Source organism: Paenibacillus sp. P13VS (genome assembly GCF_015143645.1).
Classification (GTDB): Bacteria; Bacillota; Bacilli; order Paenibacillales; family Paenibacillaceae; genus Paenibacillus; species Paenibacillus xylanilyticus_A.
Genome location: NZ_WYEV01000002.1, coordinates 403,700 through 461,370 on the forward strand (window position 1 = coordinate 403,700; position 57,671 = coordinate 461,370).

The following is a 57,671-nucleotide window of genomic DNA, read 5'->3' on the forward strand; positions in this document are numbered from 1 at the left end:
CGGTATTGATGGGGGTACGTCAGATCAAGGGGTACTTGAAAAAGACATCAATTTGGCTATCAGCCAAAAGGTGTATCTCCTGCTTCGCAGCAAAGGATATGCTGTCATCATCAACCGGCTTGGGGACTATGCCCTTAGTGACGAAAACCGCTGGCTGAACAGCAGATCCCGTCATCGCAGGGATCTGGCACAGCGCAAGAGTCTCAGTGAAGAAGTAAGCACGGATATCGTGGTCAGCATCCATGGAAACTGGAGTCCCAAATCGTCTACAAGGGGACCGGTTGTCCTTTACCAGAATGAAGGCAGGAGCTACCTTCTGGCAGACTCCATCCAGACCGAGCTTAATCATCTGTTTGGCACTCGGCGCGGGGTTGTGTGGGGCAAGCCTTTCTACCTGCTGAATCAGATCAAACATCCAGCCGTTATCGTGGAAACCGGATTTCTGAGCAATGCAGAAGACAGGGCTATGATGAGTGATCCGGCAGAGCAGAAACGCATTGCCCAGTCTATTGCCGACGGCATTATTTATTATTTGTCGGTAGTGTAGGGGCAGCATGCCAGTGCCAAACTTCACGCACCAGATCACCGATGCCAACAAACTCTATCTCACCCTTCAGCCGGGTGACGGACTCGCGAACAACGCTGGATGTGTTTAGTCCTGTCTGACCCACATGCCCAATGACAACGCACATATTCTTTTCGACAGCTCGCTTGGCTGCCAATTCCATCTGATGGCGAATATGCGGCTTCGAGTTCTGGTCGTCCAGAAAAATATCGTTGCCAACCGGAGGCATGTTTTTGGATGCTGCGAGTTCACCCACAACCGAACGGAAATTGGTACGGCTGTCTACAAAAAACAGTCCTCGTTCCCGGCAAACATCAAGCACAATAGACATGATTCGTTTGTCTGAAGTAACTTTAGAGCCCATATGATTGTTCATGCCGATGGCGTACGGAACATCATCAATGGCTTTCTCCACTCGTTCGCGGACCTCATCGTCCGTTAGACTGGATGTGATCGCACCCGGACCGAGCCATTCAGGTCTTCCTGATTTGGGTTCCATGGGCATGTGTACGATGACATCCATCCCTTTTTCATGTGCAGCGATAGCGTCTTTTTTGGTGGTGGACAAAAACGGCATGACGGCAAGCGTCAGCTTGACTGGCATGTCCAATATTTCCGCCGTGCCTTTCATATCGTTGCCCGCATCATCAATGATGATCGCCATTCGTTTGGGCTGTGGTTGGGATGGAGTCGTTACTGCTGCCTGCACAGGTTCTGTGACCAGTGATTCTGCACTACAGGTTAACGAGTTCACTCCATTAATGATAAACAGCATACTCACCAGCAATAATGCAGTTCGAATCGTCCACGTATTGGACCATCCTGTTCGTTCGACCTTTTTCATCCATGGTTCCCTCCTTCGTTCTGTTCCCTCATTATTTGAACAATGAAGAAGGAATATGTTAGACAAAAAAAGCCTGTTCCATGCATAAGAAAAGGCCCTCCTTTAGGAGAGCCCATTTACTTAACTTGATATCAATCTGGCTTACTTGGTTCCCCATACTTCCATGCGCTGGGCGTATTTCTGGTTGATAATCTCCTCCACTTTCTCATCCCCTGCCTTTTTCATATCCTCTAGCATTTTGTCAAAAATGGCATTGGCCTCTGCTTCAGTCGGGGCAATAATGGCTCTGGTAATGCTTTGATCCATAATATCCTTGACCTTTTGTGCCGTCAGGGCTTCCGGTGTTCCCCCATCCGGATTGAGGTTATCATATTCAGCAGTATCCCATACCGAATCGCCCAGGCTCTTGATGGCCAGTTCATCCACTTCGCTGCGCTGATATTTGACAGCCATGTCATATGGCTGGCCATTTGGATCCAACCCATTTTTGATAAACCACAGCCATTTACGAACCCCGCTTGTTTTCACTGTTTCATCCCAGTTATCCTTGAAGCTCTGCAGGAATGCGGGATCAGGTTGACGTTTGCCATCGGCCATGGTGTATTGTTCGCCTTCCTTACCCCATAGGAGCAAGTGCTGACCTTCATCACTCGCCAAATAGTTGAACAGCTTCATCGTTTCTTCCGGGTGTTTATTATTTTTGGTTATGGCAATGGCATCCCAGCCGAGCGAGCTTCTCGGACCAAAGGTCGTTTGGGCCGGGTCCACACCAGGAGCTACGACTTTATATGCGAATAATTGATTTTTCTCTCCGCCATCCTTCTTCAACGCGGCATTTCCGTTGCCTGGATCCCAGTATGCGCCTGGTGTGGAGAATACCGCACCTGTTGTGAGCTTCTGAATCCATGTTTGTGTTTTGCTAATGGCGAATTCCTTCTCGATCAGTCCTTCTCGATATAGACGGTTCATATATAACAGCATTTCACGATACTTCGGATCTTTGACATCATATTGCAATCTGCCATTATTATCGTAATAGGTTTTTAACCCCCACATGCCCTTGAAGGTACCCAGATTCGCCCCCATATTCTCACCATTCATCGTCATGGGAACCGACTCTTTACCATCAATCGTGCTGTATTTCTGTTTAAACTGTTTAAGCAGTGCTTCAAACTCGTCTGTCGTGAGTGGCTCGGATCCATCCGCTTTCTCAGGAGCAAGCTCTTCCAGCAGGCTTTGCCTCATCAGCATACCGAAGACGGGATCACTGTCGAGTCCGTACCAGTTTGCCAGATAATAGTTTTTGCCGTCCGTATAACGTGTCTTGGTCAACGTGTCCCCGTACATTTGCTTTAAATCTGCTCCATATTTCTCGATTAACTCATCAAGCGGAATGAAGGCTCCGCTAGAAATATATTTGTCCAGTGAGGCATCTCCCCGGCTCATGACCACAACATCGGGGTAATCTCCACTCGCCAGCATCAAGCTCAGCTTCTCCGTGGGGTTTCCCGTCGGCTGCTGTATGGAGATCTCTATACCGGTTTTTTCGGTGATTTGCTGGGCAACCGCATCTGTGAATGGCTCACCTTTGGTATTGCCATCAAACCAGGTCAGCGTGATCGGGCCTTGTTCAGCTCCTTTTTCATCTGTACCTGCGCTACCTGTCCCCTTGCTCGAAGAACATCCCGCAAGCAAGCCCACGACTAATGCAGCAGTAATACCCATAACCATCCATTTTTTTGTCTTTTTCATTGACACCCTAATTCCTCCCAATGAATGAAGTGACTTGCGTGTATTATGGAGTAAACCGACGAATCTGTACCACCCCCTTTCAGGAGTGAAGGAGTGCCTGCCGAGAAGCCTTCCTCTGGCAGCCAGACCAGCAACAATTAACTAACTCTTTACTGCACCGAGCGTCATGCCTTTGACAAAATACTTCTGCAAAAACGGATAGACCAGAATGATCGGCAGCGTTGCAACCATGGTCGCAGCCATTCGTATGGTGTCACTCGAAACAGCATTCCGCTTGGCTGAATTGGCCAGCATCTGCGTTTGCGAGATCATTCCGCCGGTCTGAAACTGACTCAGGATTTTGACAAGTACGGCTTGCAAGGTCTTTAAGTCTGAGCTGTACGTGAATGCATAAGAGTCAAACCATGAGTTCCAGTGTCCAATAGCCTGAAATAATCCCACTGTCGCGAGTACAGGCGTGGTCAGCGGCATGACAATTCGGAAAAAAATCGTAAGATCATTAGCTCCGTCCACCTTGGCTGATTCCTCAATCTCATGAGGAAGCTGCTCCATGAACGTTCGAACAATAATCATGTAAAACACATTCATCAGACTGGGCAGAATGAAGACGGAGAACGTATCAATCATGTTCAGCGCTTTGAGAACCATGTAATAGGGAATCAATCCGCCGCTGAAATACATCGTGAAGATGAAGTACAAATTCCAGCCCTTACGCCCCACCAAATTCCGCCGACTCAGCGGATATGCCAGCATCGTGATGACCAGTACTGAGAGCGGCGCACCAATCAGCGTTCGTTTGACCGTGACCCACAGCCCATTCAAAATCTCACTGTCTTTCAAAATCTGGCTGTAGCTGTCCAAGGTTGGCACGCGTGGCCACAAGTAGACACCGCCCCGAACCGTATCTTCCGCGCTATTCAAGGAAAGGACAAGTATATTCCAGAAAGGCAGAAATGTAACCAGTAAAACCAGGACCAGAATGAGATATACAAAAAACTTAAATATTCGGTCACCGAATCGGTTTAATAACATCTTAAGGCACTCCTTTCCTTCTTGGTTAGAATAACGCCTGATCATTTACCTTTCTTGAGATCCGGTTCACAATAACAACGAGTATGAAAGCAACGACAGATTTGAACATTCCAACAGCAGCTCCGTATGAAAACATGCTGTTCTGCAAGCCGTATTTGTAGGCATAAATATCGATGACTTCCGAATACTCAAGTACCGTATTGTTTTGCAGGAGATACTGCTGTTCAAAGCCTGCATTCAGAATTCCGCCGACCGCAAGAATAGCCAGTATGACAATGGTTGGACGCAAAGCCGGCAGAGTAATATGCCACATTTGCTTAAATCTGCTCGCCCCATCTACCCTTGCAGCTTCATAAAGTTCAGGGTTAATGGAGGAAATGGCTGCAAGATACATAATGGCGCTGAACCCCATCTCTTTCCACATGTTGGACAAGGCGATAATCCACCAAAACAAGGGTCCATTTTGCAGGAACGCGATCGGATCATCCACAATACCCAGCAGCACCAGAATATTATTGAGCATCCCGTCTGAAGCCAGGAGCGTAATGACAATATTGGCCGCAATAACCCACGAGATGAAGTGGGGCAAATAGGATACCGTCTGTACAAAACGCTTGAAAAATCCCTGCCTGGCTTCATTCAGGACAAGCGCAAGGATGATTGGCGCAGGAAACCCAAACAACAGTGTGAGCAGGCTCGTTGCGAGTGTATTGCGCATAACCCGATAGAAATCACCTGTGGTGAAGAAATATTCAAACCACCGGAAGCCTACAAACTCCGCATGAAAAAACTGCCTAAAAAAAGACTCCCCTCCCGGCTGATAATTCGTAAATGCCATATACAGTCCGAACATGGGACCATAGGAAAACAGCAAGGTTGCAACGAAGGCAGGCAGCATAAGTACGAATAACCATTTTTGTTCTTTTAGTCTGCTGATCAGATTATTGCTCCTGACTGTTTTGATAGCGCTTACCTTATGCATCAGATGCCCTCCCCTTTCTTTATACCATCATGATTGGCCTGATTCAGATTCAGCTGATTACCTTTTTATCTTAATTTTGATAGCGCTTGCTTTCCATACTTCAATTCTCCGATAAATGCCGCTTTTTAAAGATGTTTTCGGTGAAAACCGTTATTGGAATTCGATATTTGGTCTGCTATGATGAACTCTATGTAAACACTTTCAATTGAGAGAGGGCTGCAGTATGCGTCCATTTTACAGAAAATACATTTACATGCCTTTTGTTGATTTAAGTTTCAGATCCAAACTCTTTCTTGTTTTTGTACTGGTCACCATTATCCCGATGATGCTGCTGGTTTATTTCTCGTTTGAACTTACCAAATCCAAGCTAACGGAACAGCTGTACATCAACATGATGAATTCAACCGCCCAGATTGCCAAAAACCTGGAAAATAAACTCGATAGCTATGAACATATTTCGGCCTCCATTTATCTCGATAATCGACTTGCCAATTACCTGACGACAGAGTATCAGGATGATCCTTCCTATCTGGATGTTTATAATTACATTGGCAATCGCATCCATACCATTATGGCTGCCTACCCTGATTTTGATAGCGCATTCATTTATTCGAACAATCCGTCTCTGCCCAAAGATAATTACTATATCAAGCCTATTACACCCGAGGTTCAGGAGACTGAGCTAGTCCAAAAGCTGCAGCAGTCGTATGGGAATATCATTCACCTCTCCTCCCCGCAAACGGCGGATGGACCTGCCATGTTTACTCTTGCGAGGCTGCTGAATAATAATAGCAATCAATATCCGTACGGGATGCTGGTATTCCAAATTTCCGAGTCGGTTATCTATTCGTTAATGGAGAAGGAAGCGGGAGGCAAAGATATTTTTATCATGAATGACCAAGGCGTAATTTTATCTTCCGCGGACAAAAAATTAATCAATACCCGGCTGCCGGAACTGCTTGATACACATTTTGATGACTCTCTTTCCGGCAGATTCGACACAACCTATCATGGCTTCAAGGCACTCGCCGTCTATAACACGCTCAAAAATGGCTGGAAGACCGTCTCCATTTTCCCATATGAAAGTATTATCAAAGATGCCAAATCACTGTCGCAGCTGATTATCAAAGTGTCCCTTGCCTTTATTGGTGTAGCCCTGCTGCTCATTTATATTACGGCCTCACTGTTCAGCAAACGAATCCGGACCTTAATCCGTATGATTCGCCGGATTGAGCGCGGAGACTTCACTCCAACACATGAGGAACAATTGGGCAGTGATGAGATTGGACAGCTTCACTTCGCATTCCAGCAGATGACCATCCGGTTGAGAAGTCTCATCACCGAGGTATATCAAAAAGAACTGCAGAGCAAGGAAGCAGAACTCGATCTTTTGCAGGCCCAGATTAATCCTCATTTTCTGTATAACACACTGGGCTCGATCTCTTCTCTCGCGATTAAACATCAGGATCCGCAAATTCAGGATATGGTATTACATCTCGCCAAGTTTTATCGGATCTCCTTGAACAAAGGAAAAAGTGTTCTGACCATTAACGAGGAGTTAAAATTAACGCAAAGCTATAATGCCATTCAGCTGATCCGATTCAAGGGGCAGTTAAACTTCATATATACCATTGATCAGGCGATTTTACCCTACTCCACGGTTAAGCTTGCTCTCCAGCCATTTGTTGAAAATGCGATTATTCATGCCGTTTGGAATCAGGAAAGGCCGCTCAACATTCATATCAAAGGGGCCTTCGAAAATGACTCGATCATCCTCTCCGTCATGGATGACGGGATGGGCATGTCGCGTGAAACCCTTCTATCTCTTCTTGAAGACAAACCAGGACGGGGATATGGTATTTCCAACGTGGACCGGCGGATTAAGCTGAAGTTCGGAGAGAATTACGGTGTCCATGTATACAGCAGATTAGGTGCGGGCACGACTGTTCAGATCACCCTTCCGCAAAATGCCCTTTTATAACAATCATGCAATCATGAATGACATCGTTTGATACAAAAATACAGAAGTAGGGCTGCGGATCGCTCCGCAGCCCTTGACGTTTTACTTCTGAATTAAATTGTAGATGACCTGTGCCGCTTCTGCCCGCGATGCAATCCCTTTGGGCTCAAACTTGGCATGTCTGTTTCCTTGAATCAGGCCCCGATTGGCTGCTTCAATTACTGAATCAGCTGCCCATCGTGAAACCAGATTCATATCTCCGAATATGATACCGTTGGTATCAACAGGCTCATTATCCTTCCCCAAGGAATAGCCCTTCATGACCATGACTGCCATTTCCTCGCGAGTAATCGGCAGATCTGGTTCGAAGGCATCCCGGCTTTTGCCGCTTACAATCCCGGCCTTGTACGCGATGGAAATCGGCGCAGCGTACCAGCGATCTGCCGCTACATCGCGAAACTCCATTTCCCCGGCTGTGGTTAGTCCCAGGGAATGTACAAGCATTGAAGCGAACTCGGCCCTTGTGACCTCACGGCCTGGTTCAAACAGGCTTCCATGTGTACCTTGGACAATCAGCTTGGCTGCCAACTCATGAATAACAGGGCTCGCCCAGTGGTAAGCAGGGACATCTGTGAAGGAGCGCTCCAGCTCCAATACAGCATATGTGCCGAATTCACTGATTTCCCCTGTCAGCACATTCGCTGCATATTCTCCTCGGACAAATTCAAGCTTACCTTGTTCTCCTATCGCATACATGCCACCCTTAGACGGTTCAAAACCTTCCACCGCATGCAGACTCAACACGACAGGCTTATCAAGCTTGGAGAGTGTTTCGTTGAACCCCGATTTGCTCTGAATGGATATACTGAATGCGTAAATTTCACTTTTCAATGAAACTCTCGCTTGTGTCATATCCTGTGCTGCGGCAATGCTCTTGTTACCTTCACTGCCAAGTGGAACCATCTTGAGCGTGACGATGCTGCCTTCCTGCTGCTGTTCTGGCAGCTTATTCATAAGCTGCTGAAGCACTTCTGCAGGAATGTGAAGGCTTAGCTTGCTCGATTTCAACACCAGTGCGTTGTTTCCAAGCTGCTTGACAACAGCTGAGGATAACTGCACTTCCTGCGTTTCAGCCTTGATTTCCACGACGGCTTGACCTGACTCTTTGTTCATTTTCAGCATATCTGCTGTGATGGACAGGGTTGTCGTCACACTTTCTTGACTCCCATTGTTCTCATTGATGCTGCTGCCTGGAGTATTGCCAGTGCTTCCTGAGTTTCCTGGATTCCCCGGGTTGCTCGGATTGCCCGGATTGCCCGGAGTATCCTTCATTTCCGTCAATTTCACCAGTCTGGATTCAGCTGCTTCCAGTGTAACCGACCATGAACCCGATACGGACGAAACTTCGCCTGTCCAGAGATCTTTTAGCGAATACGTTTGGGCAGCATTCAATCCGGCACGCTCCAAGTCGATCGTTCGCTCAGCGGAACTGGTCGCGCTGTAGTTAAATAAGGCAAGGTAATAATCATCTCCATCCTTCAACACAAACGTATCCGCAGCATTCGCATTGGTGTTGCCTTCAAGAGGCCTGAATACTTTCCCTTTCTTCGCAACATTTAAAACATCCGTATTGTTATACAGTGCAGACATGTACTCCTGAGCCTTGGGGTCATGCACATCATCGGAAGCCATCATGACCGTTCCCGCAATGACACCCGAGTTCACTCGGCTGCGGGCTTCGGTCAGACTTGATGCTTTGGCCAGTACCAGATGGTCAGGGTCGGTATAGGAATATATGGTTCCATTTTGCCAGAAGCCGTAGGTCAGCGAGTTCAACATGTATTCTGTCTCGTTAATGCTGCCGTACGAATCGCATGAGATGCGTCTGCTGTGCGCATATTGGCTTGGAAAGATCGGTGCAATGGATGCACTGATGAACATTTTTCCGTCCAATCGCCCTTCCACATAACGCATACCTTGATTGTAGGCCTGGATGCCGGTGGTTACTTCCTCGTCATAATGCACCCCTTCCAGCGAACCGTGAGTCAGAAAATCCAGTTTGATGTAGGTAAAACCGAGATTTTTGAACTTATCCAGAAAATAATCCATCCGCATCTTGGCTCCGGGATGTGTCACATCCAGGGGATACGCCCCGTCCAGGGTAGGCAGAGGTTTGCCAGTAGAGTCCTTAAGGACGATATCGCCATAGGTATATTGGTTGTTGGTGCCTTCCACCGTCTGACTCATATTGTTTCCCCAATACACGAATGGTGCCCAATAGATCCCCGCATGCTGACCGTTGCCCTTTATAACGGATACAGCCTGTGCAAGTTCTTCATCGCTCAGGTTATCCCAGTAGGAATCCATGTTGATAAATACATTTCCCTCGTTGTTAAATTTGTCTAAGTTGTTCTTAAAATAGGTGGAGACATCCACAACGTTCTGATAAGACAGTGTGCTGCCATACGCGCCCCAGCTATTCCAGCCAAAGGGAACGCCCTGCGGAAGTTCCGGGTTTAATTCCAGTGGTGGCGTGATGACTGCATTGGCCTTACCATATTCTTCAAGACCTATCCGGTAATCCCTGAACCCTCCCACCATAATCAACGGCGAGGACAGCTCGGTTCCCGTCAGACTGCCATGCGGCTGGGTGTCTCTTGTCACATCAGTGGCAGCTCCGCCATATACGGAAAGCTCATGAATTCGGTTGGCAGAGCCTTGCCAATCAATCCCTGTTTTCCAAGTATCATGGGTTACCGAACCAATCACCAATCCGTTACGTGTTGCGTTATTGAAGATGGCCGTCATTTCATAACTTGTATCTGTCCGGTTCATGGTTTGAGATTTATACCTGATCCATGCATCATTGTCAAAAGGCACGGTGAGTACACGATTGTCCGAGCTATCACCAATGTCCACCCCACCTGCACGGGTCACCGTAATCGGGGACATGTAATTCGTATGGATCTCCGTTTCCCCAATAGCATTCAAACCGGTCAGAAAATAAGCCTTATCTTCATAGAAACGATACACCTGCTTCAACGTCGGTTTGCCAGCAGATGTGTGGACAAATGAAAGCTCGATTCCTTTGCCGAATCCGTCTTCCAATTCCCGTGGTGCGCCAGCAGTGGTATGTTCTTCATAATCTTTGCTCTGCACGAAAGACTCTTCACCGAGTTTCATGCTGCTATATACGCCCCGCAGCTTCTGCCCGTCAGCCCAGCTGTAACCAACCAATCCTGACTGGGTATTATAAGTTACTTCATAATGATCGTTTGCCACGAGAAATCCGTACGTATAATCCGTCACTGAGATCGTTCCATATTGATGTGTATCCCCTGGTGTGCCCAGGTCTTCTTCTTCACCGGGAATCCCGGGCTCTGTCTCATTATCATCTAGTCCGGCAATGACAATTTTGTCGATATCAGGTGAATACCAATTGTTGTCATCGATCAGAATTGAGTTACTGCCTGCGTTCAAGGGCAGCGTTACATCATATGTGCCTACGGTATCCCAATCTGCTGTCTTCGGTGGTTCTTCAAATTGTTTTGCTCCGCCGTTGGCGCTTATGTTGAACGGCCGGGGATCACCTGAAATGTAATAAACGACAACTTTATAATTTCCCGACTCGTTTACGATCACGTTATTGAATAGCAGCGAACTGCCTTGGTACATACCTCCGACCTTCTTGCCCCCCGATGCAGATGGACTATCCGATACACTCGCATTTCCGCTCAGAGTATTTCCCTCCGCTTCGGCTTCATAGCTGTTAGGATCACTGGCACTTACCATGGCTGCCGTTGGACCGATACCTGTCACCAGACAGAAGATCAAAAGGAATATAAAGGATTTTTGCAATACTCGCACTAACATAACATCCCTCCAACTTCAATGATTAGGCTAACGTTAGATTTACATGGATGATGAAGCAGTGAATGACGCAGTGTAATCGCTTTCAATTTATAATTTAGTTTCTCCACCTCCTTTGTTCTTTCGGTGTAATAAGGGATAAGGGCTGCATATTGGTTACATGCCTAATTGTAAAAAGAGCGACAGGATTGATCCATATCGCAATGTTACGATTCATATTTGAATTTCTCTCTTTTACAAAACAATCGGGCGATTTATAAACGTTCAGATCGTTTTCCTGTACTCATTCGGTGTTACTCCTTCATTCTTAAGAAAAAGGGAAATGAAGTAGGACGTGCTCTCGTAGCCTACTCTCTGAGCAATATCATGAATCTTGAGCGAGCCATCCGCCAGCATTTCCCTTGCTTTGCCCAGCCGGATACGCGTCAAATAATCATGGATGGTCATTCCTGTCTTTTCCTTGAAAATGGACCGCAAATAGTTAGGTGACAGATAAACCTGTTCAGAGAGGCTGTTAATCGTAACCGGATGATTGTAATTTTGATCAATGAGGGTGCGTACCTTATGAATCAGCTTTTCATTTTTATCCATAAATCGCTCTCCCAGCAGATTCACGGCATGACCTGCTGCATCCAGAATCAGCCCCTCGATCTCATGCAATGTCGATGCATTATAAATGGAGTGATATAGCTCTGCTCGTTGAACCCCCTTCGAAAAGGGCTCCTGCACCTGCTCAAGCAGCTCATCGACGAGATCGATGGACCAGTCACATATCATCTTTTTCTTGATTCGCATAGCAGCCAGGGCTTCAATATATTGATGCAGCTTCTGTGCTGCCCACTCAAAATCCAGTTGATGTATCGCTTCAAACCATTCTTTCTTCTCAAAAGGCGGCATATGTTCGCTGTACAATTGATTCGATACAGCTTCTGCATGGATCATCGTTCCGGTTCCTTCGTAGAAACGCTCGTTCAGGATCACACGCATTTGCTCATATAAATAGTGGAGATTGGACAATTCGGCAGCTTCGGCTCCTACCGCTGCAGTCACCGTAAAATCGAGTGCACTTCGCATGGCCACAGCCAAGTCCTCCCAGGCGTAATACCCTGGCTGTTGGTCTGCTTCCATAAATATTCCTGTCTCGCCTTCCTTGTAATCAACAAAGGTAGCCTTCAGATTCTTCGCCTGGAAATAGTAATTCAGATAAGATACCAGCCGGGTGGTACATTCCTCCAGACTCTGCTGCTCTTCTTCCGCTTCGATGGGATCGATGCTGAACAAGGCCAAGGCATACCCTGATGTCACGGGCAGACGGGTCAATCTGTTATAGTCGGATGCCAGCTCCGCAGCACGAGTCATATCTTTTTCATAGGACAGCTCCTTTAGAATCGTGGCTTTAGCAGCCTCTGTGGAACGTTTCTTGATTGCAACTTCTTCACAGCGCTGTTTCACTTTCGAAATAACGCTTTCAATTTCATTCAAATCAAGTGGTTTAAGCAAATATCCGACAGCTCCGACATGAAGCGCCGATTTCACATAATGGAATTCATCATGTCCCGTCAGGAACATCACTTGAATGGAATCATACAACTCATTTATTTTTCGAGCCAGGTCAATCCCGTTCAAAATGGGCATCTGCACATCGGTAAGTACAATATCAGGCTGAATAACCTCGATCTTCTCCAAAGCCTCTCTGCCGTTGCTCGCTGTCCCAATAATGTAGATCCCCATCTCTTCCCAGCGAATATAATCTCTCATCATCCCAAGCCCGAGCTCTTCGTCGTCTACGAGAAAAATACTGTACATTGAAGTCCCCTCCATTTAAGCTGTCTCTGTCTCTATTATATGGCTTCTCTCCCATTCGACCAGATCGGTTATGATACAATTGCTTATTGGCATGATTCATTGATCAATCAAGTCCAGCTCACGATTAAATGTGTAACTTCCTCCCGCTTCGGCCTGAAAAGTCGTTCTCCGCTCTCCTCTGCATACGGTGTACGTTTCAGACGTAAACGTACGGATGGTGGCAGATGTCAGCTCCCCATCCTCCCAGACTGCATCTACTTCGGCATTGCCTTTGGCTCTTAACCCGGTTACCTTCCCTTTATTCCAAGCCTGCGGCAGTGCTGGCAAGAGATGAATTTCGCCTTCGTAACTTTGCAGCAGCATTTCCGCAATGACCGCTGTTCCTCCGAAATTTCCGTCAATAACGAAAATATTGGTTTCCGCACCGGCAATGCCTGACTTGGAATACGTAAACAGATTATCGAAGCACAGTCCACTAATCAGATGCGAGACATGTTTGTAGGCCATTTCTCCATCATGCAGCCTCGCAAAACCAAGTCCAAACAGGGCAGCCGTAAATTCCACATCCTCCAGTTCCTCTTGCAGCATCCGGTTTTGCATCGTCACTCTTGCTGCCGCACTAAGCTCAGGTGTCCGCTCAGGCGTGATCTGATGCCCTGGATACAGGGCGAATAGATGTGACAGATGCCGATGCTCCGGCTGTGCTTCCTCATAGTCCTCCAGCCATTCCTGGAGCTGTCCTTTCTTCCCAATCTGCAGCGGTGGCAGCATATCAACAGCTTCTCTCAGTTGTTCACCGAACTCCTGGTCCCGATCCAGTAGTTCAATCGACTTCAGGCAAAATTCGAACAGCTCAAGCACCAGAATCTGATCTAATGTCGTTCCCATCGAGAGCTGATGCACAGTACGGCCAGCTGTACCCGGATAGAAATGATTCTCTGGAGAATTGGATGGACCCGTCACCAGCCAACCATATGCGGGATGAATGTCCATATAGTCCAGATAGAATACTGCGGCCTCTTTGAGCACAGGATACGCTGTACTCTCCAGAAAAGCACGGTCCTGGCTATATTCATAATGCTCCATTAAGTGAGTGGCGAGCCACAGTCCTCCGGTAACATTCAGCCCCCACGATGTATCCCAGCCGGGAAGTGTGAATCCCCAGACGTTAGAGAAGACATGCGCAACCCAGCCTTCACTGCCATATAAGTTACGTGCCGTTGACTTGCCGGCTGCTGCCAGGTCTTCAACATACCTCATGAGCGGAAGATGGCTGTCTCCCAGGTTCGTAATCTCTGTCGGATAATAATTCATCTGGGTATTGATATCCAGGTGATAATCACAGCTCCAGCCCATACGGCATGCTTCTCCGTCATTCCATATTCCCTGAAGATGAAGTGGAAGCGGAGAATTGGCACGCGAACCGGCAATGGTCAGATACCGGCCATATTGCAGAAATAGCGCAAAAAGCTGGGGATCATCATCCCCACCTCCAGCCAGCAGCCGGATGCGCTGATCTGTCGTCAGATTACTTTTGCTTGCAGTCCCAAGCTGAATATCGAACTTGTTATACTGCTCTGCGTGATCCTCGATGTGATCCGTTCGCAGAAGGGAATATCCTTTGCCTAGTGCCTTATCGAGTGTTACGCTATTCTCCTGTTTCCACTCCGGTCCCGTTTTGCGATAATCGGTACTGACAGTAAAGTAAATGTAGGCCTCATCCGCTCCATGGACGGTCAATCTTCCGTCTCTCCCGGTAACCGCACCACCAGCGACAACGACCTTCACGTACCCTTCGGCCGATACACCACAGCTGCCGTTGCTGTGAACATTCTCGGTAGCCTGGCCCCCAAACTTCAATGTACAGTCATCCATTATTGTGGTGCGGAACGATCCCGTGTCTCCCTCCAGACGAAGCGAAAAGGATACGCCCCCAGAGCGATCACTCCATACCCTGGAAACAATCAGGTCGTCAGCATGCGATGCAAAAACCTCACGATACACAGTTGTATCCTTGTTCCTCCAGGCAGCTTTGGCCAGCGCAAGGTTTAAGTCCAGCTCACGCCGGAAGCTTTCCTCTAGCGTTCTGTCAGGGCCCTGCTCGGCAAACTGTATGACAACCTTGCACAACCCCAGATTGGTGCCAAAATTCTGCTTGTCGGGCTGCAAATATTGCTTTGCAAGACGATCACCCTCATCATAATTGCCGGAATAGAGCTGACGCCGCATCTCCTCCAGCGCCCTCTTCCCTCCTGCAAAAGCCGGTTCTGGATCTGCTTGACCGGACCAGTAGGTCACCTCAGTCATGCTCCACACTTCACGATGCGGTGCAGCCATGACCACAGCTCCCATTCTTCCGTTCCCGAGCGGCAATCCTTGATTCCAATTCACTGCTGGGGTGGAGTACCATAATGTAAAATCGTCCATTTCACGCCCTCCTGTTCAAATGGATAATCTAATCTATAATCGCCGAAAACAAAATAAAGCGCGCTGTCTGTGTCCAACATAAGCGCGCCTCTTATAGGTTGATGCAGATTGTCAGCTTCTTTTCACCGTTAATCTGAATATTTTGGACTCTGCTGGTTCCAGCGTTACGCTCATATGGCCAATGGCTTCCCCTTGTGCCCCTTCCCATAAATCCTGATAACCGTACACGGCACTTGCATCCAGTCCGGCTCTCTCCAGGGAAACCGTTCTATGTGCTTCATTCGCAGCATCAAAATTAAAAACGGCCAAATAAAAACTCTTTTCTTCAGGCGATTCCAGTACAAATACGTCTGATGCCTGCTTCCCGCAATCTCCTTCCAGCGGACGGAACGTTCGGCCGAGCCGGGCGATATTCATGATTTCCTTGTTTCCAAGCCAGTCTTTTGCCCGCTCCGCAGCCTCTGCCTGACGGAAATCATCTCCGAGCAGCAATACCGTACCTGCAATCACCGAGGCGGTAAGACGACTTCTTCCTTCCTGCCAGCCAGTTGCTTCCTGGTTGAAGCTCTTGTACAGCACCGAATGATCCGGATCATTGTAGCGGTACAGCGTATTGTTCATCCACCATCCATGGGTCAATGAGTTTAACAGGTATTCCGTATCCTGAAGCGTACCGAAGACATCGCAGGAGATGCGGCGACTGTGAGCGAAGGCGTACGGAAAGATCGGCGCAATGGACAGGTTCATGAAGAACGGGCGGCCAATGGCCACAGGTGAGAGCTTTTGCTGTAAATAAAACATGCCATGGCGATAAGCTGCAATCCCTGTTGTGATCTCTGGGTCGTAATGCTGCCCTTCGAGGGCACCATGTGCAAGGAAGTCCAGCTTAATATACTCGAATCCTTCCGAGATGAATTTGTTCGCAAACCAGTCCATTCTCAGCAGATTACCAGGATGCGTCGGGTCTATAGCCAAACCGCCATCTACATCGGGCAAAACCTCGCCTTCCATGTCTCTCAGCAGAATATCCCCGTAGGTATACTGACCATCCGTCCCTTCCACAACTTGGCTGAACTGTTCCGGGCTCCCCCAGAATGTAAATGGTGTCCAATAGGTTCCCGCCCTGTGTCCATTTTTCCGTACCCGGTCCAGCGCGTCTTTCATCTGTTCAGGTGTAAAGTTGTCCCAGAAGGCATCAAAGTTAACGTATAAGGTCTCTTCGTTCTGGAAACCCAGAGGCTGCACTTCCTTCTTCAAAAAATCACTAGTCGACGTATACAAGTCATAATCGAGTGTACTCATCGCTGCAGACCAGCTGTTCCAGCCGACCGGAACGCCGCCCTTCCATGGCAGTGGGGCCTCCACCCAAGTGTTGGCACGGCCGTAAGCTTCGAGTCCATCTCTATAATCTTCGTAAAATCCGATGAATGCGAGTGGTGATTCAATGATTTTTCCTGTCACATATCCATGCGGCTGGGAATCGCGGGTCAGCCCACTGACAGCTCCACCATAGAGATCCAGCTCTTCGATGCGGCCGCTCTTCTCGCTTTTAAATCGGATACCCGTTTTCCATACCTTATGCGTGAGTGAACCCAGAATCACTCCCCGGCGGCTATCCGGCTCGAACACGACTGCTGCTTCGTAGCTTTCGACATCCACTGGAGGTTTGACAACCGTGTATCGAACCCATTTGTCGTTATCATAAGGAATCCGCAGGATGCTGAGCTCTTCCTGTTGATTTCCTGCATTAAGCGATACCTGTTTGGATTGAACGACCGCGAAGCGATTGACCTTGATCTCTTTATCACTTTGAATTGTGCTCTGTACCAGCACAAATGGTACAGACTCGTATACATAGAAATGCTGTTCTAGTTGGGGAAGCTTGGACGACTGGTGCAGGATCACCAAATGCACTCCTTTGCCGAATCCTTCCCGGACAATGGCTTCCTTGCTTTTCAGCTCATGTCTCTCGTAGTGCTCCGTGCTGTATTCCCGACCTTGCCAGCGAAAAGAACTGCGGAAATCGTTAACAAGACAAGAGCGGTTATTATTGCAAGAAGCCTCACCATTTTCAAGATGAATCTCCAGATTCACATGTTCGTTACTCACTTGGATCCGCGTGTCATTCTGCTGCACTTCAACAGCTGTATCGTTCGTTAGCATCATATGCCTCCTCGACGTTGCATGGTTGGTTGGCGGGAGCGGTCATCCCCTCCCTCAAGTCTGCCCTCATTATAAAGACAGGACAGACCGTAATCCATGCACCGATCTTCCGATCCATATCGCGATTTAACACACTTTTCTTGGCAAAATGTTTACTGGTCACCCTCCACTGAAATACTGTACGTTTGTCCAGCTGATGTCGGAAATTTCAGTGTCGATGCCTTGATGCGGATGGCGTCGAGCCGAGTGCCATTCGAAGTTACGATGAGCGGGACATCACTACGGAGTACACAATCCGTACCCAGCATGGAGGTGATCTGCGCTTCGGCGAGCTGTCCCCTATCCCACCAGATGCTAACTTCAAAACCGCCTCGGGCACGCAGCCCGGATACGCAGCCCTTCTGCCACGAATCCGGCAGGGCCGGAAGCAATTCAAGATACGAAAGGTGAGACTGCACCAGCATCTCGGCAATGCCGGCGGATGCGGCGAAATTACCGTCTATCTGAAATGGCGGATGCGCGCCAAGCAGATTGGCGTACACTCCGCCATGGTTGTATTGCTCCGTGTCCCCGTCCTGAACCAGGCGGAGCATATTGGAGAGCAGTCGCAAGGAACGGTTACCATCCCGGAACCGACTCCAGAGAGCAACACGCCAGCCCAGGCTCCAGCCTGTACTTTCGTCTCCCCGACGCTCCAGTGAATTTCTTGCCGCGGCAAACCATTCCGGTGTTTCCTCCTCGGACAACTGCCGTCCAGGATATACGCCTACTAGGTGCGAAGTATGCCGGTGGTATGTATCCTCATCTTCGAAATCCTCCGACCATTCCTGAAGTTGACCATACTTACCGACTTGCAGCGGCTGCATGCGTTCTCGTGCACTCTTCAGCTCCTCCCTGAATTCCATGTCTGTTCCAAGTCGGTCCGCGGCTTCCATGCAATTCGTGAACAACTCCCAGATCAGGGAAATATCCATTGTTGAACCCGAGCTGACTGCTGCTACACCTTCTGCTGTACGAAATTTATGCTCTGGAGAAGTGGATGGGGCTGTAGTCCAATCTCCGCTTCCATCGTCAATAAGCCAATCAAGTGCAAAGAGTGCCGCCTGCTTCATGATCGGATAGGCAGTTGTTCTCAAATACGCTTCGTCTCTGTTAAAGGCGTAATGCTCCCATAAGTGCTGAGTCAGCCATACGCCACCCATTGGCCAATACGCCCAGCTTGGATCTCCATCTCCGTAATTTCCAACCGGGGCTGTATGCGCCCATAGATCCGAGTTATGATGAGCCGTCCAGCCACGGGTACCATAGTTAACCTTTGCAGTCTCAGCACCTTTCTCTGCCAGATTACTGATCAGATCCAGCAGAGGCATATGGCACTCCGCCAAATTACAGACCTCAGCCGGCCAATAGTTCATCTCCGTGTTAATATTCAAGGTATAATTGCTGCTCCATGGCGGACGGGTAAGTGCATTCCATATTCCCTGAAGATTGGCGGCCTGTGTACCAGGGCGAGAACTTGAGATCAGCAAGTAGCGTCCATAATGAAAGAGCAGCTCCACAAGTCCCGGATCTTCGGCAGCATAGGTCGTAATCCGCTGGCTTGTAGACATGCCTTCCGGGGCGAGCGGCGTACCGAGCTGCAGTTTCACTCTGTCAAACAGGGAGCGATAATCCGAGATATGGGCGTCCCGCAGACTTGTATATGGTTGGGCTGTAACCATGTTTAGTCGTGAATCATTCATCGCTGTGACACCTCTTCCCTCCCCTTCAGGCATGTTGGCATAGCCATTAAAACTTGTAGCTGCACTGAAATAGAAGGTGGCAGCCGTTGCCCCCAACAGATGTATTCCTTGACTATCCACAATCACCTGTCCATCCTCTGCTGTCACGGCCAGCTGTCCTTCGAAAACCATGCCCTTCCCGGCTCCCGGTTCACCGTATCTAATGGGTTCATCGCTTGTGACATAGCTGGGATCCACATGTTCCGGAGCGGTTCCTGATAATACGAAACGGTCTTCCTTTGCTTGAAGTGTATGCCGAAGCGGGCTGTCCAGGGCGGCATGCACATGGAGCTTCCCCTGTACACTTGCGGTCAGACGCAGCACCATCACCTGATGGGGATTCGAAGCAAACATCTCACGCTTATAGATAACGTTCCCAACCTGATATTCAACGCTGTGCAGTGCCTGTTCTATATCCAGCGTCCGTTTGTAGGAATGATGAATGCCCCCATGCTCAAAACGAAGAAGCAGATCTCCGAAGGGCAAGTAGGATTGCGTATAGGGTCCCTGCATCTCTCTCGTCAGCGTATCTGCCTCCTGGTAGCGTTTCTCCTGTATCAGCTTGCGAACCTTCGGCAAAACCTCCTTCGCGCCCGGATTATTACCGTCTGTAGGATAGCCCGACCATAAAGTGTCCTCGTTCAGACTGATTTTCTCCTGCTCTACTCCTCCAAAAATCATGCCACCGAGACGACCATTACCAATGGGAAGTCCCTCAGTCCATACACTGGCGGGTTTGTCATATTGAAGTTTCATGGGTTCTCTCCCTTATCATATTTTGGCATTGCTACTGACTGTATTGCCTTAAATATCAACTTATGTGCACAATTCTCATCATCCTTAGACTGTGGATACAGCAAACATCAGGTGCCTGGTCCAACTCAGGCACCTGATGTTTGAATTTTTATCTGCTATTTGGACGCCTCGTAGGCCTTTTGCAAAATTTCGAGATAACGGTCCAGCTTCAGGTTTTCCAGACCTTTAACATACGCATCCCAATCCTTGTTCAGATCCTTGTTGCCTGTAATGAATTGAAGCTGGTTCTGCTCAATGTAGTTCCGGATATTGGTTTGCAGCAAGCTTGCTTCATCAATTTCGGTAGGATCAATCCATACGGACCAGATCGGGAACAGCTCTTCTGGCTCATGTCCTTCGTACAGCAGCGTAGCATCATACAGTCTGCGCTCATAACCGTCGGAAGCATAGATATCCGTGCCTTGAACAAAGGTATCCCGATACTCCTTCGGCATATAGAAATGAGCCATTCCGCTCCAGCCCGCATTGCGCGGTGCTTCTCCCTCAGCCATCGGAATCTGTTTAACCATCGGCTTGGAATCCTTGCCGAGTGCCACATCGCCTTCTCCCGGGTCGGTCCAATCGATCCCTTTCAGACCACTCGCCCCGTTCGTTTGACCTTCGGCAGTAAACATATAGTCCACCATTTTAATTAGAGCGATCTGCGCTTCTTCACTTGCCTTGTTGGTGATGACGAATTTGGCTCCTGGAGAGACGCCTCCCCCATCATGCGTTGCGTACGATACGCCGCCCGGTCCGGTAATCGGAGGTACAGGATTATAATGTGCCGATCGTGTATTACCAGGATCAATGTTTACGAAGATTGCGGGATGCATTCCTGCCCCGACGCCGAGAATTTCCGCATCTGCATTTTCCCCAATTTTCTTAAAGGCTTCAGCGTTCTGTGTAAAAGCTCCTGGATCAATGAGACCTGCATCGTACAACGATTTGATATAGGTCAATCCTTCCTTCCACTCTGGGGTAATGGCTGCGGATTGAACCTTTCCTCCGTCCATTTGCAGATAGTTGCGGTCATCATCGTACACAAAGGCATTCATGAGGAATGGAATGATGCGCACACCAAATTCCTCGATGGAACCGCTAAGAGGTACTTCATCGGCTTTTCCATTTCCGTTCGGGTCCTGCGTTTTGAACGCCTGCAGCACATTTTTGAATTCCTCCGTCGTGGTGGGCATCTCCAGATTGAGTTTTTTGAGCCACTCCGTATTCATCCACATCTTGCTCGGATAGGAGCAGTGGAAACATTCCGTATAAGCAACAAGGCCATAAATATTGCCATCCGGTGCTGTGTTAAGCGTTTTCAAATTTGAGTTGCTTTCCATCGCTGCTTTAATGTTGGGAGCATATTGATCAATCAGATCGTTGAGCGGTATGAGGACGCCCTGTTTGCCATATTTCAAAAGATCCGCCTGTGAGAATTGGTCAATGTAATGAGTAAGCAGGTAGGCATCAGGATAGTCACCACTTGCCAGTGAGATCTGGCGCTTCTCCTTGGCTCCGTCCGACGGATTGATCTGCCAGTTGAATTTGATGTTGAACTTGTCTTCCACGAATTTGGTGAATTGGTTGGTCGGGATATCGATCCCCGATTCTTGTACGGAAAATACACTGATGTTCACCGGACCGTCTCCTGCAGCCGGCTCTCCTGATTCAGAGCTTGATGAGTTGTCACTTGAGCATCCGCTCATTACCATTGTGAACGCCATGAGCAGCATGAGTATGATTGTCAGACTTTTCTTCAAAATGGATCACTCCCTATAGTAATTTACCGGTGAAGAAAATGATTCCCTAACTCAAGCTGTGAATTAACCCTTAATGGAACCAACCAGCATTCCCTGTACAAAATGACGCTGTACAAACGGATAGATCACCAGCACAGGCAATGTAGCCACCACAATCAAGGAATATTTTAACAGCTCGGCAAGCTGCTGTCTCTCTACCATTTTCGCCGCATCCATTGCACCTGCACTGTTGTTCTGAATAATAATGCTGCGCAGAATGAGCTGTAACGGGAACAGATCAGCCGATTTAAGATAAATAAGAGCATCAAAATAAGCGTTCCACTGTCCAACCGCATACATGAGTACCAGCACGGCGATAATGGGCTTGGATAGAGGGAGAACGATACTCCAGATGAAGCGCATGTCACTGCAGCCGTCCATCTCGCTGGCTTCCAGCAATTCCTCGGGAATGGAGGATTTGAAGAAGGAACGGGCAATGATGACTTGCCATACCCAAATGGCATTAGGAATCAGCAGCGCCCAGCGTGTGTCGATCAGATGAAGCTGCTTCACAACCATATACGTCGGAATTAACCCGCCGCTGAAAATCATCGTAAAGGTGATGATCATCATTAAGGCATTTCGGCCAAAAAAGCTTCTGCGTGATAGCGGATAGGCAATCATGATGGTCAGGACCACACTAATAAAAGTACCTACTACCGTATAAAAGATGGAATTACCGTACCCTTTTAAGATTTCAGGTGTGTTGAATAGTGCCTTGTAACCACTGAATGAAATATCTACAGGCCAGAGCCATACACGGCCAGAAGTAACGGCTGCCGGGCTGCTTAACGAGCTGCTGATAATAAAAATCAGAGGATAGATCACCGCCAGTACAACGAGACTGAGCACGATATAGATCGTAATCAGAAACGCTCGATCGGCGGCAGATTCCCTAATCCTTTTTGGTACCGTTGCTGCCACTTGAGGACCCTCCTTTCCTACCAGATACTATTGTTGGTCACTCGTTTCGCCAAACCGTTCACGGTAACCAGCAAAACGAGGTTAATCACCGAGTTGAAAAGTCCGACCGCGGTCGCAAAACTATAGTTGGCATTCAACAAGCCGATGCTGTAAACATAGGTTGCAATGATTTCAGAGTTGGCTAGATTAAGCGGATTCTGCAGCAGGTAGACCTTTTCGAAGCCAATGGCCATGACATTTCCTACATTGAGAATCAAAATAATGACGATGGTTGGCACAAGGCCTGGGAGGTCGACGTGTCTGATCTTTTGAAAACGTGAAGCTCCATCGACTTTGGCCGCTTCATACAGTGTCGGATCAATTCCGGCGAGAGCTGCCAAATAGATTACTGCACTGTATCCTGCGGTTTGCCATATATCCGACCAGACATAGATCGAGCGAAACATTCCGGGTTCACCGAGGAAGTTGACCGATTCAAGCCCGAAAAAATTCAGGGCAATGTTGGCAAAGCCAAGCCGCGGTGCCAGAAACAGCATGATCATGGATACCATTACGACGGTTGAGATGAAATAGGGCGCAAACGATACGAGCTGTACGAACTTTTTAAACTTCGTGCTCCGCACCTCATTAATCATAAGAGCTAAGATGATTGGAATCGGGAATCCCGCCAGCAGCAAATATCCACTCAATAGGATCGTGTTCTTCACCAGTGTCCAAAATAACGGATTTTCGAAGAACAGACGGAAGTTTTGCAGCCCCACCCAGGGACTCCCCCATATACCTTTAATGACGTTATAGTCCTTAAAGGCAAGGACTGCATTAATCATTGGGTAATACTTGAAAATAAGAAAAAACAGCAAGGGTGGAATCACCAGCAGATGCAGCTGCCAGTGCTTCCTCATTTTCCTGCGGGCATTGCTCCATAAGCTCGTTTCTTTTCTCTGTGGCAATGACCTGTGATTCACAACGACTTCCTTTTCCAGAACAACCCCCCCTGACTATAGTCTGTGATGTTCAATGATGATAGCGCTTACTACACGTTGATCATAGTGGATGGGGATGTCTTCTTAACAGGTACAATTGAGCTGTAGAGCGTACAGTTATCCCTTTTTCGAGGGCACAAACCGGCAACAGACCGGCCATTTCTCCATATAAACCGCTAGATTGCAACAAAAAGACCGCATCGTCCTCTTGGGACAACACGGCCACGGCCATAAGACCTGAATGAATTCATTCGTAGGGAGTCTGTCTATACACACTTGGAGAGATACCATTCAATCGTTTAAAAGCACGCCGGAAGGAATGTGAACTGTTGTACCCCACTCTTGCTGCTATTTCGTCCACGGTATAATTACTGTCCCTTAACAGGATCATCGCCTGATCCATTCGCACTTTGATCAGATGATCGGAAAAATTAACCCCTGTATACTCCTTGAACAGTTGAGAAATGTATTTTTCAGGCCGCTCAACGTGCTCAGCAACGCGATATAGGGTTAGCTCGGCATCCGAATACATCTCTGCGGTATATGCTTTGATCTGTTTAACGATTTGACTATGGGTATCCTTCTTCTTGTTCGCAATCAGTCCGCACAGTTCTTCCATGATTTCGTACAATTCAGACTTAACGGTCTCCAGCGGCTCTGCGGATCCAATGTCGATGACCCGCCGTTTGACGTTTTCGATGGAATCGTATTCCGTAAATGCCTTTTGATCAAGCAGCTTGATAAAGGTTCCCTTCATCTCGCCAATCAGTTGATGTTTCATTTCCATGGATAGCTCACGCTGCTCCATGTTCTGTACCATGATGGCTTCAACAATCCGCTTGGCTTCCTCAAGTTCTCCGGCCCGGATCGTTGTAATCAGTCGCTGCTCGGAGTCGAGCGGATAATAATAGGTTGTGTTCTCGGTCTGCGTCTCACTGCTCCACACCATGCCCCTTGCGTTCATGTAGATGGCATATTCAAGAGCTTGATTGGCTTGGTCGAAGGAATTACTGACCTCCGTCACGGACGAGAAGTGATTGCCGAATCCCGACTGGATGGTGATCCGGTAATCATGAAACATAACCTGGGCCAATTCATCCATCGTCTGCGTAATATCTTCTACGGTGCGTTGTGTGTCAGCTTCCTCATCCGTGGAGAAAAACAAAGCGGCCACCTTATCCGATCCCCAATCGGTCATCTGTACATTAGCGCCAAGCTCGCTCAGCGCCTGCTTCAACAGCAGCCGAGAAGCATTTAGCTCATTCAGGATATCAACGTTATCCATTCTGCCATAACCTTTGATCTGAACGAGACCCGCATATCCTGCTCCCTGATGCAAATGAATATCCGCCTGTTCGGCAGCAGACCAAATCTCGTCCCGTGATTTGAATTCACCGGAGATCAGACGCTTCAAAAAGGCATCCCTTACAAGCGGCAGCTGGCGATTCAATTCTGTCTCGAGCAGCTTGTTCTTGGTGATCATATCCGAGATGTTTCCGCTTAGAAAATCAAACTCATTCCTGGAAGTCGCGTCCTCTCGTCCGAATTGCTCCTTCATCACACTTAGCAGTCGATTGATTGGGGCACTATGACGGTAGGCAAGCACCAGCCCAACGAGCAGTCCAATCAGTAGTGTTCCACCTGTAATGAGCATGCTCATCTTCTTGATCTTGTTTGCATTTTCCAGAAGGAGGTCACGCGGAATCCCTGCCTGATATACCCAGCCGTTAGAATCCGATTGCGTAGTGATAACCAGATCATCCTCATAGAACTGACTAACCTTGCTCGGATCGAATTTCGGATCGGCGATCATCTTGGCCATCTCAGGTTCTCCGCTGCCCTTCAGCGCAATGGTTCTCCCTTCCGCATCGCTAATGTGAACCCAGCCGCCATATCGGTCCGTCATACTGGACAGTAGTCCTACGATCATCTTCTCATCAATGACGACGACAGCTACCGCCGGTGAGGAATCGTTGAAGCTGTCCAAAGGCAGTGATTGCATATATGTAATGACCGACGTTTGCTGGCCTCTGCTGACATAGGAACTGAGCGGCTTAATTTCACTACGATGCGTTTGTTTTAATACTTGCTTCATCCATTCCTCCAGGGATAGATCGGTATAATGAAAATCGGCATAATAATGATTCGGCCTGTAAGAGGAACCCGGGGTAAGGATTAGATTATAATTGGCTAAATAAATATAATAATTTTGCAGGAAATCATTCGTCTGCCCAAATGTCAGCACATTCTCCATGGCTCGCCATATGCCATATACATTCGTTTCGTTATCCCTTTCATTCATCAGGACGTTCAGTTCCTGATTCACGGCAAGCTGTCTAGTGAAGCCTTCGACTTCAGCCATGCGCCGTTCCAATATTTCTTGGCCCTTCTCAAGCTGTGTAACCCCATTCTCAATGGAGATGGACTGCGTTACGGAAATGGAAGTCAGATAAGACATGTAGCCACCTATGCTGGGTATGACCAAAATGATGACATACGAAATGAGAAATTTCCGAAAAACACTGGAATTTCGAATGGGCAACCCCTCCATCGCCGAGTTGTTGGTAGCGCTATCATAATCACAGATTATATCATTTTTTGGCTTAGTCAATTGTTTTCTTGCTTGTGCAGCAGCTCATTCATTGCGCTTTATTAATACAGCCCACCCTTTATTAAAAGGATTCAGAAAGAAGGGGACCTATGTGGTCCCCTTCTCAATTAGCACTATTTTCAGCTATTCAACCCTTTGCTCTCCACCACTTGCAGCAGGCTTCGAACTATGATTAACTGACGCTTCTTCAATGTCTCCAAAAGCCCAATGGGAAGGTGATACATCCTTCCACTGAGGCTGTGAAACTCCCTTAAGCGGGCCTCTTCCCAACACCCGGTTAATGACAACAACGGCTTCTGCTCTTGTCAGCTCAGCATTCGGCCGGAAGGTTCCGACCTTGTAACCTGTCAGGATTCCCAGGCCTTGGGCTCTTTGAATCGCATCTTTAGCCCAATGACTGCCAATATCAGAGAACCCGCTGCCTGGTTTGGTCGTATCCGGAGCCAGGCTCACAACCAAACTCGCCATCTCTGCACGGGTCAAGGACTGATTCGGTTTAAATGTGCCATCCTTGTAGCCTTGCATCAATCCCATTTTTGCAACCTTGTCGATAGCTGCTGCAGCCCAATGGGAAGAACTCACATCACTGAACGTCACATCTGCTGATGCAGCATCTTTTTCAACGACTTTGGCGAGTATGATTGCCATCTCTGCGCGAGTGATCTTGTTATTTGGTCTAAACAATCCGTCCTTATAACCGTTAATGTACGCCGTATGCCGAGTCGTCTCCGTATTCCCGGAGGATTCCTCTCCCGATTCTGTTTCCGGAGCCGGAGTAACTGGAGGCTGTACAACAGGAGATGACGGTCCCCCTGGATTAGAAGGTCCTGATGGATTGCTCGGATTTGTTGGGTTTGTTGGATTTGTTGGCCCGCTGTCCCCAGCAGCTATCGTAAATTTCAGTTGATCCGTGAGCATGAGCTCACCAGACTTTTTGACAGCCTTCAGCGTATGCACACCACTCGTCAGGCCTGTTATGCTGTAGATTTCCTGTCTATTTTTACGTCCCTCACTGTACGTATCTACGGTTTGCACCAGATTTCCGTCAATGTAGATCTCCACCTCACCCTGCTGCGGCCCAGTCGGAGTAATCATACGGATGCCGGTACCTTTGAAGACATACTCAAAGGAATCACCGTTTACCGCTGAATAATGAACATCATTGAGATAATCGCCGCCAAAAATAAAACGGAGGTTCAACGTGCCGAGAGGCTGCGCAGCAAGGTAGGATTTTCTAAGCGTCACCTTATCCCCTGTTACCTCATAATCAGTTCCCTTAACCAGCTCAAGTGAGCCATTCATAATCTTCTTGAAACTTTCCGGTTCCTGCAAAAGTGTCACTTCAATATCGGCTTGAGCAGATTCAGCTTTGTCAAAAACAGCACTCACCGGCTGAATGATATTGGGAATCTCCACCTTGAGGAAGTCAAGCAGCATGAACCGCCCTGACTTTTTCACGGCTTTAAGCGTGTGCAGCCCATCTGGCAGCCCTGAGACACTATAGACCTTTTGCTGCGCCAAACGTCCGTCACGGTAAGCACTTACCGTTTCCTTAAACTCACCATCCACGTAAATATCCATGTCGCCCTGGGACGGATCCACTTCCGTAAAAAACTGAATACCCGTTCCTCTGAATTCATACTCAAAATAATCGCCGTTCTGCTCGGCGTAATGCACATCATCCTTATAGTCGCCAAATCCTCTTCCCGTGCTGCGTGACCAGTTTCCGCTATACTTGATCGCGGGATCGTCATTGTTAATCATCGAGAATCGGATTCCGGAGGTGTCAATAACCTTAATCGTGAGCGTCTGCGGATCCCCCGCGCTAAATACCACGTTAAACTTCGTTGTGCCCACGGGCAGCTGAGTGAGGTATTGTTTCTTGATCGTTAACGTATTGTCAAGGACATCGTAGTCATCTTCGCCGAGATCGTCCCCGTTGTATTCCACACCAGTTAACGTATTACCGTTCAGGTTTAACGTGATTTTCACATCCGCTTGCTGATCCACTGCCTTATCAAAGTCTGCAGCGGTTGGGCTGATTCCACTGTTCTGCCTATCAGATTCTTTTTCCCTGGTTACCTTGAGTGCATCCAGAAGCATGTATTGGCCCGATGCCTTAACAACCTTCAGGGTATGTGTTCCACTTGGCAAATCTGTTTTGCTGAACAGCACCTGCTGGGCTTCCCTTTCTCCATCGGTATAAGCGCTTATCCGTTCTGCCTCACCATTATCGAGAATAATGCTCATGTCCCCCTGCTCTTGATGCTTCTCTGTCAGCAGCTCGATGCCTGTACCTGTAAACGTATATTCAAAATAATCGCCGTCTTTTTCCGTATAATGCACATCGTCATTGAAGTCACCGAAACCCCTGCCAGTATTCGCATTCCATGAACCTGTGTACCGTATCTCACTGTCGTCATCGTTAACGTAGACCACCTCGGTAACCGTGGTATCGTCTCCTGAAACGGCTGGTACAGCAGTCGGTTCATCTGCTACATTGGAATCGCTCGCTGGATCAGCAATCGTTCTATCATTGCCTGTGGAATCCTGAATCGCTATCGTCAGGTCCTGTGAACCCTCTAATTGTTCCTTGCCTCCATTTCGCTTCCAATCTCCGGTATACCGCATGCCTGTATCATCGTCATTCACCGTCGATGTTCCGCTCAGCGCCTTGACTTTCAGCATGCGGGAAGCATGAGGTTCCAATAAACCACTGCTAAATCCCTCGTTAAACGTACCCAGTTCGGAATGGCTCCACAGGTCACGGACCGATGCAGGTCCTTCCAGACCGATATCGCTCCAATTGACCTTGACCTCAGTACTCCGGTTGCCCAGATTAAAGAGAGCCACACTGTACGTTCCATCTCCGTTATTGGCGTACCATACCTGCTGCTGAGTATCCATCGATACCGGATGAGCCGGACGTCCAGCCTGATTGACAGCGATCACTTCATCATTGGTAAGAAGTTCAAGTCCATAGCTGTCCAGCCTGGTCATGTCATTCCCTGTATACAACGGTGCAGACGAGATCGCCCAGAATGTCATGGCTGTCTTCCGTTCATCCTTGGTGAGCCCATCCATGGAACCATTGCCCACGTTTAGCGAGTCAAAATCATTCCACCCGCCAGGTCCTGCATCACGCCACCAAAGCGCAGCGATTGGAAACAATCGAGCAATATTAGCCCACTGCGTCAATCCCACATTGCTGTCGTATGCTTCGACGTCCCAATCGATACGCCAGCCATTAGCGTGCTTTTTCCAGAAATCCACGTAGTTATGGTCCAGTGCCCATGAAAGCTCGAACCAGATATTATGCCTTGCCAAAGCTTTGGACCAAGCCTCCACATCGCCTCGTGCATCCCGGCTCAGATTGTTAATGCCTGATCCTGGAGTCACGCTGTCGAATTTGACAAAGTTAATGCCCCACTCGCCCAGAAGATCTGCAATGGAATCGATGTATTTCTGAGCACATGGATTCGAAAAATCAATCTTGTAGGTATACGCATTCCAAGCATCCATCACGGTAAGTGGCTGATAAGCAATATCCTGCATTCGGCAAGCTCCGCCCGTCCCGTAAATCTCGAGGTTTTTATTGTATGCATCAATGGACAATCCGGGAATCAGATAGATCCCGATCTTCTGACCATTGTTATGAACATAGTCGATAACCTCCTGGAATCCGTTTGGATACAGTTCTTGGTTAGGAATCGGTCTTCCGTATTCATCATTATCTCCGTTCCATCCCGCATCAATATTGATATATTCATAGCCATGAGCCTGTAACTTCTCGCGCATGGCATCCGATTGCTTCTTGATGCTCTCCGCTGATGTCCATTTTACGGAAGGGTCATACACCTGCATACTGTAACTGCTCCAGCCCATGTAAGGTTTCTCAGCTAATGTTGTCTCTGCAGCCCCTTCAACCACACGACCTTTAGTCCCTGTAAATCCAAACTGAACTGCCGCAAAGATGAACACCAGAAAAACCATCGCCATCCGTTTACCCATTCGCTTCAAATCATCCCTACCCCCTCTGAAATAGTGAATTCAAATCCATAATGATAGCGCTTACCTTACGTGAAAAGAATAGTGGATGTATTATGCTCAGGGTAGGTACAATTCGGAATTTTGCGTACATTTCACCATGAAAGCGGGGGTACCACAGCCATAGAACAGGCATTTCTCCCCCTTACACCGGAGATTTTGCAAGTAAACTGCTGCCATCAGATCGATTCGGAGGACGTTGTTTAAGTAACGATGTGTGTATCGTAGTTATGGTCTTATGGTCAAGTAAAAAGACATAAAAAAAGGTCTCCCGCAGGCGTTAGCCTAACGAGAAACCTTTTCTTCTTATGATGCGGTCGAGAGGACTCGAACCTCCACGGGGGGTTAGCCCACACGGACCTGAACCGTGCGCGTCTGCCAATTCCGCCACGACCGCATATGGCATATCTCCGAGATAATCTATCGCGGCGACAAGAAATAATATATCATGTGAAATTCCGTGTGTCAACACTTAAATGATTTAGTATAAAACTAAGATGACTAAAAGGTATAAAATCTACTTGAGAACTGACTTTCCCTGCTAAAAATGAATCACGCTCTCTTCTACTACTCCAATTTACTTATTTGTCCAATTTTTGCGCTGATGAAACACAAATTACGTTTTTGTCATCATAAATAAACATGGAGAACTACTACTTTCCACAAAAAGTCTTGAATTCCGTTAACATTGCAGAAGGAAGAAAGGTTTGACAATTACGCATTTATGCAATATAGTTTCAAAAGGTTACAAAATATTAATTATTCATTTGCCGAGTTTCATGTTTGAAAACGGGGGAACCATTTTGGGTGAATTATTCTTATACATAGGAAATATAGGGAACCTTCTACCGAACCCTTAGCTAACTCCGTAGGCATCGAAGGGAGAACATTGATTTTGAAAAAACTGATCATTTCTATTTTTGGCGCAGCCGTTCTATTTACATCTGGTGCAGCAAGCACTGAGGCGAGCAGTATCAACACCGTCGTTAACAACATGACTGGAATACCTTACAAGTGGGGCGGCACGACGCTGGCCGGGTTTGATTGCTCTGGATTTATGAGATATATTTTCCAAAAATATAGCATTGAATTGCCACGTACTTCACAGCAGCAAGCCAAGGCGGGTACTCCGGTATCCAAAGCCAATATCCGCACAGGTGATCTGGTATTCTTCAACACTTCAGGCAGCGGCATTTCGCATACAGGCGTATACATCGGAGGCGGGCAATTCGCTCATGCTTCCAGCAGTAAAGGTGTCAGCATCACCAAAATGTCGAATCCATACTTCAGTGACCGCTATGTAACAGCGCGCCGGGTGACCGGACAATTTATGTATAACAAGATGCTTGGAAAAATATAAGTTGCACAAGAAACAGGCTCTGGAATGATCCAGAGCCTGTTTTGCTGTCTGGTTATTCAGACTCACTTGCAGGAAAAACCTTAGTGCAACGCTTTTTGCACACGCATTGCGCCTTGAGACAGCGCGTGACCGCCGCCTACCGCTCCAGCTACCGCAACCGTCTCCATAATCTCCTGATCGGTTGCGCCCTTCGCACGGGCCTCTTCTACGTGGTAAAACGTACATACTTCGTTATTGGCAAACAATCCGATGCCGAGGGCAATCCGCTGCTTGGTTTTGGCGTCGATGGCACCTGACTGAAAGCATTCACCTGTAAAATCGTGATACGCTTTGACTACGCCAGGCAACACATCGCTTAATTCTCCAATCTGATCCTTGTAGGCATGTACCTTATCATTCATCAATGTCATGGCTACCCGCACATCCTCTCGGCTGATAAGTTTACGAATTCTCGCTGTATCTATCTTCTCTCCCGAGTGGCGGAATTATGCCAAACCATCCATGGTAATTCCATGCATTCCGACTCCAGAGCGGCTCTATTCATTCAGCCGGACTTTGGCGTGGTTCACTAAAGAGCTGATAGCGATAACTGCGGTCCAGCTTGACCACACGTCTGTTCTGGCGACGGATAAGCACCTGTTCCCCATCCCAAGCAACGACAATCCCTGTTACATCGTTGGACTCCAGACCATCCCGTACCACTCTTACTTTTTCACCCGATAAGCGCAGTGCATCTAATTCTGCATCACTAATCATGTCTATGGCTCCTATGTTTCAAAATAATTTACAAAAAGAGACCTAAATGAAGAGTCATTTAGGTCTCACGTGACTGTATTGGACTGTTATGTCATTCGAAAAATATCCCGACTGAAAGTTACCGCTGCGCGTGCTCTTTGCTGTCGTTCTTCTCGAACCAAAAATCAAGCACTTTGGCGGACATCACACGTTCTTCAAGGTACTCCACTTGATGTGGTGTAAATTGTTCTTTCCAAGCGAAGGACAACTCTTCACACAAGCCTACAATGGTCAGCAACTCTGACCAGGCAACATAGCGTTTGTACCAGAAAAATTGAGGATGTTCAATCATATAGGGATAAAGGTCATCAAATTCCGTATGTTTACAATCCAGGGCACGTTCAAAATGAACTTTCGACTCCGCCAGCTTTTCAATAAAAAATTGTTCTGATGCCGGTTGGTTCCCCATGGTGTTGCCTCCTCTCCCTAACATAACCCCATTATAAATGAAATTCGCGGTCATGCAAAGGCATTGTTCAAAAAATAGGCTTTTTCCTTTAAACTGTCACATTTGGTTATCGTCGAATTGCACGGTTCCATCATTCAGTGAACGAATGCGCACCAAGGCTTCCACCGGAATGCCCTGCTCACGGATCGTACGTGCACCGGCCTGAAAACATTTCTCGACCACGACACCGAATCCGACGAGCTCCGCCCCTGAACGTTCAATGATCTTAATGACACCGCGAGCTGCATCTCCGTTGGCGATAATATCGTCTATAAACAAAATACGGTCATTCTCATGAATATATTCGCGGGATACCATAATATCGGTTACGATCCCTTTGGTAAAGGAAGGTACACGTTCACAGTAGGCATCGGGATCTGCCAGAAGTGTCTTTTTTCGACGGGCAAATACGAGCGGCACCCCAAGTTCATGTGCTGCGGCAAAAGCAACCGGGATCCCTGAAGACTCCACCGTTATGACCCGTGTCACTCCACTTTCACGAAAGCGAGCGGCAAACTCGCGGCCCATCTCCATTGTCAGTGCAGGATCAATCTGGTGATTCAATAATCCGTCCAGCTTCAGCACCTGATCCGAGATGACTACGCCTTCTTGTAATATTCGTTGTTTTAATACTTCCATCATTCGACCTCCCAAGCCTATCCTATGAGGTAAAAGTATCATAGATGAGGCTGTCAGTTCAAGCGAAATCGGCTTTCCTCCATCATTGACCGATTCTGAGAACGAAAGCTTCTTACAATTGTCATGAGTTACCAGGGTCAAGCATACCTTGTACCATGGTACCCGCATGTCCAAACTATTATGGGGCCTGAGAGGGGAAACGCATGAAACAGGCATTCCGGGTGCTGCAGATCGCATTTACATACATCGGAACGGTTGTAGGAGCAGGCTTCGCGACAGGGCAGGAAATACTGCAGTTTTTTACCCAGTATGGCAAATGGGCCACCATCACCATTGGCTTATCGACCATACTATTTGTCTGGCTGGGCACCAAAATGATGCTCATCGCCCATGATACCGGCTCCCGCTCTTACGAGGACCTGAACAAGCACCTATTTGGCCATAAGGCTGGAAAGTGGATTACCTGGATAACGCTTCTGATACTTATTGGTGTAAACAGTGTAATGCTCGCCGGAGCAGGCTCTGTCTTCGTGGAGCATCTTGGACTGCATTACCAGACTGGTTTGATTATTACGATAGTGGGAACGTACCTGCTTCTTGGACGAGGCATCAAAGCCATATTGCAAATGAATAGCATTGTGGTGCCGATGATGCTCCTGTTGTCCATCCTCATGATTACAAGCACCATACACCATCCCGGTGCCTTACGGTTCGTTACGCTGACTACAGATACCAATCCTATAAAGGTGTGGCTGTCTCCACTATTGTATTCCTCCTTCAATCTGGTACTGGCCCAAGCTGTTCTGGTGCCGGTAGGCAATCAGATCCGTGATCGTAATGTCCTGAAATGGGGCGGTGTACTCGGCGGAATCGGTGTAGGCTTCATGCTGTTAGCCGCCCATTTCGCCATGTCAGCCCAGATGCCAGGGATCATGCAGTTCGAAATTCCGATGGGGAGCATCGCCTTCCAACTTGGATGGGCTGTTCAATCCGTGTATGTAACTTTGATCTTCATGGAAATATTCACAACATTCGTCGCAGACATCTATGGTATGACTCTTCAGCTTGGTCAGCACTTACAAGTGCCCCCTAGATTAATTACATTAACCATTATGATGCTGTGCTACTCACTCAGCCAGTTTGGATTCAGTTCTCTCCTATCCATTCTCTATCCAATCTTCGGCACCCTTGCCCTAGTCTGGGCCGGCAGATTGGTAATCGACCGTTGGGGAAGCTTTCGTACGAGACATAAAAACCTGTAAATTATACTGCGTTCCAACATGTATTACATTTCAAAACCATATTCTCGCAATCAAAAAGCCGCTGTTTCCAGCGGCTTCTTCTGTTTATTTTATTTTCAGGAATGAATCTAGGCTTTGCTCGCATATTGCAGGTACAGCTTTTTCAGTTCATTAACCGATCTGCCCAAAGAATAGTGCGTTTTGGCCTTCTCACACGCCGAGCGTGCAAGTTCGTAACGATACGAGGGATCAACCATAACTTTCTCCAACGCCTCAGCAAGTGCCGAAGGATCCTCAGGGGGAACAAGCAGCCCGTTGCTGCCGTTCTCAATCTGTTCAGGAATTCCACCCACATCCGTACCTATAAGTGCAAGACAACTCAGTGCTGCCTCGGCAAACACGGAACCAAACGCCTCTGCCCTGGAAGGAAGTACAAATATATCGAAAAATGGCATGAACTCTTCCGGATGCAGGGTGTATCCATAAAAAATAGTCTCGTTATAGATACCCAAACGCTGAGCCAACTCTTCCAAATCAGGTCGAATCGGTCCATCCCCGATAATATGTAAAACATAGTCATGCCCTCGACCTTTGAGTTCCGCACAGGCTTTGAACAAAATATCCAGTCCTTTGGCCGGGACAAGGCGGCACACCGTAACCAGCTGCGGGATCGCATTATCATGAGGAATAGGTTTAAAACGTTTCTCATCAAATCCGTTTGGAATAATGCCAATGACGTCAGGCTGCTTCACGTAAGGAGTTAAATACTGCCGAAAAGACTCGGAGACGGTTAACAACCGCTCTGCCTGATGCTCCAGCTCGCCGTAAATGGCAATCAAAAACTGATGATCCAGACCGCCTGGCTCAATTCGTCCATTTAAAATCAACTCACGCTCATAACTGGAGTGAATGGTTTGAATGAGCGGTGTATCTGGAAAAACACTTTTCATGGCAAGACCTGCAATGGGATGGTGAGCGTGAATCAAGTCATAAGGCTTCTGAATCCGCAGCTTCGTCCACCATAAATAATCACGGTAAGTCTGCATATATTTTTGAACGACAGGACTCTCCTGATACTTGGTCCAATCGAACGTTTCGAACTGCACGTCCTCCCTGCCCTTGTTGCGAATTCGCTTCGGCAGAGAGAACAAGTCCATCTCCCACCTCGGGGAAGTAAACCTCTCCTGCATATACGGAATCATAGAGGATACACCTCCGGGCTGCTCCGGAGGAAAGAAAAGCGCCTGCAGCAATTTCACCGTTAGTTTCCCCCTTTCTAGCTTCAGTCTTTCAGTACATCTTCAATCATGATATATTAGAACGTATGTTTCAGTAAAGAAATAACTGTTTATTCCTCAGCATTTTAACAACAACGTTGCAGCTTGTAGACCCTGAGGGTTATCCGGGAAGGGTCATGCGGACAAGCTAATGAAAAGGAGAGCAACAAGATATGAGCAAGCCTTCACTCCCTGAGTCGTATATACATCATATTCGGGAAATGCTCGGCTCAGAAGCAGAAGCATTTATTGACAGCTATGATCAGCCTCGTGTACAGGGGTTGCGTTTTAACTCCCTTAAGGCTACACCAGAGCTCAAAAAACAGGTGATAGAGCAGTTTAACCTGACCAAGGTTCCCTGGTGTGAGACGGGATACTACTACCAATCGAATGAGCGTCCTGGCAAACATGTGTATCATGCGGCAGGACTGTACTATATTCAGGAGCCCTCTGCGATGTCGGCGGTGGAAATGCTGGACCCACAACCGGGTGAGATCATTCTGGATCTCGCGGCTGCACCAGGCGGCAAAACAACCCACATTGCCTCACTCATGGAAGACCAAGGACTGCTCGTTTCCAATGAAATTCATCCGGCCAGAGCCAAAATATTGGCAGAGAACGTGGAACGAATGGGACTCTCCTCCGTCGTTGTTACAAGTGCAGCTCCGGGAGAATTGTCGGCCCGCTTTCCTGCAGCCTTTGACCGGATTATGCTGGATGCCCCTTGCTCTGGCGAAGGTATGTTCCGCAAAGATCCGGATGCGGTCACGGAGTGGAGCGATAATCTGGTCACACTGTGTGTGAACAGACAATGGGACATTTTGCAGGATGCCTATATCATGCTTAAACCAGGCGGGACTTTGGCTTATTCCACTTGCACCTTCAATCGCGAAGAGAATGAAGGCATGATGGAACGTTTCGTTACTGCTTATCCAGATCTGACTCTTGTACGGACTGAACGAATCTGGCCTCACCTGGCCCAGGGTGAGGGACACTTTGTAGCTGTAGTGACCAAAGCAGAATCCCAAGCTCATGCATCCCAAGAGCAGGAAGAACAACCTCGCAAACGCAAAGATAAAAGAGGCAGAAATCCACGTCAAACGGGGGCATCCAAGGAAGTGGAATCTGCCTGGAATGCATATCTGGCCTGGAGTTCGGACCTTACAGACACGGTAGCTAACGGAACCGGCAGACCTCTGCTTTTTGGTGAAGCTTTATATGTATTGCCAGAGCGTGCTGCCCAGCTGCTGACTGATGATCGGTTAAACGGATTGAAGCTGCCCCGTCCAGGACTTCATGTCGGGGACTGGAAAAAAGGGCGCTTCGAGCCTGCGCATGCACTCGCGCTGGCTCTGGGACAACAGGAGGCTGTTAACATACAGCATGCAGCACTAGATGCAGAGACCAGCCAAGTGGCGGCATATCTTCGCGGTGAGAGCCTCCCTGCCGAAAGCGGACTTACCGGATGGACGCTTGTGACTTTCAACGGGCTCCCGCTTGGATGGGGAAAAGCCAGTGCAGGACAGCTAAAAAACCGTTTACCTAAAGGCCTTAGACGTATGCAGTAGTCTAGCCCTATCACGACTCAAAGCCGGTGAGCATTAGTGCTCCCGGCTTTATTTTCTATTTATCTATGGAGTTAACAGGTTGATGAAATGTCCTGTTTTTTTAATTTCATTTAGGATTGAAGTGGCTTCTCAAATGTACTATATCCATTGATTTTCCCCACAAAGGTATATCCGTTGCGTGGATAAAATTCATTCAGCCTCTCGTTGTCACCCACACAATCCAATCGCATGACGTGTTTGTTGTCAAATTGGATTCCACTGCTGGACCAACCCAAAATGTCCCGACCCAGTCCGGTGCGGGCGTACTTTCTCCGAATGGCCAAACGATGCAAATAAACGGCGCCATCCGCTTGATGTGCTTTCGGTCCCCATAGCTCGAAATCCCAAGCACTTGGCTGCTGCAACAGAATAACCATCCCTGCCACATCGCCTTCTTTCTTGAACACAAACACATCACCCCGGCGAATAGCCCCTGCTGTATCGTGGGAATCTTCACCTTTCAAAAGCGCACTCCACTGGGAAGATCCCTGGCTGCGTAACCATTCAGCTGTCTCCCTAAGCAAGGATAGTACATCTTCCGTGTCTTCCGGCTGAGCCTGCATCGCTCTGAAATCATCGTTAATATATTCGGTAATGATTTTAAATGAGTGCTTCATGGTTCTCCTCCAATTCCAGATCTCGTTAGAACTATTGGAACTATACCCGGAAATGAATTTTTCGTCAAAACAAATGCAAAAAAGGTAAAAGGCCTAAGCCTCTTACCCGTCGATCTTCGCTTCATCTATAATCTGGTTCCGGTACAGCATGGTAAGGTGCAATGTGTCGAATTCAAGGTCCTTGTCCAATTCCTGAAGCAGCACCTCAACCAGATCCCGCCGCTGTGCACTGGTTCCGGGTACCTGATAATCCATATAACCCGTCAGGTCGGCATGAGATGTATCAATGGTCGCTGTCCCCACAGGTAATCCGCCGCGTTCTTGCAGAAATAGCTCATAGACCCTGAATTCACGGTCCTTGCGCATCAACATGACATAACAGGAATCCTCTGCTTCGTCTATCTCGTCTTCAGAATCATCCCAGTCCTCATATTCGGTAAACTCCTCTTCCTCTGAGTCATCCACAAAGTCGCGGTGTACCCACTCCATGGACTCCAGCTCATTCCCCTGATGCCACATGCGAAGAGTAATCGTGTCGATCACTTCTTCGTCGAGTTCTCTTACGAGCAGCTCTGCTGCTGCATCAAGCTGGCTCTCGAGAGGCACGTCATACCAGTGTATCTCGCCTTGAATGTCGGCCCCATATTGTTTCAATGAAGCTTCTGCCAGCTCAGTTCCATCAGCATCGTTAAAAACATAGGTCGATATGCTTCGTCCGGCAGTTACAAGCTCCATCTCCAGCACATGTTCCCGATCTTCATATGTAAAAGCTTCATCAGCTGCATCCGGAATTACGCGTGAATCATCCACATCCATGTCATCCAAGTATTCATCAGACTCGTAATGCATATCATCCGACTCACGCTCAGGATCAAACTCCAGGTTTTGCAGAACCGAATGCAATGTGCCACAGCTGACCAGCACTTCATAATAGATCGCCTCCACTGCATCCGTAAGGGACCGGATATAGGCATGAACCTGATCAATGATGTGCTTTTCCTCATCCGCTGAAACCAATTCCCGTTCCATCTGAAGACTGCCAGACAAACGGTCTCCTTCTCTATATACCAGCAGAAGTGAACCCGCGTATTGATCATTCACCATTATATCGAGCACTTCACCACCTGATGTACGCAGATCCGGAATCAGCTCCACTTTCTGTTTCATGTGCCTGTCCTCCTCCATTTCTAATGGTATTCTCATAGGTTACCCATGAGGCCAGTAGATTATGAAGCAGGAGCCTTTGAAAATGAAAAATGTGGTTGTCATTAGACCGCTAGGACGTGTTTTTGGACAGCATGCGCAACACCCTGCTCGTTATTGGAGAGTGTCACTTCATCCGCAGCAGCCTTCACCTCTTCCGGCGAGTTGTCCATTGCGATTCCTTTGCCTGCATAAGTCAGCATCGTAATATCATTGTAATAGTTGCCGATTGCCAAAATTTCAGAAGGTACAATACCTTTGGATTCGGCCAGTCTCTTCAGCGCTGCTCCCTTGGAGGCTTCCGGGTGCATCAGATCAATGAAAAAGTCTCCGCTGCGAGTCATGTAGTACGGCAAATTCCAAGTTCCCCATTCCTGCTGGACCTTGTCCATCTGCTCTAAGGGGCCAAACGCGGTGAATTTGGCAAGCGGTTCTGACAGGTCTGCCCACTGCGGCAGCTTCAAGGGCTCCATCATGAAGTTGTTGTACATCTCCCGAACCTGTAACTCCAATCCTTCCGGCTGATCCACATATAATCCAAATGCCGTGTTGATGTCAAAATGCACACCATTTGTACGGCAATACGTGACAAAGGGCTCCAGTCCCTGACCGTCCATAGCAAATCTGTGCACAATTTCACGGCTCTCCACTTCGGCCGTCACGGCCCCGTTATGTGTAATCACATAACCGTCAAGCCCCATTCGCTTCATAAAAGGAATGGTGTTGGCCGGACCTCTGCCCGAACACAGAACGATCTCGGCTCCCTGCCGGGAAGCCTGGATCAGAATCTCTTGGGTCCATTCGGTAAGCTCATGATGATCGTTAAGCAACGTACCATCTACGTCAAGCGCAATTAATTTGATTGTCATCGGGTCTTCACTCCTCAACTGTTAAGGTAATCGCACCCTCCCAAACCCTCCCTTCCGAGGGAGGGCCCCAGAGGGCTCTGCCCTCTGGACTCCCGTCTGTTGATCGGCGGGGTGGCGGGTCTTGCTATGTGACGGTGGGCGTGGGAGCGCTTGTCTGCCTGGATCTCCGCTTGCTTACGCGGAATCCAGGCCAAGCTTAAGGGCGACCATTTCGGGCAGCGCTTCGCCTCCTGCCCGAGCTCCCTGCTCCGCTTCGCGAAGGACGGGAGCTTCTTGCGCCTGTGGGGCTTGGGGGCAGGGCATCGCCTCCTGCCCGGCTCCCTGCTCCGCTTCGCGAAGGGCGGGAGCTTGCGCCTGCGGCTTGGTGGGCAGGGCTTCGCCTCCTGCCCGGGCTCCCTGCTCCGCTTCGCGAAGGGCGGGAGCTTGCGCCTGCGCCGCTTGAGGGCAGGGCTTCGCCCCCTGCCCGGCTCCCTGCTCCGCTTCGCGAAGGACGGGAGCTTGCGCCTGCCGCTTGGAGGGCAGGGCTTCGCTCTCTGCCAGGGCTCCCTGCTCCGCTCCGCTACGCGAAGGGCGGGAGCTTTACTTACGCAGACAGGCCAACTCGTCTGCGGTTAGTTCGCGGTATCTGCCGATCGGAAGCTCCGTATCCAGCTGAAGGTCGCCCATGGCTACTCTTTTCAGATAAACCACTTTTTTGCCTACGGCCTGGAACATCCGTTTTACCTGATGGAATTTGCCTTCGTGGATAATGAGAGAGATCGAAGAGATCACTCCCTCCTCCGTCTCCTCATGATGAAGCACGGTCAATTCGGCTGGCATGGCTTCATAACCGTCATCCAGCTGTATGCCAGACTTGAAACGTTGAACATCCTCGTCATCCACGTTCCCCAATACACGGGCTTCGTATGTTTTGGGTACATGCTTGCGTGGAGATAACAGATCATGCGCAAGCGGACCGTCATTCGTCAGAATGAGCAATCCCTCTGTATCTTTATCCAGCCGCCCTACCGGGAACGGATCGAATACCCTGTCCTCTTTGCGTAGGAGATCCAGAACCGTTTTATCCCTGGCGTCTTCCGTTGCCGACACAACACCCGGAGGTTTATGCAGCATTAAATAAATCGTTTCACGGTAAACGACACGCTCTCCATCGGCTTCAATGACATTGGTCTCCGGATTCACCTGCATACCACTATCCTTCACGGCTTTACCATCGACAAAAATTCTTCCCTGCTTTACCATTTTCTTGAGTTCACTCCGGGTGCCTACACCCATGTGACTTAGTATTTTGTCGAGACGCTGTGTTTTCTTTCCTTTGTCACTCATACCGATGTCCACCTCCAGCCAGCAGGGTACTCATTTTTCAGTACGCCATCCAGCCATTTCCCCCATCCAAGAGCATATCCATCCACGCATACCAGCGCGTAACCTTTGGCTGCTGCTCCAGGCTTGCACTCGACGCGCGCTTCTTCGATATTCAGCGTTTCGCCCTTCAGATACCTTACCGCTTCTCCACTTGCAGAAGCCAGGTTTATAACCCTTTTCGCCTCAGAGCTGTTCAACGCACAGGCCAGTGGATGAGACGGGACAAACCTTCCGTTTTTCACGGTACCCATAAACCATCCGGGCCGAATCACTTTGAGCCCTTCAAGACGCGATGCGCCAACAGACGATTGATATACACGGTCGCCGTAAAATACCGTTTCCCCAAGGAGCTCAAGTTCCAGATGCTCTTCTATGAATTGTTGATACACGGTCCCTGGGTCAATGTTTACTGGATCCGTTCCTCGACCTTTTCCACGATTGGACTTACGCCCATCACGCTCGTTGTTTCTTCCGGCTCTTCCCTCATTTTTTCCGCCTCGAGCTGGTCTTTCAGTCCGTTCTCTCGATTCGGTTCTCATCAAACGTTCACGTTTTCGGTCCGCTTTGCTGAGCGGCTGAGTTACAGCAATTCCTTGATCCTCGGCGATCTTGGATACCGTCTCCTTCTCATCCTCAACGCTGCTGATCCGCTCCGCAGTAGTCTCAGGACGATGCTGCAAAACAGCTACATAATGTCCTTCGCCTTCCAACAAGTGAGGCCATAATCTCGCTGTACCACGTGTCTGATCCAGTACAGCACCTGTTTTTTCTGCCGTTTCAGGCATCATCTGGCGTACCCAATCCGGTCTTCCCGGAGCGAATCCAGCTGTTTCCGGAATATCATGAACAGTGAAGTCTGGATTGAGGTTCAGAAATTCGGCGATCATGGCTTCATTCTCCTCCGGCGCAAACGTACACGTGGAATATACGATCGTTCCTCCCGGAGCGAGCAGCTTCGCAGCTGTCTCCAGAATATCCCGCTGCATTAGCACACACTTCTCTACCGAGTGATGCTCCCATGACTTAACCATGTCTTCATCTTTTCGGAACATTCCCTCTCCTGAACAAGGAGCATCAATGAGTACCTTATTAAAATAATGCGGAAAAGCACCGGCAATCCGTTCCGGCGACTCATTCAGGACAACAGCATTTCGCACACCGTACAACTCCACGTTTTTGGCAAGTGCTTTGGTCCGTTCGGAATGAATATCATTGGTCACCAGCACACCCTTACCCTGCAGCTTTACTGCGATCTGGGTAGACTTGCCGCCGGGTGCTGCACACAAATCCAGTACATGATCCCCTGGCTGAACACTTAGCAGCTCCACCGGAGCCATCGCGCTTGGTTCCTGAATATAATATAGACCTGCATGATAGTACGGATGTAGGCCTGGTTTCACGCCATGCGGCACATAAAAGCCCGTCCCGCACCATGGAATGGGCCGCATATCAAACGGAGCCAATTCATCAAATTGCTCCATGGATATTTTTAACGTATTCACTCGAAGTCCCGCATGCGGAGACTGTTCATATGATTTCATAAATTGTTCAAACTCATCTCCGAGCAGGTTTTTCATGCGCTCTTCGAAGATTGAAGGTAGCTGTACAGCCATATTCACTCATCCTGTCCTGTTAAAATGCATATTGTTCTATGTTATCATATCCCGGTGCAGCTTTCCTATTGATTCACTGCATATTCCACTACAGCGTGTAATGTTGTATAATGACAAGTAGGTTGATTCTCGTGCAAAAAACGGGTGTTTATGTATATTATCCCAACCTTTATTTTTGCCAAAACTATATTTTGATATGATCGATGGGGGATGTCCAATGAAATCGAAGAAAAAGAAAAGTGCCTCAATCCTGATTTTCCTGGGTATATTCGTGGTCCTAATCGCAGCGCTTGTCGTCGTAAACCAACAATCCAAGAAACAAATGGACGCTGTGGAGAATGCTTATGGTATTGCAGCTTCCAAGCTTAATCCAGCTACACGCGAATTGCTCGATGACCCTAACTATCAACAGATTATTCTGCCGGATGATCTTAAATCCAAAATTGACAATAAGGAAAGCTTTTTCGTTTATTTCTTTGCCTCCGACTGCTCCCATTGCCGGGCCACGACACCACAGTTGATGCCGCTTGTAGACGAAGTAGGTATTGAGCTGCCACAATTCAATCTGCGTGAGTTCGATTCAGGCTGGACAGATTATAATATCGAATTTACACCTACGCTGGTTTATTATCAAGATGGCGTAGAGAAGGATCGCATGGTTGGCGGACTTCAGGAGAACGGTAGTGAGAACGGTTATACGCTGGATGACTACAGACAATTTTTTGACAAGTACAAAGGCAGCTCTGCTGCTTCGGCAAGCTAAGATATAATCATTGACTATAAATTAACATCTCAATTCAAGCTGCTCTTCCCTTTTTACTCAGAGCTTCATAGCCAATAAACGCAGACCAAAAAATCACCCCGGCCAATCCTTATCCAAGGTTTAGCCGGGGTGATTTATGTTATATACAATATGCATCATGCCATCTATACTAATTCTGATTTTCGCCGAAATTGTTCGCCTGCTGCATGGCTTTCATTTTCTCTTCATAGATGCGTCCCCGTGTCGGGCTGCGACGCTGTGGAATGTTGGGTTTCAGTTCCCTAGATCGTTCTTGAAATGCACTAGTCAGTGTCTCATCCCAGATCCGTATGGTCAGATCCCTGTATGGAAAATGCTGCGATTCAGGACCTGCTAGTCCGCTGGCCAGTTCCTTCACTTCCTCGACCAATTCTCCGAGTTCAATCCCTTTTGTACGAGCAGGATAATGCTCCAGCAGTTCGACCGAACTCTGCAACATCATCCGGCCTCCACGAAGGTTTTTGTTTCTGAAATGATATAAGCCAACTGCAATCTGCAGCATGCCTTTATAGAAAGGGTCCCGATCCTGTTCCAGCCATAACTCTTCCAATACCTCATGGCATTCGAAGTAGTCCTGATCACGGTTAAAATAGATCAAATAATCAATATACAGCGGCTCATAGCTGCTCATCGGGATTTTCACCCTTCCTAGCCGAATTCAGAAGAGCCTTCACATCATCCAACAAATCTTTAAGTGCTTCCATGTCATGACGCTCCCAACAGTCGTTAAAGCGCTTCTGAGCCTCAATGGCCTCATTGACGAGATGGTAGAAATACAACTGATGTATGATGGACAGTGTCTTGGAGACGATGTTTGAATCATCTTCAAACTCCTTCTGTGCTTCGAGGATCTGCAGCCGGATAGCTGACATTTCATTATCCAATACAAAAGCGGCTTCTGCCGTTTTCTTCAGCCTTGCCCGCATATCATCCGGCAGACTTTCACGATATTTATAGCTCAGCGAGTGCTCAATCGTAGCCCAGAAGTTCATGGCCAGCGTCCGGATCTGAATCTCGGCCAGCACTTTCTTCTGTCCCAGAGCCGTCTGAACAGGATATTCAATAATCATATGGAAGCTTCGATAACCGCTCTCTTTGAAGTTCGTAATATAATCTTTCTCAATCAATACCGTTAAATCCTTACGTGCGCGGATGTACTCCGCCACTCTTCGAATATCATCCACGAATTGACACATAATACGAATTCCCGCAATATCCTCAATTCCCGTCTCTACCTGATCTAGTGGCACATTCAGACGTCTGGATTTCTCCAGAATGCTGGATATTTTTTTGACACGACCGGTAACGAATTCAATCGGGGCGTATTCTTCCCGTTTCTTCAGTTCCGCTCGCATTGTCTTGAATTTGACTTTCAATTCCTCTACCGCTTGTTCATAAGGAAGTAAAAATGTACCCCAGTCTCTACCGTCCATGCTTATGCCTCCTGTCTCTATAGCGTCCCCTGTTCTAGTTTATTATACATGATGTTCAGCGGGGGGAAGAGTCCCGTACGCAATCCCCTCTTCCAAGCTTCTATATTTTCGCTCCGGGGAATTTCTTATCCTTTATGTTCTTATCTGTGCTCTGCACCGACAGCTTCAGAGATATGACGATAGCCGTCTTTGCGCAATAACTCACGCAATCCGGCATGGATACGCCGATTCACTTCAGGTCCTTCATAAATCAGAGCTGTGTATATTTCCACCAGACTTGCACCGGCTTTAATTTTTTCGTATGCATCTTCGCTTGTAAAAATACCTCCGGAACCGATAATCGGAAGCTTCCCTTCGGTTTGACGATAGATGCGCCGAATAACCTCCGTGGAACGATCCCGAAGCGGTTTACCGCTAAGTCCACCGGTTTCCTTGGCATGCTGATGGGACAGACCATCCCGATTAACCGTCGTGTTGGTGGCAATGATGCCGGCAACGCCGCTATCCGCAATCGTGCTGACCATATATTCAAGCTCCTGGTCGTTGACATCCGGTGCGATTTTGACCAGAACCGATTTGACCGATCCGCCTGCTTTTGTGCGTTGTGCTTCCATTTCACTCATCACTGCTGCAAGCAGTTCCTTCAATTCATTCCCATGTTGCAGGTTACGCAGATCCGGTGTATTTGGTGAACTGATATTCACGACGAACAAATCTGCATAATCGTACAGCGCCCGAATACATTTTTCATAATCCAGGTGTGCTTCTTCATTAGGTGTAGCCTTGTTTTTGCCGATGTTGACTGCAACGGGAATACGACGTTCCTTCAGACGTGCCAATTCACCTGCCATGGCTTCCGCTCCAAGGTTGTTGAACCCCATCCGGTTCACCAAAGCTTCATCTGGAGGCAGACGGAACAGACGCGGCTGATCATTGCCTGGCTGCGCCAGCGGTGTTACGGTGCCGACTTCCATGAACCCGAATCCAATGGATGAGAAACCCGTTACGGCCTGTCCGTTTTTGTCCAGGCCTGCTGCAAGGCCCACTGGGGTAGGGAAATGACAGCCGAACATGTCGACAGCCAGATCTTCCGTTTCACGCACGCCATACATCACCCGCAAGCCGGAAGGCACCGGACGAATACTGCCCATGCCGCTAAGGCCGCCAATAATTAGATGATGGGCCTGTTCAGGGTCCATTTTGAACAACAAGGGTTTAGCAAGACTTCTATATAACAAATCACTCACTCCGTTCTCGTCCGGTACGCCGTAAATATGCTTTCCCGTCTTTTTCATATGTAAAAAAACACTCTACACACAAGTCTATCCGTTTCTTCATCAAAAGGAAAGTAGTTTGCGCATAGACATCCTCATTTTAGCCAAGTCTGCAAGCCACTTTAAACCTTATGGAAGAAATAATCCCGCATACTGGAAATGACGAGGTGAATTCTTTACAATGGGAGCATGGCAACGATATACCAGTACCAATGAACGAAGGAGGGACAACCCATGGCTCCCAAACGTAAACCGCCTGCTTTGCAGCAAAAGAAAGAAGAAGTCAATCGGAAAGCCATTGCTTGGACAGCGGCCAGCGTCATCGGATTGATCATTATTATCGGCGCACTCATCATTATCGCCAATATGTAAACGGTCAAACCGACTGCCAGTCCAGTACATAATGTTTCAGCTGGGGTACACGCCATCGTAACAGATTGCAGGAATCGATTAGTTCAGCCAATGATATGTCTTGTTTGGATTGTTTTGTTTGGGAACAAGCGTATGCTGATAGCGATCCTTCGCTTCCGGTACAAGGATGGTCTCTGGCAGCAGATTCGTTCCAATGCGTACAGGGGTGCCCTGAGGTGCGAGTGCAAACAGTTCCTCCACATCCCCAGTACTCATTCTCACACATCCAAGGGACTCATCCAGCCCAATACTGTCAGGCTCGTTGGTCCCATGGATGGCATAATTCGTATCCGACAGCTGCATGCCTCTTGTCCCAAATTCTCCATCAGAGCGACCATTTGGATTCACGACTTTGTCCGTAATGACAAAACTGCCTTCTGGTGTTCGCCCTCCCCCTAACCCGACCTCATAATTGCGAATAATGGTATTACCGCTAATCAATGCAAGTCTGTGGTTGCTTTTATCGACTACGATCTCCAATGGATCCTGTAAAAAGAGTTCCCCTCCAAGCGTGTCTGCAAATGGACCACCCGCTTGCGGAGCAGGTGATTGCCCGGCTTGTTCCTGACCTGCTTGTTCCTGACCTGCCTCTTTCTTTCCTTGCTGCTGCATCGCAAGTATTGCCGGAAACATGTCTTTCATCCCCGGTGCCGTCTCACCCAATATATTGTTTGGAAAAGGCTGCGCAAGCTGACTTACGTTTTTGGGCCAGGTTTTGTTTTGCTTGTAGTATGTATGGATTGCACTGGACAACGATGCGGCTGCTTCTTGTTTGGCTGTCCACGCTTGTGCAAGCGGCTTGATGTCTTTTGAAACTTCCGGCGGTTCGCAGTTGCACTGGTCGGCATCATAACTTTGGGCTGTTAATCTGCCACTGCTATTGGTTTGCACAATATATTTTACCGGCATGTTCCGTTTCCATAACGCCCAATCGTCAGAAGTCTGCATGCCCAGAACAGCCGATGTTTCCACCTTGGATCCCGCACCAGACCATGCAGCAGCGAGCGCAGTTTCTCCCTGATGGTTCCCTCCGAATCTCGCAGCTGTAAAAACATTCGAATTGGTGGTAGGAGCTGAAACAGCTTCACGATCATCAGAGATTGGGCCATCCGCCCAGTCATCATCCCCGGTTTCCAAAGCCGAGGCCAACGCTTCAGCTGCATCACGATTGAATCCTGGAGCATCTGCAGGCGGTACCAGAGCTAACACAAGAAGCATCAACAGGGTCAGCCACATTTTGCGAATGCGCTGTTTCTTCTCCTTCTGTTCTCCCATCTCCACCAGCTTGTTTTGATAATCCACCCATATGTCTGCAGGAGCCTTACTCCGTTCAAATGCTTCGTAAACTTCGCCCGCTTGCTGAAAACAATAGTTGGCCTTGCCTTCCTGACCTTCACGTACATACTCCTTACCGAGCAAATACCAGGCCATTTTATTATCAGGATGTTTCTTAACATATGTTCTTAGGTGAGTATTCTGCATCCGATCCTCCGCTTGATTTCTCTTTTTCCATTACTATCTTTTATATCGGCAGAGGACGGAATGAAATCCATAGGACTTGAGTACCCGGATGAAACGCAAAGCATTCGACAAAATATCACAACCTGGTAAACTATAAAACCCTTGTCAACATGAATCTCTAGACACTAAAAAAAGCACGTCCCACTGCCTAAGACAGAGGAATGTGCTTCTTCCTGGTTATATGGTGTATAATTAGCCTTCTTTGTTAAAAGGTTCATCCGCTACTTTGATGGAATCTGTTGGGCAGCCATCACAAGCATCTTGCATATCATCGAACAGGTCGTCCGGGATAGCCTTGATTCCTTGGTTAGCGTCGCCATCAAAAATTACTTCTGCCAAACCTTCATCATCATAGTCATAGATGTCAGGCGCCGTTGCTCCGCAAGCACCACATGCAATACATGTGTCTTTTTCAACCCAAGTGTACTTACTCATTACAATCTCTCCTCCTAAAATTCGAAACGTACAGTGTTTTTATCTAAAAAACATATTAAACCAAAGTAAAAGTAATTTCAAATTATTTTGACAACATCAAGAGTATATTATGCCCTATTTAATCAAGACTTTGCAAGTTATCTTTTTGCAGAGACGTGCCCCTCACCTTGTGATTACGGAGCAAAACGGATGGATCATCCCCAAGCATGCCCGCTGTTACAACAGCATTCTCTCCAAATTTGTCACGCAGCTGGTCCATAATGCGAATCAGATTCTCCTTTTTCGGCTTCTGTTCGTATTCAAACAGATCCAGCTGTACAACTGATTCCTCACGTGGAATCAAATTCTGAAGGGTAACTCCCAGCATGCGTACAGGCTTCCCACCATTCCAGTGCTTGGCAAATAAAGCACAGGCTTCTCGGTAGATTATCGTTGCATCCTCCGTAGGAACTTCCATCATCCGTGAACGGGTGATCGTTTTCATATCTGGTGTTCGGATTGTAATCTGAATCCCCTGACTCAGCATCTCGTGCTTGCGCAAACGCCTGGCCACTTGATCACTAATGTTGAGCAGTACCCGGTGTACGTCGTCCATTTCGGTAATGTCCGCTGGTAATGTTGTTGTATGCCCAATGGATTTGTTCGCTTCCCGCTCTGGCTGAACAATCGAATGATTGATGCCATTGGCTGAATTCTTCAACCAGGTACCGTTAATTCCGAATACATCCGTCAGCATCCGTTCATCTGATTTTGCAAGCTGTCCTATGGTTTCGATGCCCAGCTTTTTCAGTTTTTCAGCCGTCTTTTTGCCAATACCGAACAACTCATTGCAGGGTCTATGCCAGAGAATCTGAGGTACATCCCTCATTCGCAAGATGGAAATACCGTTAGGTTTCTTCAGATCGGAAGCCATCTTTGCCAGCAGCTTGTTGGGTGCAATGCCGATGGAACATGGAAGCCCCAGCTCTTCCCGTATTCGTTGCTGGATGCTCTCCGCAATTTCCATGGGTGTGCCGAACTGTTTAGAGCCTGAGATATCCAGATAACATTCATCTATTGAGGTTGCCTCCAGCAGCGGTGTATAACTGTAGGCTATTTTCATAAATGCTCTTGAATATTGTCGATATAGGTGAAAATCAGGACGAATTACGATTAATTCCGGACATTTTTTCATCGCCTGATGTACGACCATGCCTGTTGAAATGCCTTTTCTTCGAGCCGTATATGAACACGTTACGATAACGCCTTTTCTCACTTCACTACTGCCTGCAACAGCTGTTGCTTTACCTCTGTATAGTTCCGGCTCTTCGGCTTCATGCACCGAGCAATAAAATGCGTTCATGTCGACATGCAAAATGACCCTTCCGGCGGCAGGGTAGTATCGATCCACATTCGTGTGACGGGTTCCATCCCCAGACATGTACCTCCGCCCTTTCGTACTCTAGTTAATGAAGCTTAAATATCTATTCACCCTATTATATCAAGTTCGTTATGTAAAATCAGTTACGTTTTATTTCCGAATGGATCGGATGATCGATCGAATAATTAGCCACCCTACACTTGCAAAAAGGACTAAAGCAATCAAGAAAATAATTGTATTTTCCCATACAAAATTCATTTATAACCCTCCTATTTTCCATAAATCCCATTTACCAGTCAAAATTCAATATAACATACCTTTCGATATCATTCACTTATGTGATCATGGAGAAACAAAAAATTTGTTACACGAAACTGCGATTTCTGTGTAGCATTTGGCCATAATGGTGCTATAATAATTAATTATACAAATTCGCGACTTTAGGACAAATCAACGCATCGAGTTTAACACAGTGTAGCGTTGAAGAACCGAAGGATTCACATCCTAAATTATTTGAATACTTTTCCAACACAACACTTAACTTTTTAAAAAGCGCTTTATCTCAAAGGAGGATCTTCATGTCAAAGGCCATTTCCATCTTCGATACGACTTTACGTGACGGCACACAAGGGGAGGGTGTCAGTTTATCGGCAGATGACAAGCTTAAAATTGCCAAGAAACTCGACGACCTAGGTGCTCATTATATTGAAGGCGGAATTCCCGGCAGCAACACCAAGGACATTGAGTTTTTCAAAAGAGTGAAAGAATTAAATCTCAATGCCAAGGTCGTTGCTTTTGGCAGTACACGTCGCAAAGGAAGCATCGCCAGTGAAGACGCCAATTTGAAACGGATGATCGAATCCGGTGCACAAGCAGCAACATTGGTCGGTAAATCTTGGGATTTCCACGTCCATACTGCCTTGCAAACCACTTTGGAAGAGAATCTATCCATGATCTATGACTCCATTGCTTATTTGAAGCAAAATGGAATGGAAGTTATTTTCGATGCCGAGCACTTCTTTGACGGATTCAAACATAACCCGGAGTACGCTCAAGCTGTGTTAACGAAAGCTCATGAAGCCGGTGCAGACTGGCTCGTGATGTGTGACACCAACGGCGGAACCATGCCGCATGAAGTATACGAGATCGTATCCAGACTTTCTGGAAGTCTCCCTCATGCTCATCTCGGAATTCATACACATAATGACTGTGAACTGGCTGTGGCCAATACGCTAAGTGCTGTACAAGCTGGTGCCAGACAGGTTCAAGGCACGATGAACGGTTATGGAGAACGTTGCGGCAATGCCAACCTGGCTTCCATTATTCCGAACCTACAGCTCAAGCTTGGATATCAATGCGTGTCCGAAGATTCGATGAAACAGCTTACTAACGTAGCCCGCTATGTTAGCGAAATTGCCAATGTGAACATGCCGATCAATCAGCCTTATGTCGGTAATGCAGCCTTCGCTCATAAGGGCGGTATTCACGTCTCTGCTATCCTGCGTGATTCCCGTACTTACGAACATATCGTACCCGAACTTGTCGGGAACAAACAGCGTGTACTCGTTTCAGAGTTGGCTGGACAGAGCAATATCGTCTCCAAGGCACAGGAACTCGGACTGGAGTTCGATCCAAGCAGCGCCAATTCACGTCAGATCATTGAAAAAATCAAAGATTTGGAGCATCAAGGTTATCAGTTTGAAGGTGCGGATGCTTCCCTTGAGCTGCTCATTCGCGAAGCAAACGGAGATATGAAGGAACTGTTCACATTTGAATCCTTCAAAATGCTCGTGGAAAAAGCAGCCGACAAATCCGTTGTTTCCGAAGCATTTGTTAAGCTCAATGTTGCTGGAACAAGCGTTTATACCGCTGCAGAGGGTAATGGTCCGGTGAATGCTCTCGATAACGCCCTTCGTAAAGCACTTGTCCAGTATTTCCCTTCACTTGCTAACATGCATCTCTCTGACTATAAAGTTCGTGTACTTGATGAGAAGGATGCCACGGCAGCCAAAGTACGGGTATTAATCGAATCCAAAAATACAGAGAATACATGGAATACGGTCGGCGTTTCCGAAAACGTCATTGAAGCCAGCTGGGAAGCCCTTGTTCATAGTTTCCGTTATGCCCTGCTTCAGGAAAAGTTACAGGACGAGCCGAATGTCGTCCACACAGCCATGCATGGATTAAGCAACCATTAACGCTTATTTCCCGGAAAATAAACGAAGCGCCTGTCTCCAAAATCAATGGGACAGGCGCTTTTTATTTGACTCACTAGTTGATGACTTTCTTGATTTTACGCTCCAATTCCTTCTCGGGCAAAATGCCAAGTATGACTTCCTGGATCACCCCATTCTTGTCAATCAGCACATTTGTAGGAAAAGCGACACCATTATACTTGGCATAGGCTTCCCCGTCCTCATCGAGCAAAATAGGGAACGTCAGTTTGTATTCCTCCACAAAAGCTTTAGCATCTTTCAGCTTATCGTAAGGGGTTACATTCACTCCATACATATCCATTTCATCTTTATATTTAGCAGCCAAGGTATTAAGCGCTGGCGCTTCCTCCTTGCAGGGTTCACACCAGGAAGCCCAGAAGCTGACAAATACAGCCTTTTCCTTCGCTCCACCTGCGGTATATGTTTTTCCATCCATGCCTTTAAGAGAGAACCCTGGGGCCAGTAATCCCGCTCTCGGTCCTGTTTCGGTTGGAAGCGGTTCTTCCTGCTTGAACACGGCAGCGATTCCGCTATCCGCATTTTGAGCCAGTGCAACCCCAATGAGCAATACAACACCAAGCAGTATGTATATGTTTCGTTTCATGGCCAGCCACCTTCTTGTAGAATCAGCATTTCGGTATGACTTTATTACTGTCACTCAACGCAAGTGGCCCTAACCACTTGATTCGTTTGCACATGGTGATGTCTTATTACATGTTGTAAAATACTCTCTTTAATATTGTACCCTTTTCCTTTAAAATTTTACAATCAGGGATCATACAAATTCAAACAAAAAAAGGACCCCTGCCTAAGCAGGAGCCAAAGAGAGAGGGGTGAATACAAAATGGCAGCACTTCACGGACAGCAAAACACGATCTTCATTCCTTCTTCCGTAGAGGAAGAAATGTCGAAACACATGTACAAATCGCTGCCACAGGAAGCCTGCGGGGTTGTGCTGGGTGAAGCTGCAGCGGGCGGCATACGAATCAGTCGGTTTCAGCCAATTCGCAACGTTGCGCCTAACCCGCTGCATCACTTCAGCCTGGATGAGGCGGAATGGATTCGTTGCTTATTCAACGAGCCAAAGCTCGTTGGTATCTTCCACTCACATCCGAAGACCAGTCCCATACCGTCCCATCAGGACCTCATGTCCCTTCCAGCTTACGCCGAATTGATCAAGGTGTATCTGATCGGCACACCCGCTCTGACAAGCAAGTCTGAACCTTGTATGCATCTGAATGGTTATGAGATCCTGTACAACGTGGAAGACCCAAATAAGTCAAATGGGCAAAAGTGCTATGAACTTCAGCCAGCACAACTACGCATGACTTAAATGGGTATACAAGTCACCCAGTGTTTCTACATTTTTATGAGTCATATCCTCCAAATAACAGGACCATAGCTGCGCAGTCATCTTGGCATCTTCCAATGCATGATGACGTCCGTATATCGGTATGCCCCTTGATTCCAGCAGTTCATCGAGACCATAGCCCGGTCTTCCCGGCTCCAGCCAGCGAGCCAGCATCATGGTGTCGATCAGCCGATGGCTCAGCCTCACTTTGGAGGTACGCCACAGAGCAGCATTCAGAAATGCCCGATCATGCGCACTTGCATGTGCAACCAGTACACTGCCTCCAACAAAAGACATAAAATCATGCAGGCCCTCCAGCAAAGTAGGTGCATCAACGCACATCTGCTGTGTGATGCCTGTTAGTTCGGTAATGTGTTCCGGTATTGCAGCTTTGGATTGAACGAGTGTATAAAACTGTTCTCCTTCCAGTACTACCCCACCACTGATGCGCACAGCGCCAAATGATAGAATCTCATCTCCATGCTGCGGAGAAAAGCCTGTCGTCTCCAGATCGAATACAACCGCATCCAATTCATTCAGTGGCGTATGCAGAACTTCCGGTCTGCGCTGCTCCCTCATCATTGAGCGAATGAACGCCATGTGTTGCGCCGTTGGGGCCCCCATTATGGAAGCGATGGCAGAAGGAACCCCTCCCTGACGCAGCGAATTCCAAAATCCAGTATTGCCCCTTGCCGGCTCTCTCATGGACGTCTCCTTTCTGCAAAACGAAGTTGTCTTTGCAGTGCGCGATGCACACGTCGCACCTGTCCTAATGTATCCCGCAATTCATAATGCATCTGTTTTTGTTTCATTTGTTTCTCATCCAGAAAACCACTGCTCTGCTGCAGCCCACCTCTAATGACGACTGGTGTACTGCGTCTAAACTTCAGCGCTATCATAAAAGCTCGCCCTGCCGCATCAAGCAGTGTAAGGGGAACTGCTTCAAGGGACACCAATCTCTGTATTCGCTTGAGCGTAGATGTTTCCTTAATTCCATGCTGGAGTGCAAGGAAACGCGCACTGTTTACCAGTGGAATATATAGTCCATACTTAACGTCAAATCCGCCAGCATGTTCTCCAAACCTTTCTGTGACCACCTGACCGAGAATATTCAGGGTTGCCTTGTGTTTAACGGTATTGCGCAGGACGGCATCAGATAGCTCGGGAACGGCTCTGAACCCATCATAGAAGGCAGCAATCCATTCATCCGCCAGACCTTTCTCCCCTGCCACAAAACGCATATCCGAAGCAATGATCAAATTGCGTACAGGTTCCCACGCCAGATCCGACCTCCACGCCCGAAGCTGTTCCTTCCAGGATTCCAGTGTTTTGCGCCATAACGGCTCTGAACACATCACTTTCCCTTCACATTTGGCATAGCCTAGCTCTTCAAGCATATCAGCCATTCGTCGCCCAAGTTCGGAAAAATACTCCTCTTTTCCCTCATGTGGGTTATCGCTGATGATCATGCCATTGTCCTGATCACTCCATAATGTAGCTTCTTCCCTGCCCGAACTGCCAAAAACGATAAAGGCATAGGGGACGGGAGGCCGGCCGAAGCCATCCTCTACCATCCCCTGGATGCATAACTCTACTGCTTTCCGGTATATTCGGTCATGCAGTTCATTTACCGTTTGGTACCACTCGATTGGCGACAAGGAAGCGGACAACAATTCCTGGAGCTCATTCTGCAATACTACACGTGCCTGGCGCAGCTCCTCGGTTGAAGCAGCACCATCGATCCCTTGATAGGACCAAGAATGGTTTATAAATGGGATAGGTTCCATCATGTCCTGCCTCCTTGAAGCGTGATTCAGTCATCATTCACCTTAGGAGCTGAACGTACCGCCACCACTTGTTTTACCTTCAATACTTTTCATTTGCTCAGGGTACCCATAAGTACCGTGCTCACTAAGATCCAGACCCATGGTTTCCTCTTCTTCAGTTACACGGATACCCATGATGGCTTTCATTCCGCCAAGGATAATGAAGGAAACAACCAGTACGAAGGCGAATGCGCCAACCAGACCCAAAAGTTGAACTCCCAGCTGGTGGAATCCACCACCGTAGAACAGACCCGCTTGACCTACACCCACACTTTCAGCGAGCTCCGGAGTTGCGAACAATCCTGTGGAAATCGCTCCCCACATACCAGCGATACCATGAACGGAGAACGCGTAGATTGGATCGTCAATTCCTTTGCGATCGAAGAATTGAGCCGTGAAGAATGTGATAATACCTGCCAAAGCACCGATAACCAGAGCTGCCCAAGGTTCTACAAAGGCACAAGCACCTGTAATCGCAACGAGTGCTGCAAGCACACCGTTCAGCATACTAGGGATATCGGATTTACCAAGAACTGCCCAAGAGATCAACAGTGCAGCAACACCACCCGCTGCAGCGGCAACGTTTGTAGTCAATGCAACATAACCGAAGAATCCATCGCCCATAGCAGACAATGTGCTACCTGGGTTGAATCCGAACCAACCGATCCAGAGAATGATAACACCGAGAACAGAGTAAACTTGGTTGTGACCCGGAATGATGTTAGGTTTTCCGTCTTTGTTGTATTTTCCGATACGCGGTTTCAACAGGATCGTAGCTACCAATGCAGCTGTTGCACCCGTCAAGTGAACTACAGTTGAACCTGCGAAGTCTTGCATACCCAGCTCTGCGAGCCAGCCGCCGCCCCATACCCAGTGAGCAACAACCGGATACATGATAATGGTATAAAGTGTTCCGAAAACAATATATACGCTCATTTTTGCACGTTCAGCCATACCACCGCAGGCAATGGCCAAAGATACTGCCGCAAAAGCGAGGTGGAATACAAATTTAATGGTAAGTGGAACATCGGAGAAGGCCAGTGATTCGAAGGATGCAGCCATTTGGTCACCACTCAGGAAAAATCCTGTTGTTCCAAAAAAGCTGTTTCCGTTACCGAAGCCAAGACCGAAGCCGAGAGCCCAGAAGGCAATAACCGAAATACCCAATGTCAGGATCGTTTTACCCGCAATATGTCCTGCATTCTTCATTCGTGTTGAACCTGCTTCCAATAAAGCAAATCCCCCTTGCATCAAGAAAACCAGCACAACAGCCAAAAACGTAAAGGCTGAGTTCAAACCCGTTTGAAGTTCAATGTTCGTCGGCCCCTCCGCAGAAGCGAATGCGCTGACTGGGAAAGCCAGTAACGTAAGCATTAATAACACCGCAACCAACCATTTCTTTCTCATGTACCCCACTCCCTCTTATGTTAAGTTTCTTCACATATCGTGAAACTCTTAATGTCATTATAAGCAGAAGACAGGAAAGTTGACAAGAGTATTTTAATCAAATCAGAAAAATATTTCTGGGAATAAAGTCATGCGTCTTTTTCTTGCACTTAAGTACATATTCATGTCCCATGAGCACATAGACATAGAAACATGCCTCATTCACAATAAAAGCATAACGTTTGACTGTATGGTTAAAGATCATGTATCATAACTAT

44 protein-coding genes, 1 tRNA gene and 1 riboswitch (1 of these 46 cut by a window edge) are annotated in these 57,671 nt (G+C 47.9%); of the genes, 9 read left to right on the forward strand and 36 right to left on the reverse strand.

Annotation, left to right across the window (positions count from 1 at the left end):
- Positions 1–547 carry the 3' portion of an N-acetylmuramoyl-L-alanine amidase gene (locus GUA98_RS02910; RefSeq protein ID WP_193722011.1) on the forward strand. Its footprint begins 215 nt before the window's first position, so only the last 547 of its 762 coding nucleotides appear in the window; its start codon lies off the left edge, out of view; the stop codon is at positions 545–547.
- Here the strand turns inward: GUA98_RS02910 and GUA98_RS02915 are convergent.
- The 4 genes from GUA98_RS02915 to GUA98_RS02930 all read right to left on the reverse strand — a co-directional run bounded on the left by GUA98_RS02915 (position 522) and on the right by GUA98_RS02930 (position 5,175).
- Positions 522–1,409 (reverse strand): divergent polysaccharide deacetylase family protein, encoded by an 888-nt coding sequence (locus tag GUA98_RS02915; protein WP_193722012.1) that lies wholly within the window; start codon positions 1,407–1,409, stop codon positions 522–524. The two genes, GUA98_RS02910 and GUA98_RS02915, sit on opposite strands and share 26 nt — an antisense overlap.
- Before the next feature lie 141 nt (positions 1,410–1,550).
- On the reverse strand, positions 1,551–3,161 hold the full coding sequence (locus tag GUA98_RS02920) for an extracellular solute-binding protein (protein WP_193722013.1): 1,611 nt from the start codon (positions 3,159–3,161) through the stop codon (positions 1,551–1,553).
- 141 nt (positions 3,162–3,302) lie between these two features.
- Positions 3,303–4,193: a carbohydrate ABC transporter permease gene (locus GUA98_RS02925; RefSeq protein ID WP_193722014.1), complete on the reverse strand. Its 891-nt coding sequence runs from the start codon at positions 4,191–4,193 to the stop codon at positions 3,303–3,305.
- Positions 4,194–4,218: 25 nt separating this feature from the next.
- A complete protein-coding gene (locus GUA98_RS02930) occupies positions 4,219–5,175 on the reverse strand; it encodes an ABC transporter permease (protein ID WP_095358806.1) in 957 nt (318 codons plus the stop codon).
- A gap of 253 nt (positions 5,176–5,428) precedes the next feature.
- Here GUA98_RS02930 and GUA98_RS02935 point away from each other — a divergent pair, with 253 nt between their 5' ends.
- Entirely contained in the window at positions 5,429–7,156 is a 1,728-nt protein-coding gene (locus tag GUA98_RS02935; protein ID WP_227779360.1) for a sensor histidine kinase, read from the forward strand.
- A gap of 81 nt (positions 7,157–7,237) precedes the next feature.
- Here GUA98_RS02935 and GUA98_RS02940 read toward each other — a convergent pair whose 3' ends face one another.
- The 11 genes from GUA98_RS02940 to GUA98_RS02990 form a co-directional block, all read right to left on the reverse strand.
- Entirely contained in the window at positions 7,238–11,008 is a 3,771-nt protein-coding gene (locus GUA98_RS02940) for an S-layer homology domain-containing protein (RefSeq protein WP_193722016.1), read from the reverse strand.
- Between the two features lie 261 nt (positions 11,009–11,269).
- On the reverse strand, positions 11,270–12,811 hold the full coding sequence (locus tag GUA98_RS02945) for a response regulator (protein ID WP_193722017.1): 1,542 nt from the start codon (positions 12,809–12,811) through the stop codon (positions 11,270–11,272).
- A 96-nt stretch (positions 12,812–12,907) separates the two neighbouring features.
- On the reverse strand, positions 12,908–15,238 hold the full coding sequence (locus GUA98_RS02950) for a glycosyl hydrolase family 95 catalytic domain-containing protein (protein WP_193722018.1): 2,331 nt from the start codon (positions 15,236–15,238) through the stop codon (positions 12,908–12,910).
- Positions 15,239–15,349: 111 nt separating this feature from the next.
- On the reverse strand, positions 15,350–17,401 hold the full coding sequence (locus GUA98_RS02955; protein ID WP_321573828.1) for an alpha-galactosidase: 2,052 nt from the start codon (positions 17,399–17,401) through the stop codon (positions 15,350–15,352).
- A 152-nt stretch (positions 17,402–17,553) separates the two neighbouring features.
- On the reverse strand, positions 17,554–19,938 hold the full coding sequence (locus GUA98_RS02960) for a glycosyl hydrolase family 95 catalytic domain-containing protein (protein ID WP_193722020.1): 2,385 nt from the start codon (positions 19,936–19,938) through the stop codon (positions 17,554–17,556).
- Positions 19,939–20,093: 155 nt separating this feature from the next.
- Positions 20,094–21,740, reverse strand: coding sequence for an extracellular solute-binding protein (locus GUA98_RS02965; protein ID WP_193722021.1), 1,647 nt, complete (start codon positions 21,738–21,740; stop codon positions 20,094–20,096).
- Positions 21,741–21,803: 63 nt separating this feature from the next.
- Positions 21,804–22,703 carry a carbohydrate ABC transporter permease gene (locus GUA98_RS02970; RefSeq protein ID WP_186811980.1) on the reverse strand — a complete coding sequence of 300 codons (900 nt, stop codon included), beginning with the start codon at positions 22,701–22,703 and terminating at the stop codon, positions 21,804–21,806.
- A gap of 17 nt (positions 22,704–22,720) precedes the next feature.
- Positions 22,721–23,605: an ABC transporter permease gene (locus GUA98_RS02975; protein ID WP_227779402.1), complete on the reverse strand. Its 885-nt coding sequence runs from the start codon at positions 23,603–23,605 to the stop codon at positions 22,721–22,723.
- Between the two features lie 328 nt (positions 23,606–23,933).
- The gene (locus tag GUA98_RS02980) at positions 23,934–26,297 is read right to left on the reverse strand and encodes a helix-turn-helix domain-containing protein (RefSeq protein WP_227779361.1); all 2,364 of its coding nucleotides are present in this window, start codon (positions 26,295–26,297) and stop codon (positions 23,934–23,936) included.
- A 123-nt stretch (positions 26,298–26,420) separates the two neighbouring features.
- A complete protein-coding gene (locus tag GUA98_RS02985) occupies positions 26,421–30,308 on the reverse strand; it encodes a X2-like carbohydrate binding domain-containing protein (protein WP_227779403.1) in 3,888 nt (1,295 codons plus the stop codon).
- Positions 30,309–30,656: 348 nt separating this feature from the next.
- Positions 30,657–30,741, reverse strand: a tRNA-Leu gene (locus GUA98_RS02990).
- 361 nt (positions 30,742–31,102) lie between these two features.
- Positions 31,103–31,234: riboswitch (cyclic di-AMP (ydaO/yuaA leader) on the forward strand.
- A 5-nt stretch (positions 31,235–31,239) separates the two neighbouring features.
- Between GUA98_RS02990 and GUA98_RS02995 the strand changes: the two genes are divergently transcribed.
- The gene (locus GUA98_RS02995) at positions 31,240–31,704 is read left to right on the forward strand and encodes a C40 family peptidase (RefSeq protein WP_127536424.1); all 465 of its coding nucleotides are present in this window, start codon (positions 31,240–31,242) and stop codon (positions 31,702–31,704) included.
- Positions 31,705–31,784: 80 nt separating this feature from the next.
- Here GUA98_RS02995 and GUA98_RS03000 read toward each other — a convergent pair whose 3' ends face one another.
- The 4 genes from GUA98_RS03000 to GUA98_RS03015 form a co-directional block, all read right to left on the reverse strand.
- Entirely contained in the window at positions 31,785–32,114 is a 330-nt protein-coding gene (locus tag GUA98_RS03000) for a carboxymuconolactone decarboxylase family protein (RefSeq protein WP_193722023.1), read from the reverse strand.
- A 130-nt stretch (positions 32,115–32,244) separates the two neighbouring features.
- The gene (locus GUA98_RS03005) at positions 32,245–32,460 is read right to left on the reverse strand and encodes a hypothetical protein (protein ID WP_095358831.1); all 216 of its coding nucleotides are present in this window, start codon (positions 32,458–32,460) and stop codon (positions 32,245–32,247) included.
- Between the two features lie 118 nt (positions 32,461–32,578).
- The gene (locus GUA98_RS03010) at positions 32,579–32,908 is read right to left on the reverse strand and encodes a hypothetical protein (protein ID WP_095287969.1); all 330 of its coding nucleotides are present in this window, start codon (positions 32,906–32,908) and stop codon (positions 32,579–32,581) included.
- A gap of 96 nt (positions 32,909–33,004) precedes the next feature.
- The gene (locus GUA98_RS03015) at positions 33,005–33,586 is read right to left on the reverse strand and encodes a xanthine phosphoribosyltransferase (RefSeq protein ID WP_095358832.1); all 582 of its coding nucleotides are present in this window, start codon (positions 33,584–33,586) and stop codon (positions 33,005–33,007) included.
- A gap of 203 nt (positions 33,587–33,789) precedes the next feature.
- Between GUA98_RS03015 and GUA98_RS03020 the strand changes: the two genes are divergently transcribed.
- Complete coding sequence (locus tag GUA98_RS03020; RefSeq protein WP_193722024.1) at positions 33,790–34,848, forward strand: hypothetical protein; 1,059 nt, start codon at positions 33,790–33,792, stop codon at positions 34,846–34,848.
- 107 nt (positions 34,849–34,955) lie between these two features.
- On the opposite strand, the gene GUA98_RS03025 is transcribed toward GUA98_RS03020, so the two are convergent.
- A complete protein-coding gene (locus tag GUA98_RS03025; protein ID WP_193722025.1) occupies positions 34,956–36,086 on the reverse strand; it encodes a glycosyltransferase family 4 protein in 1,131 nt (376 codons plus the stop codon).
- A 191-nt stretch (positions 36,087–36,277) separates the two neighbouring features.
- Between GUA98_RS03025 and GUA98_RS03030 the strand changes: the two genes are divergently transcribed.
- Positions 36,278–37,672 (forward strand): RsmB/NOP family class I SAM-dependent RNA methyltransferase, encoded by a 1,395-nt coding sequence (locus tag GUA98_RS03030; RefSeq protein ID WP_193722026.1) that lies wholly within the window; start codon positions 36,278–36,280, stop codon positions 37,670–37,672.
- A 110-nt stretch (positions 37,673–37,782) separates the two neighbouring features.
- On the opposite strand, the gene GUA98_RS03035 is transcribed toward GUA98_RS03030, so the two are convergent.
- From GUA98_RS03035 to GUA98_RS03055, 6 genes are all read right to left on the reverse strand, one after another.
- Positions 37,783–38,328: a GNAT family N-acetyltransferase gene (locus tag GUA98_RS03035; protein WP_193722027.1), complete on the reverse strand. Its 546-nt coding sequence runs from the start codon at positions 38,326–38,328 to the stop codon at positions 37,783–37,785.
- A 102-nt stretch (positions 38,329–38,430) separates the two neighbouring features.
- Positions 38,431–39,495, reverse strand: coding sequence for a hypothetical protein (locus GUA98_RS03040; RefSeq protein WP_193722028.1), 1,065 nt, complete (start codon positions 39,493–39,495; stop codon positions 38,431–38,433).
- 101 nt (positions 39,496–39,596) lie between these two features.
- Positions 39,597–40,400, reverse strand: a complete 804-nt coding sequence (locus tag GUA98_RS03045) for a Cof-type HAD-IIB family hydrolase (protein ID WP_193722029.1) — start codon at positions 40,398–40,400, stop codon at positions 39,597–39,599.
- A gap of 174 nt (positions 40,401–40,574) precedes the next feature.
- The gene (locus tag GUA98_RS29920) at positions 40,575–40,703 is read right to left on the reverse strand and encodes a hypothetical protein (protein WP_265333564.1); all 129 of its coding nucleotides are present in this window, start codon (positions 40,701–40,703) and stop codon (positions 40,575–40,577) included.
- A 276-nt stretch (positions 40,704–40,979) separates the two neighbouring features.
- Positions 40,980–41,726, reverse strand: a complete 747-nt coding sequence (locus GUA98_RS03050) for a pseudouridine synthase (protein WP_193722030.1) — start codon at positions 41,724–41,726, stop codon at positions 40,980–40,982.
- Positions 41,723–43,378: an RsmB/NOP family class I SAM-dependent RNA methyltransferase gene (locus GUA98_RS03055; protein WP_193722031.1), complete on the reverse strand. Its 1,656-nt coding sequence runs from the start codon at positions 43,376–43,378 to the stop codon at positions 41,723–41,725. The genes GUA98_RS03050 and GUA98_RS03055 overlap by 4 nt, the downstream gene beginning before the upstream one ends.
- Positions 43,379–43,595: 217 nt before the next feature.
- On the opposite strand from GUA98_RS03055, the gene GUA98_RS03060 reads away from it, so the two are divergent.
- Complete coding sequence (locus GUA98_RS03060) at positions 43,596–44,141, forward strand: thioredoxin family protein (RefSeq protein WP_153977863.1); 546 nt, start codon at positions 43,596–43,598, stop codon at positions 44,139–44,141.
- A gap of 169 nt (positions 44,142–44,310) precedes the next feature.
- On the opposite strand, the gene GUA98_RS03065 is transcribed toward GUA98_RS03060, so the two are convergent.
- The 3 genes from GUA98_RS03065 to GUA98_RS03075 all read right to left on the reverse strand — a co-directional run bounded on the left by GUA98_RS03065 (position 44,311) and on the right by GUA98_RS03075 (position 46,851).
- Positions 44,311–44,811 (reverse strand): DUF309 domain-containing protein, encoded by a 501-nt coding sequence (locus tag GUA98_RS03065; protein ID WP_153977862.1) that lies wholly within the window; start codon positions 44,809–44,811, stop codon positions 44,311–44,313.
- On the reverse strand, positions 44,798–45,613 hold the full coding sequence (locus GUA98_RS03070; RefSeq protein WP_095288001.1) for a GTP pyrophosphokinase family protein: 816 nt from the start codon (positions 45,611–45,613) through the stop codon (positions 44,798–44,800). Before GUA98_RS03070 ends, GUA98_RS03065 begins: the two co-directional genes overlap by 14 nt.
- A gap of 140 nt (positions 45,614–45,753) precedes the next feature.
- Complete coding sequence (locus GUA98_RS03075; protein ID WP_153980640.1) at positions 45,754–46,851, reverse strand: quinone-dependent dihydroorotate dehydrogenase; 1,098 nt, start codon at positions 46,849–46,851, stop codon at positions 45,754–45,756.
- A gap of 270 nt (positions 46,852–47,121) precedes the next feature.
- Here GUA98_RS03075 and GUA98_RS03080 point away from each other — a divergent pair, with 270 nt between their 5' ends.
- On the forward strand, positions 47,122–47,259 hold the full coding sequence (locus GUA98_RS03080; RefSeq protein WP_164764163.1) for a hypothetical protein: 138 nt from the start codon (positions 47,122–47,124) through the stop codon (positions 47,257–47,259).
- Positions 47,260–47,337: 78 nt separating this feature from the next.
- On the opposite strand, the gene GUA98_RS03085 is transcribed toward GUA98_RS03080, so the two are convergent.
- The 3 genes from GUA98_RS03085 to GUA98_RS03095 form a co-directional block, all read right to left on the reverse strand.
- Positions 47,338–48,780 carry a L,D-transpeptidase family protein gene (locus GUA98_RS03085; RefSeq protein ID WP_153977861.1) on the reverse strand — a complete coding sequence of 481 codons (1,443 nt, stop codon included), beginning with the start codon at positions 48,778–48,780 and terminating at the stop codon, positions 47,338–47,340.
- 231 nt (positions 48,781–49,011) lie between these two features.
- Positions 49,012–49,254, reverse strand: a complete 243-nt coding sequence (locus GUA98_RS03090; RefSeq protein WP_062322102.1) for a ferredoxin — start codon at positions 49,252–49,254, stop codon at positions 49,012–49,014.
- 118 nt (positions 49,255–49,372) lie between these two features.
- Positions 49,373–50,674 carry a DNA polymerase IV gene (locus GUA98_RS03095; protein WP_193722032.1) on the reverse strand — a complete coding sequence of 434 codons (1,302 nt, stop codon included), beginning with the start codon at positions 50,672–50,674 and terminating at the stop codon, positions 49,373–49,375.
- A 518-nt stretch (positions 50,675–51,192) separates the two neighbouring features.
- Between GUA98_RS03095 and cimA the strand changes: the two genes are divergently transcribed.
- Positions 51,193–52,812, forward strand: a complete 1,620-nt coding sequence (gene cimA / locus GUA98_RS03100; protein ID WP_193722033.1) for a citramalate synthase — start codon at positions 51,193–51,195, stop codon at positions 52,810–52,812.
- A gap of 73 nt (positions 52,813–52,885) precedes the next feature.
- Here cimA and GUA98_RS03105 read toward each other — a convergent pair whose 3' ends face one another.
- Entirely contained in the window at positions 52,886–53,434 is a 549-nt protein-coding gene (locus GUA98_RS03105; RefSeq protein WP_193722034.1) for a TlpA family protein disulfide reductase, read from the reverse strand.
- A gap of 240 nt (positions 53,435–53,674) precedes the next feature.
- Between GUA98_RS03105 and GUA98_RS03110 the strand changes: the two genes are divergently transcribed.
- Positions 53,675–54,163 carry a Mov34/MPN/PAD-1 family protein gene (locus GUA98_RS03110; protein WP_193722035.1) on the forward strand — a complete coding sequence of 163 codons (489 nt, stop codon included), beginning with the start codon at positions 53,675–53,677 and terminating at the stop codon, positions 54,161–54,163.
- Here the strand turns inward: GUA98_RS03110 and GUA98_RS03115 are convergent.
- The 3 genes from GUA98_RS03115 to GUA98_RS03125 are packed head-to-tail and all read right to left on the reverse strand — an operon-like array spanning position 54,149 to position 57,414.
- Positions 54,149–54,886, reverse strand: coding sequence for an exonuclease domain-containing protein (locus tag GUA98_RS03115; protein WP_153977856.1), 738 nt, complete (start codon positions 54,884–54,886; stop codon positions 54,149–54,151). The genes GUA98_RS03110 and GUA98_RS03115 overlap by 15 nt on opposite strands.
- A complete protein-coding gene (locus GUA98_RS03120; protein ID WP_415752993.1) occupies positions 54,883–55,968 on the reverse strand; it encodes a DUF294 nucleotidyltransferase-like domain-containing protein in 1,086 nt (361 codons plus the stop codon). The genes GUA98_RS03115 and GUA98_RS03120 overlap by 4 nt, the downstream gene beginning before the upstream one ends.
- Before the next feature lie 42 nt (positions 55,969–56,010).
- Positions 56,011–57,414, reverse strand: coding sequence for an ammonium transporter (locus tag GUA98_RS03125; RefSeq protein ID WP_095288008.1), 1,404 nt, complete (start codon positions 57,412–57,414; stop codon positions 56,011–56,013).
- Between the last annotated feature and the right edge of the window lie 257 nt (positions 57,415–57,671).

Excerpts from the sequence above, each read along its gene's own strand:
- GUA98_RS02915 (WP_193722012.1), bottom strand. The coding sequence starts at position 1,409 with ATGAAAAAGGTCGAACGAACAGGATGGTCCAATACGTGGACGATTCGA.
- GUA98_RS02920 (WP_193722013.1), bottom strand. The coding sequence starts at position 3,161 with ATGAAAAAGACAAAAAAATGGATGGTTATGGGTATTACTGCTGCATTA.
- GUA98_RS02925 (WP_193722014.1), bottom strand. The coding sequence starts at position 4,193 with ATGTTATTAAACCGATTCGGTGACCGAATATTTAAGTTTTTTGTATAT.
- GUA98_RS02930 (WP_095358806.1), bottom strand. The coding sequence starts at position 5,175 with ATGCATAAGGTAAGCGCTATCAAAACAGTCAGGAGCAATAATCTGATC.
- GUA98_RS02935 (WP_227779360.1), top strand. The coding sequence starts at position 5,429 with ATGCCTTTTGTTGATTTAAGTTTCAGATCCAAACTCTTTCTTGTTTTT.
- GUA98_RS02940 (WP_193722016.1), bottom strand. The coding sequence starts at position 11,008 with ATGTTAGTGCGAGTATTGCAAAAATCCTTTATATTCCTTTTGATCTTC.
- GUA98_RS02945 (WP_193722017.1), bottom strand. The coding sequence starts at position 12,811 with ATGTACAGTATTTTTCTCGTAGACGACGAAGAGCTCGGGCTTGGGATG.
- GUA98_RS02950 (WP_193722018.1), bottom strand. The coding sequence starts at position 15,238 with ATGGACGATTTTACATTATGGTACTCCACCCCAGCAGTGAATTGGAAT.
- GUA98_RS02955 (WP_321573828.1), bottom strand. The coding sequence starts at position 17,401 with ATGCTAACGAACGATACAGCTGTTGAAGTGCAGCAGAATGACACGCGG.
- GUA98_RS02960 (WP_193722020.1), bottom strand. The coding sequence starts at position 19,938 with ATGAAACTTCAATATGACAAACCCGCCAGTGTATGGACTGAGGGACTT.
- GUA98_RS02975 (WP_227779402.1), bottom strand. The coding sequence starts at position 23,605 with ATGAGGAAGCACTGGCAGCTGCATCTGCTGGTGATTCCACCCTTGCTG.
- GUA98_RS02985 (WP_227779403.1), bottom strand. The coding sequence starts at position 30,308 with ATGGGTAAACGGATGGCGATGGTTTTTCTGGTGTTCATCTTTGCGGCA.
- GUA98_RS03000 (WP_193722023.1), bottom strand. The coding sequence starts at position 32,114 with ATGACATTGATGAATGATAAGGTACATGCCTACAAGGATCAGATTGGA.
- GUA98_RS03005 (WP_095358831.1), bottom strand. The coding sequence starts at position 32,460 with ATGATTAGTGATGCAGAATTAGATGCACTGCGCTTATCGGGTGAAAAA.
- GUA98_RS03010 (WP_095287969.1), bottom strand. The coding sequence starts at position 32,908 with ATGGGGAACCAACCGGCATCAGAACAATTTTTTATTGAAAAGCTGGCG.
- GUA98_RS03015 (WP_095358832.1), bottom strand. The coding sequence starts at position 33,586 with ATGGAAGTATTAAAACAACGAATATTACAAGAAGGCGTAGTCATCTCG.
- GUA98_RS03020 (WP_193722024.1), top strand. The coding sequence starts at position 33,790 with ATGAAACAGGCATTCCGGGTGCTGCAGATCGCATTTACATACATCGGA.
- GUA98_RS03030 (WP_193722026.1), top strand. The coding sequence starts at position 36,278 with ATGAGCAAGCCTTCACTCCCTGAGTCGTATATACATCATATTCGGGAA.
- GUA98_RS03035 (WP_193722027.1), bottom strand. The coding sequence starts at position 38,328 with ATGAAGCACTCATTTAAAATCATTACCGAATATATTAACGATGATTTC.
- GUA98_RS03040 (WP_193722028.1), bottom strand. The coding sequence starts at position 39,495 with ATGAAACAGAAAGTGGAGCTGATTCCGGATCTGCGTACATCAGGTGGT.
- GUA98_RS03045 (WP_193722029.1), bottom strand. The coding sequence starts at position 40,400 with ATGACAATCAAATTAATTGCGCTTGACGTAGATGGTACGTTGCTTAAC.
- GUA98_RS29920 (WP_265333564.1), bottom strand. The coding sequence starts at position 40,703 with ATGCCCTGCCCCCAAGCCCCACAGGCGCAAGAAGCTCCCGTCCTTCGC.
- GUA98_RS03050 (WP_193722030.1), bottom strand. The coding sequence starts at position 41,726 with ATGAGTGACAAAGGAAAGAAAACACAGCGTCTCGACAAAATACTAAGT.
- GUA98_RS03055 (WP_193722031.1), bottom strand. The coding sequence starts at position 43,378 with ATGGCTGTACAGCTACCTTCAATCTTCGAAGAGCGCATGAAAAACCTG.
- GUA98_RS03060 (WP_153977863.1), top strand. The coding sequence starts at position 43,596 with ATGAAATCGAAGAAAAAGAAAAGTGCCTCAATCCTGATTTTCCTGGGT.
- GUA98_RS03065 (WP_153977862.1), bottom strand. The coding sequence starts at position 44,811 with ATGAGCAGCTATGAGCCGCTGTATATTGATTATTTGATCTATTTTAAC.
- GUA98_RS03070 (WP_095288001.1), bottom strand. The coding sequence starts at position 45,613 with ATGGACGGTAGAGACTGGGGTACATTTTTACTTCCTTATGAACAAGCG.
- GUA98_RS03080 (WP_164764163.1), top strand. The coding sequence starts at position 47,122 with ATGGCTCCCAAACGTAAACCGCCTGCTTTGCAGCAAAAGAAAGAAGAA.
- GUA98_RS03085 (WP_153977861.1), bottom strand. The coding sequence starts at position 48,780 with ATGCAGAATACTCACCTAAGAACATATGTTAAGAAACATCCTGATAAT.
- GUA98_RS03090 (WP_062322102.1), bottom strand. The coding sequence starts at position 49,254 with ATGAGTAAGTACACTTGGGTTGAAAAAGACACATGTATTGCATGTGGT.
- GUA98_RS03095 (WP_193722032.1), bottom strand. The coding sequence starts at position 50,674 with ATGTCTGGGGATGGAACCCGTCACACGAATGTGGATCGATACTACCCT.
- cimA (WP_193722033.1), top strand. The coding sequence starts at position 51,193 with ATGTCAAAGGCCATTTCCATCTTCGATACGACTTTACGTGACGGCACA.
- GUA98_RS03105 (WP_193722034.1), bottom strand. The coding sequence starts at position 53,434 with ATGAAACGAAACATATACATACTGCTTGGTGTTGTATTGCTCATTGGG.
- GUA98_RS03110 (WP_193722035.1), top strand. The coding sequence starts at position 53,675 with ATGGCAGCACTTCACGGACAGCAAAACACGATCTTCATTCCTTCTTCC.
- GUA98_RS03115 (WP_153977856.1), bottom strand. The coding sequence starts at position 54,886 with ATGAGAGAGCCGGCAAGGGGCAATACTGGATTTTGGAATTCGCTGCGT.
- GUA98_RS03120 (WP_415752993.1), bottom strand. The coding sequence starts at position 55,968 with ATGGAACCTATCCCATTTATAAACCATTCTTGGTCCTATCAAGGGATC.
- GUA98_RS03125 (WP_095288008.1), bottom strand. The coding sequence starts at position 57,414 with ATGAGAAAGAAATGGTTGGTTGCGGTGTTATTAATGCTTACGTTACTG.